The 44,757-nt window shown below is 72.9% G+C and carries 41 protein-coding genes and 1 tRNA gene; 23 read left to right on the top strand and 19 right to left on the bottom strand.

Features of this window, described 5'->3' with window-relative positions; genetic code table 11:
- Window positions 1-7: 7 nt before the first annotated feature.
- Window positions 8-84 (bottom strand) — tRNA-Arg (locus AB9M23_RS21100).
- Between the two features lie 288 nt (window positions 85-372).
- On the opposite strand from AB9M23_RS21100, the gene glmM reads away from it, so the two are divergent.
- From glmM to AB9M23_RS21080, 4 genes are all read left to right on the top strand, one after another.
- Window positions 373-1,713 (top strand): phosphoglucosamine mutase, encoded by a 1,341-nt coding sequence (gene glmM, locus AB9M23_RS21095; RefSeq protein ID WP_372426625.1) that lies wholly within the window; start codon window positions 373-375, stop codon window positions 1,711-1,713.
- Between the two features lie 183 nt (window positions 1,714-1,896).
- Entirely contained in the window at window positions 1,897-2,760 is an 864-nt protein-coding gene (locus AB9M23_RS21090; protein ID WP_372426624.1) for an outer membrane protein, read from the top strand.
- A 21-nt stretch (window positions 2,761-2,781) separates the two neighbouring features.
- Window positions 2,782-3,609, top strand: coding sequence for an outer membrane protein (locus AB9M23_RS21085; RefSeq protein WP_372426623.1), 828 nt, complete (start codon window positions 2,782-2,784; stop codon window positions 3,607-3,609).
- Between the two features lie 89 nt (window positions 3,610-3,698).
- Window positions 3,699-4,517, top strand: a complete 819-nt coding sequence (locus AB9M23_RS21080; RefSeq protein WP_372426622.1) for an outer membrane protein — start codon at window positions 3,699-3,701, stop codon at window positions 4,515-4,517.
- A gap of 15 nt (window positions 4,518-4,532) precedes the next feature.
- Here AB9M23_RS21080 and AB9M23_RS21075 read toward each other — a convergent pair whose 3' ends face one another.
- On the bottom strand, window positions 4,533-6,143 hold the full coding sequence (locus AB9M23_RS21075; RefSeq protein WP_372426621.1) for a GMC family oxidoreductase: 1,611 nt from the start codon (window positions 6,141-6,143) through the stop codon (window positions 4,533-4,535).
- Window positions 6,144-6,568: 425 nt separating this feature from the next.
- On the opposite strand from AB9M23_RS21075, the gene AB9M23_RS21070 reads away from it, so the two are divergent.
- Window positions 6,569-7,762 carry a Fic family protein gene (locus tag AB9M23_RS21070; protein ID WP_372426620.1) on the top strand — a complete coding sequence of 398 codons (1,194 nt, stop codon included), beginning with the start codon at window positions 6,569-6,571 and terminating at the stop codon, window positions 7,760-7,762.
- Between the two features lie 106 nt (window positions 7,763-7,868).
- On the opposite strand, the gene irr is transcribed toward AB9M23_RS21070, so the two are convergent.
- Window positions 7,869-8,360, bottom strand: a complete 492-nt coding sequence (irr, locus tag AB9M23_RS21065; RefSeq protein ID WP_372426619.1) for a Fur family transcriptional regulator Irr — start codon at window positions 8,358-8,360, stop codon at window positions 7,869-7,871.
- A gap of 319 nt (window positions 8,361-8,679) precedes the next feature.
- On the opposite strand from irr, the gene fabA reads away from it, so the two are divergent.
- The 3 genes from fabA to fabI all read left to right on the top strand — a co-directional run bounded on the left by fabA (window position 8,680) and on the right by fabI (window position 11,595).
- Window positions 8,680-9,210: a 3-hydroxyacyl-[acyl-carrier-protein] dehydratase FabA gene (gene fabA, locus AB9M23_RS21060; protein ID WP_372426618.1), complete on the top strand. Its 531-nt coding sequence runs from the start codon at window positions 8,680-8,682 to the stop codon at window positions 9,208-9,210.
- A 55-nt stretch (window positions 9,211-9,265) separates the two neighbouring features.
- The gene (gene fabB / locus AB9M23_RS21055; RefSeq protein WP_372426617.1) at window positions 9,266-10,489 is read left to right on the top strand and encodes a beta-ketoacyl-ACP synthase I; all 1,224 of its coding nucleotides are present in this window, start codon (window positions 9,266-9,268) and stop codon (window positions 10,487-10,489) included.
- 278 nt (window positions 10,490-10,767) lie between these two features.
- On the top strand, window positions 10,768-11,595 hold the full coding sequence (fabI, locus tag AB9M23_RS21050) for an enoyl-ACP reductase FabI (protein ID WP_372426616.1): 828 nt from the start codon (window positions 10,768-10,770) through the stop codon (window positions 11,593-11,595).
- Window positions 11,596-11,610: 15 nt separating this feature from the next.
- Here fabI and AB9M23_RS21045 read toward each other — a convergent pair whose 3' ends face one another.
- Window positions 11,611-12,180 carry an ActR/PrrA/RegA family redox response regulator transcription factor gene (locus AB9M23_RS21045; protein ID WP_372426614.1) on the bottom strand — a complete coding sequence of 190 codons (570 nt, stop codon included), beginning with the start codon at window positions 12,178-12,180 and terminating at the stop codon, window positions 11,611-11,613.
- 175 nt (window positions 12,181-12,355) lie between these two features.
- Window positions 12,356-13,666, bottom strand: coding sequence for an ActS/PrrB/RegB family redox-sensitive histidine kinase (locus AB9M23_RS21040; protein WP_372426613.1), 1,311 nt, complete (start codon window positions 13,664-13,666; stop codon window positions 12,356-12,358).
- 238 nt (window positions 13,667-13,904) lie between these two features.
- Between AB9M23_RS21040 and AB9M23_RS21035 the strand changes: the two genes are divergently transcribed.
- Together AB9M23_RS21035 and AB9M23_RS21030 are read left to right on the top strand one after the other, a co-directional pair.
- Complete coding sequence (locus AB9M23_RS21035; RefSeq protein ID WP_372426612.1) at window positions 13,905-15,200, top strand: polyhydroxyalkanoate depolymerase; 1,296 nt, start codon at window positions 13,905-13,907, stop codon at window positions 15,198-15,200.
- A 10-nt stretch (window positions 15,201-15,210) separates the two neighbouring features.
- A complete protein-coding gene (locus AB9M23_RS21030; RefSeq protein ID WP_372426611.1) occupies window positions 15,211-15,837 on the top strand; it encodes a DUF938 domain-containing protein in 627 nt (208 codons plus the stop codon).
- A 6-nt stretch (window positions 15,838-15,843) separates the two neighbouring features.
- Here AB9M23_RS21030 and AB9M23_RS21025 read toward each other — a convergent pair whose 3' ends face one another.
- Together AB9M23_RS21025 and AB9M23_RS21020 are read right to left on the bottom strand one after the other, a co-directional pair.
- On the bottom strand, window positions 15,844-16,065 hold the full coding sequence (locus AB9M23_RS21025) for a hypothetical protein (RefSeq protein WP_372426610.1): 222 nt from the start codon (window positions 16,063-16,065) through the stop codon (window positions 15,844-15,846).
- A 140-nt stretch (window positions 16,066-16,205) separates the two neighbouring features.
- A complete protein-coding gene (locus tag AB9M23_RS21020; RefSeq protein ID WP_372426608.1) occupies window positions 16,206-17,204 on the bottom strand; it encodes a Gfo/Idh/MocA family protein in 999 nt (332 codons plus the stop codon).
- A 199-nt stretch (window positions 17,205-17,403) separates the two neighbouring features.
- Between AB9M23_RS21020 and AB9M23_RS21015 the strand changes: the two genes are divergently transcribed.
- Window positions 17,404-19,131 carry an NAD(P)H-dependent oxidoreductase subunit E gene (locus tag AB9M23_RS21015; RefSeq protein WP_372426607.1) on the top strand — a complete coding sequence of 576 codons (1,728 nt, stop codon included), beginning with the start codon at window positions 17,404-17,406 and terminating at the stop codon, window positions 19,129-19,131.
- Here AB9M23_RS21015 and AB9M23_RS21010 read toward each other — a convergent pair.
- Window positions 19,107-20,894: a sulfatase-like hydrolase/transferase gene (locus AB9M23_RS21010; protein WP_372426606.1), complete on the bottom strand. Its 1,788-nt coding sequence runs from the start codon at window positions 20,892-20,894 to the stop codon at window positions 19,107-19,109. The genes AB9M23_RS21015 and AB9M23_RS21010 overlap by 25 nt on opposite strands.
- Window positions 20,895-21,070: 176 nt before the next feature.
- Here AB9M23_RS21010 and fdhF point away from each other — a divergent pair, with 176 nt between their 5' ends.
- The 3 genes from fdhF to mutL all read left to right on the top strand — a co-directional run bounded on the left by fdhF (window position 21,071) and on the right by mutL (window position 27,100).
- Window positions 21,071-23,815 (top strand): formate dehydrogenase subunit alpha, encoded by a 2,745-nt coding sequence (gene fdhF / locus AB9M23_RS21005; RefSeq protein ID WP_372426605.1) that lies wholly within the window; start codon window positions 21,071-21,073, stop codon window positions 23,813-23,815.
- Between the two features lie 107 nt (window positions 23,816-23,922).
- Window positions 23,923-25,065: an iron-containing alcohol dehydrogenase gene (locus AB9M23_RS21000; protein ID WP_372426629.1), complete on the top strand. Its 1,143-nt coding sequence runs from the start codon at window positions 23,923-23,925 to the stop codon at window positions 25,063-25,065.
- A 64-nt stretch (window positions 25,066-25,129) separates the two neighbouring features.
- A complete protein-coding gene (mutL, locus tag AB9M23_RS20995; protein WP_372426604.1) occupies window positions 25,130-27,100 on the top strand; it encodes a DNA mismatch repair endonuclease MutL in 1,971 nt (656 codons plus the stop codon).
- 27 nt (window positions 27,101-27,127) lie between these two features.
- Here the strand turns inward: mutL and AB9M23_RS20990 are convergent, their stop codons facing one another.
- Window positions 27,128-27,895: a tetratricopeptide repeat protein gene (locus tag AB9M23_RS20990; protein ID WP_372426603.1), complete on the bottom strand. Its 768-nt coding sequence runs from the start codon at window positions 27,893-27,895 to the stop codon at window positions 27,128-27,130.
- 122 nt (window positions 27,896-28,017) lie between these two features.
- Window positions 28,018-28,899, bottom strand: coding sequence for an MBL fold metallo-hydrolase (locus AB9M23_RS20985; RefSeq protein ID WP_372426602.1), 882 nt, complete (start codon window positions 28,897-28,899; stop codon window positions 28,018-28,020).
- A gap of 304 nt (window positions 28,900-29,203) precedes the next feature.
- Between AB9M23_RS20985 and AB9M23_RS20980 the strand changes: the two genes are divergently transcribed.
- The 4 genes from AB9M23_RS20980 to AB9M23_RS20965 all read left to right on the top strand — a co-directional run bounded on the left by AB9M23_RS20980 (window position 29,204) and on the right by AB9M23_RS20965 (window position 31,359).
- Window positions 29,204-29,626, top strand: coding sequence for a protein tyrosine phosphatase family protein (locus AB9M23_RS20980; protein WP_372426601.1), 423 nt, complete (start codon window positions 29,204-29,206; stop codon window positions 29,624-29,626).
- A gap of 96 nt (window positions 29,627-29,722) precedes the next feature.
- Complete coding sequence (locus AB9M23_RS20975; RefSeq protein WP_372426600.1) at window positions 29,723-30,046, top strand: ArsR/SmtB family transcription factor; 324 nt, start codon at window positions 29,723-29,725, stop codon at window positions 30,044-30,046.
- A 92-nt stretch (window positions 30,047-30,138) separates the two neighbouring features.
- A complete protein-coding gene (gene eda, locus AB9M23_RS20970) occupies window positions 30,139-30,780 on the top strand; it encodes a bifunctional 4-hydroxy-2-oxoglutarate aldolase/2-dehydro-3-deoxy-phosphogluconate aldolase (protein WP_372426599.1) in 642 nt (213 codons plus the stop codon).
- A 90-nt stretch (window positions 30,781-30,870) separates the two neighbouring features.
- The gene (locus AB9M23_RS20965) at window positions 30,871-31,359 is read left to right on the top strand and encodes a DUF533 domain-containing protein (protein ID WP_372426598.1); all 489 of its coding nucleotides are present in this window, start codon (window positions 30,871-30,873) and stop codon (window positions 31,357-31,359) included.
- A gap of 10 nt (window positions 31,360-31,369) precedes the next feature.
- Here the strand turns inward: AB9M23_RS20965 and aat are convergent, their stop codons facing one another.
- From aat to AB9M23_RS20935, 6 genes are all read right to left on the bottom strand, one after another.
- Entirely contained in the window at window positions 31,370-32,047 is a 678-nt protein-coding gene (aat, locus tag AB9M23_RS20960) for a leucyl/phenylalanyl-tRNA--protein transferase (protein WP_372426597.1), read from the bottom strand.
- A 28-nt stretch (window positions 32,048-32,075) separates the two neighbouring features.
- A complete protein-coding gene (gene accC / locus AB9M23_RS20955) occupies window positions 32,076-33,434 on the bottom strand; it encodes an acetyl-CoA carboxylase biotin carboxylase subunit (RefSeq protein ID WP_372426628.1) in 1,359 nt (452 codons plus the stop codon).
- Window positions 33,435-33,448: 14 nt separating this feature from the next.
- On the bottom strand, window positions 33,449-33,940 hold the full coding sequence (gene accB / locus AB9M23_RS20950; RefSeq protein WP_372426596.1) for an acetyl-CoA carboxylase biotin carboxyl carrier protein: 492 nt from the start codon (window positions 33,938-33,940) through the stop codon (window positions 33,449-33,451).
- Between the two features lie 18 nt (window positions 33,941-33,958).
- A complete protein-coding gene (gene aroQ / locus AB9M23_RS20945) occupies window positions 33,959-34,432 on the bottom strand; it encodes a type II 3-dehydroquinate dehydratase (RefSeq protein WP_372426595.1) in 474 nt (157 codons plus the stop codon).
- A gap of 132 nt (window positions 34,433-34,564) precedes the next feature.
- Window positions 34,565-35,380: a DsbA family protein gene (locus AB9M23_RS20940; RefSeq protein ID WP_372426594.1), complete on the bottom strand. Its 816-nt coding sequence runs from the start codon at window positions 35,378-35,380 to the stop codon at window positions 34,565-34,567.
- 33 nt (window positions 35,381-35,413) lie between these two features.
- Window positions 35,414-36,853: a M48 family metalloprotease gene (locus AB9M23_RS20935; protein ID WP_372426592.1), complete on the bottom strand. Its 1,440-nt coding sequence runs from the start codon at window positions 36,851-36,853 to the stop codon at window positions 35,414-35,416.
- Between the two features lie 172 nt (window positions 36,854-37,025).
- Between AB9M23_RS20935 and AB9M23_RS20930 the strand changes: the two genes are divergently transcribed.
- From AB9M23_RS20930 to AB9M23_RS20910, 5 genes are all read left to right on the top strand, one after another.
- Window positions 37,026-38,234: a pyridoxal phosphate-dependent aminotransferase gene (locus tag AB9M23_RS20930; protein WP_372426591.1), complete on the top strand. Its 1,209-nt coding sequence runs from the start codon at window positions 37,026-37,028 to the stop codon at window positions 38,232-38,234.
- 73 nt (window positions 38,235-38,307) lie between these two features.
- Window positions 38,308-39,057 (top strand): phosphatidylserine decarboxylase, encoded by a 750-nt coding sequence (locus tag AB9M23_RS20925; protein WP_372426590.1) that lies wholly within the window; start codon window positions 38,308-38,310, stop codon window positions 39,055-39,057.
- A gap of 32 nt (window positions 39,058-39,089) precedes the next feature.
- Window positions 39,090-39,950, top strand: a complete 861-nt coding sequence (gene pssA / locus AB9M23_RS20920) for a CDP-diacylglycerol--serine O-phosphatidyltransferase (protein ID WP_372426589.1) — start codon at window positions 39,090-39,092, stop codon at window positions 39,948-39,950.
- 97 nt (window positions 39,951-40,047) lie between these two features.
- Entirely contained in the window at window positions 40,048-40,695 is a 648-nt protein-coding gene (locus AB9M23_RS20915) for a Maf-like protein (protein WP_372426588.1), read from the top strand.
- Between the two features lie 88 nt (window positions 40,696-40,783).
- Window positions 40,784-40,954 carry a DNA gyrase inhibitor YacG gene (locus tag AB9M23_RS20910; protein ID WP_372426627.1) on the top strand — a complete coding sequence of 57 codons (171 nt, stop codon included), beginning with the start codon at window positions 40,784-40,786 and terminating at the stop codon, window positions 40,952-40,954.
- 21 nt (window positions 40,955-40,975) lie between these two features.
- Here the strand turns inward: AB9M23_RS20910 and truB are convergent, their stop codons facing one another.
- The 3 genes from truB to infB all read right to left on the bottom strand — a co-directional run.
- On the bottom strand, window positions 40,976-41,995 hold the full coding sequence (truB, locus tag AB9M23_RS20905; RefSeq protein ID WP_372426587.1) for a tRNA pseudouridine(55) synthase TruB: 1,020 nt from the start codon (window positions 41,993-41,995) through the stop codon (window positions 40,976-40,978).
- Window positions 41,996-42,039: 44 nt separating this feature from the next.
- The gene (gene rbfA, locus AB9M23_RS20900) at window positions 42,040-42,468 is read right to left on the bottom strand and encodes a 30S ribosome-binding factor RbfA (RefSeq protein ID WP_372426586.1); all 429 of its coding nucleotides are present in this window, start codon (window positions 42,466-42,468) and stop codon (window positions 42,040-42,042) included.
- 186 nt (window positions 42,469-42,654) lie between these two features.
- Window positions 42,655-44,757 (bottom strand): translation initiation factor IF-2 (gene infB, locus AB9M23_RS20895; RefSeq protein ID WP_372426585.1); only part of this gene is annotated, 2,103 nt, incomplete at its 5' end.

The following is a 44,757-nucleotide window of genomic DNA, read 5'->3' as shown; positions in this document are numbered from 1 at the left end:
ACAGGCTTGGCGCGCCCGACAGGATTCGAACCTGTGACCTTTGGAATCGGAATCCAACGCTCTATCCAGCTGAGCTACGGGCGCCTGCCGTGCCGTGTTGGTAGCCCAAAGGCGGCGGGGCGGCAAGAGGGATCGCTCGGGGAACGGGTGAGGGGGATCTCCCCGCGGGCCTCCCTCCCCCCGCCCGGAAGCGCCCCCCGTAACAATCGCTTACCGAAATTGAAGGCTTCCCGTGGCACCCTGCGCTTGACGGCGCGTACGGCGCGGGTGTTCTGGACCACCCCGGTCGGTCCGCGCCGCCGCTAGACCGACCCCGGAGCAGGACCGGAGCACGACCCTCACCGGAGCACGACCCTCACCGGAGCACGACCCTTGCGCAAGCATTTCGGAACCGACGGCATCCGCGGCCGCGCCAACGTCACCATCACGCCCGAGCTCGCGCTCAGGGTCGGGCAGGCCGCCGGGCTCGCCTTCCGGCGCGGCGATCATCGCCACCGGGTCGTCATCGGCAAGGACACGCGGCTGTCGGGCTACATGATCGAGAACGCGCTCGTCGCCGGCTTCACCTCGGTGGGCATGGACACGCTGCTGCTCGGCCCGATGCCGACGCCGGCGGTGGCCATGCTCACCCGCTCCATGCGCGCGGATCTCGGCGTGATGATCTCCGCCTCGCACAACCCGTTCGAGGACAACGGCATCAAGCTCTTCGGCCCGGACGGCTACAAGCTCTCCGACGGCGTCGAGCGCGAGATCGAGGCGCTGATCGACGGCGACCTCTCCCGCCGGCTCGCGCCCTCCGCCGGGCTCGGGCGCGCCAAGCGCGTGGAGGGCGTGCACGCCCGCTACATCGAGTTCGCCAAGCGCACGCTGCCGCGCCTCCTCGACCTCGAGGGCCTGCGCATCGTGCTCGACTGCGCCAACGGCGCCGCCTACCGCGTCGCGCCCGAGGCGCTCTGGGAGCTGGGCGCCGAGGTCATCGCCATCGGCGTCGAGCCCAACGGCTTCAACATCAACCGCGACGTCGGCTCGACCGCACCGGAGGCGCTCGTCCAGAAGGTGCGCGAGCTGCGCGCCGACGTCGGCATCGCGCTCGACGGCGACGCCGACCGGGTGATCGTCGTCGACGAGAAGGGCCGCGTCGTCGACGGCGACCAGCTGATGGCGGCGATCGCCCGCAGCTGGCACGAGGACGGGCGGCTCTCCCGGCCGGGGATCGTCGCCACCGTGATGTCGAACCTCGGGCTGGAGCGCTACCTCGGGAGCCTCGGCCTCTCGCTCGAGCGCACGGCGGTGGGCGATCGCTACGTGCTCGAGCGCATGCGCGAGGGCGGCTACAACCTCGGCGGCGAGCAGTCGGGCCACGTCATCCTCTCCGACTACGCGACGACGGGGGACGGGCTCATCGCGGCGCTGCAGCTGCTCGCGGTGGTCAAGCGCTCCGAGCGGCCGGTCTCCGAAGTCTGCCACTGCTTCGAGCCGCTGCCGCAGATCCTCAAGAACGTGCGCTACGCCGGCGGGCGGCCGCTGGAGGACGTCGCCGTCGCCTCCGCCATCGAGGCGGCGCGCTCGCGGCTCGGCGACGCGGGGCGCGTGGTCATCCGCCCGTCGGGCACCGAGCCGGTGATTCGCGTCATGGCGGAGGGCGACGACCGCGCCCTCGTGCTCGAGGTGGTCGACGAGATCGCGCTGGCCGTGACCCGCGCGGCGGCCTGACGCCGGGCGGGACGCTCCGGCGCACCTCGCGCGCACGGGGCGCGCACGTCCGGCGCCCGCCGGTCACCGGCCCTTAACCCTAACGCTTAAGGTTAAGCTGCGCTTAAGAAATTTCTGCAATCGTCCCCTCCGTGAGAGCCGCGGGCCGTTCGCCCGCCGCGACGAGAACGGGGACACCACGCCATGATTCGCCTCGAGCCGGCCCTCGTGGCCGCCCTCGCCGCCGTCGGCGGCGTCATCGCGACGAGCGCCAACGCCGCCGACCTGCTGCCCAGCCTGCCGCCCGCACCCGCCCCCGTCGCCGTCGAGGCGTTCGGCGGCTGGTACCTGCGCGGCGACATCGGCCTGTCGAGCCAGCACTCCGACGATCCGAAGAACCCGCTGCTCGACGCCGCCCAGCCCGCGGCCGCGGTCGAGGTCATCCAGTCGGACTTCTCCTCCGCCGGCTTCGTCGGCGCCGGCGTCGGCTACCGCTTCAATTCCTGGTTCCGCGCCGACGTCACCGGCGAGTATCGCGGCCGCGCGCAGTATCGCGGGCTCGACCGCGTGCGCTGGATCGGCGCCAACGGCTTCAACCAGACCAACGAGATCTACTTCGACAAGACCGAGTGGGTCGGCCTCGTCAACGGCTACCTCGATCTCGGCACCTGGTACGGCATCACGCCCTTCGTCGGCGCCGGCATCGGCTTCGCGCACGTGACGATCGACAATTTCCGCGACATCGGCACGATCTTCCCGAGCAACGTCTCGGGATTCAACAACAGCGTCGTCTACGCCGACAAGGAATCCCGGACGAACTTCGCCTGGGCGCTCTACGCCGGCCTCGGCTACGAGGTCTCGCCGAACCTGTCGCTCGAGCTCGGCTACCGCTACCTCGCCATGGGCGACGGCGGCACCGGCGAGACCTACCGGTTCGACGGGGTCAGCACCGTGCGCGACGAGTGGGAGATCGACGCGATCCACTCGCACGACCTGAAGCTCGGCATGCGCTGGAACCTCCAGGCCCCCGCTCGGGCCCACCCCGCCCCGCTCAGCCGCAGCTTCTGACCGACGAGGGAGGGCCCGCTCATGTCGACGCTTCCGCTCTCGAGCCGAGGTCGCCTCACCCTCGTCGTTCTCGCGGGCGCGCTCGCCGGCCCGGCGTTCGCGCCGGCCCGGGCCGCGGACATGAGCGACCTTCCGCCGCTGCCGGCGATCGAGGCGGCCCCCGCCGCGTCGGTCGGCGCCGGGTGGTACCTGCGCGGCGACATCATCCACGCCACGCTCCGGGATCCGGACGTCACCGCCCGGAACGGCGGCGTCGCCACCTTCCCCGGCGCGACGGTCGACGGCGGCGTCGGGTTCGGGCTCGGGGCGGGCTACGAGCTGAACTCCTGGCTGCGTTTCGACGTCACCGCGGACCACCGCGAGGGGCTCGACGTGGACGTCTTCTCCGGCACGCCGGTCGCCGGCGCGCGCGGCACGTCGACCTTCTCCGCGACGACGCTCCTCGCCAACGCCTATCTCGATCTCGGCACCTGGCACGGGTTCACGCCCTATGTCGGCGCCGGCATCGGCTATGCCTGGAACACCCTCGACGGGCTCGCCCTCTCGGGCTGCCCGGCGCCCTGCGCCGTCGCCGGCGTGCCGCTGGCGGGGCTCGAGCGGGCGCACGAGACCAGGGGGAACTTCGCCTGGGCGCTCACGGCGGGCGTGTCGGTCGACGCGGGGCGCAGCCTCAGCGTCGACCTGAACTACCGCTTCGTCCATCTCGGCGAGGCGGCGACGGGGATCGTCGCCGGCACGCGCGTCGAAGCCGACGCGCTCTCCGCCCACGAGGCCCGCATCGGCCTGCGCTGGAGCTTCGCCGAGCCCACGCGCCCGTCCTACGTGGAACCGCTCTCGCGCTCGTTCTGACGGTCGACGGCAACCAAGCGTTAAGGTTACCGGACGATGATCGAGGTCGAGAGCCACTCGCCAAAGATTTCCGAAGGGGAATCCTCGCCATGCGTACCTCCATCGCGGTCGCCTTCGCCGCCGCCGTCACCCTGCTCCCGGGCGTCGCCGGCGCCGTCGACCTCGGCCCCCTGCGCGGTGCGCAGGGTTTCGGGGTGACACCCGTGACGACCTGGCAGGGCGGCTATTTCGGCCTCACCGCCGGCTACGGGCAGATGAGCTCCGATGCGACGGGCGTCTTCGCGGAGCCGATCGCGCGGCACCTGCGCGACACGGTGATCGAGAACGAAATGCGGGTCTCGACCTTCGTCCAGCCGGTGGTGCGCGACTCCAAGAGGGCGGTCTACGGCGCCTTCGCCGGCTATAACTTCCAGTTCTCGGAAGCCGTCCTCGGCATCGAGCTGGACTTCGCGCGCGGCAAGCAGCGCGTGTCGGGCTCGGATTCGCTCGGTCGCTCGCGGCAGCTGAGCAACGGCTTCGTCGGCAACGCCTTCGCGAGCGGGACCTTCGACCTCGCGCTCGACAACGTGGTCACGCTGCGCGCGCGCGCCGGCTACACGATCGGCGACTTCCTGCCCTTCGTCACCGGTGGCCTGGCGCTCGCCCAGTACGAGCGCACCCGTCGGACCGATCTGATCTACTCCGAGACGAACCATCCGACGCTGCCCAATCGCGGTCCCTTCACGTGGAGCGAGACATCGCCGAGCAGCGGCACGGCGGTCGGGCTCGCCGGCGGTGCCGGCGTCGACGTCGCGCTGACCGAGAACATCTTCCTGCGCGGCGAATGGCAATACGCCTTCTTCCCCGACGCGGGAGGGTCCGAGGTGTCGCTGAGCACGCTGCGCGGCGCCGCCGGCGTGAAGTTCTGACGCCGCCGCGCGGCCTCAACCGCGGCGCGCCTCCAGGATCATCGCGCTCGCCTTCTCGGCGATCATGATGGTGGGCGAGTTGGTGTTGCCGGACGTGATCCGCGGCATGGCGGAGGCGTCGACGACGCGCAGGCCGGCGACGCCGTGAACCGCGAGCCGCGCGTCGAGCACCGCCGCGCGGTCCGACGCGAGCCCCATCTTCGCCGTGCCGACGGGGTGGAAGATCGTCGTGCCGATCTCCCCCGCGGCCTTCGCCAGCGCCTCCTCCCCGTCGAACTCCGGCCCGGGCTTGTATTCCTGCGGCCGGAAGCGCGCGAGAGGCGACTGCGCGACGATGCGCCGGGCGAGACGGATCGAATCGGCGGCGACCCGACGATCCTCCTCCGTGTCGAGGTAGTTCGGTTGGATCGCCGGGGGGGCGTGCGGGTCTGGGCTCGCGGCGTGGACCGATCCGCGGCTCGACGGGCGCAGGTTGCACACGCTCGCCGTGAAGGCCGGGAAGGGGTGGGGCGCATCGCCGAACTTGTCGAGCGACAGCGGCTGGAAGTGGAATTGCAGGTTGGGCGTCTCGTAGTCCGCCGAGGAGCGGGCGAAGGCGCCGAGCTGCGAGGGTGCCATGGTCAGCGGCCCGCGCCGGAAGAGCGCGTACTCGACCCCCATCCAGGCCCGGCGCCAGAGCTTGCCGTAGTCCGCGTTCAGGGTGCGCACGCCCTCGACCCTGAAGATCGGCCTCAGCTGCAGGTGGTCCTGCAGGTTCTCGCCGACGCCGGGCAGGTGCCGGCGCGTCTCGATGCCCAGGGCCTGGAGCCGCGCCCCGTCGCCGATGCCGGAGAGCTCCAGGATCTGCGGCGACTTCACCGCGCCCGCGCAGAGCACGACCTCGCCGGAGGCGCGCGCCGTGACCGTCTCGCCGCCGCGCGAGAGCACGACGCCGGTGGCGCGGCCGTTCTCGACGGTCACGCGCTCGACGGTGACCCCGGTCTCGAGCCGCAGGTTCGGCCGCGAGAGGGCGGGCTTCAGGAAGCCGCGGGCGCTCGACCAGCGCCGGCCGCCCTTCTGGTTGACCTGGAAGTAGCCCACCCCGGAATTGTCGCCGCGGTTGAAGTCGTCGGTCGCCGGGATCCCGGCGGCGACGCAGGCCTCGATGACCGCGTCGAGCAGCGCCCAGCGCACCCGCGGGTAGTCGACCCGCCACTCGCCGCCCGACCCGTGATGGTCGTCGGGTCGGGCGTGATCCTGGTGCTGCCGGAAGATCGGCCGCACGTCCTCCCAGCCCCAGCCCTCGAGGCCGAGCTGGCGCCAGCCGTCGTAGTCCTGCGCCTGGCCGCGCATGTAGATCATCGCGTTGATGGCGGACGAGCCGCCGATCACCTTGCCGCGGGGATAGGCGAGGCTGCGCCCGTTCAGCCCCGGCACCGGCTCGGTCCGCAGCATCCAGTCGGCGCGCGGATTGCCGATGGCGAAGAGGTAGCCGACGGGGATGTGGAACCAGATCCAGTCGTCCTTCCCGCCGGCCTCCAGCAGCAGGACGCGCACCGACGGGTCGCGCGAGAGCCGGTTGGCGACGACGCAGCCGGCCGAGCCGGCGCCGACGACGACGTAGTCGTATGTCCCGAGATCCTGCACGGCCCCACTCTCGCCCGATGGTCACGCTCGGGGCGGGACCCTAGCGCGCCCGCACGCCCCTGACGATGCGCATGTGCGCAAGCGCCGCTCGGGCGCGAGACGGTGGCGGAGGCGGGGCGCGCACCCGGAGAGATGCGGAGGCGGTGGCGTGATGAGGGGGAAGCACGATGGGGGCCGCGCTGGACAGCCATATCGGGGGCTGGCCGAAATACGGCCTGCGCTGGACAGCCATATTTTCGGCTCGCCGATATATGGCCTGCACGGGCGCCCTTTATTATAGGCTGGGCGATATATGGCCGGAGCTGCCACCCCATGCTAAATGCAGACCGATATCCGATACGACGTCGGCAGACGGCGAAACAGCGACGCCGTGAATTTGCGACCGTCTGCGTTTTCAGCGCAGGCCGAGCGGGAGAGGCGGCACGATGGTGATGGAGGCGCAGCGATCCGGGCGGTACGTTCGGCAACCCACCGGCTATTCCGCCTTCGTGCCCAACCCGCTGCCCCCTCGGCCGAGCCTCGAGATCGACGCCGAGATGCAGACGCTCCTGTCTTCGGCCGACCGCGCTCTCGGCAGGCTCGACGGCTCGATCCAGACACTGCCGAATCCGGATCGTTTCGTCTTCATGTACGTGCGCAAGGAGGCCGTCCTCTCGAGCCAGATCGAGGGCACGCAATCGTCCCTCAACGATCTGCTCCAGGTCGAGGCGAGCGTGCTCGATCCCGAGCATCCTCAGGACGTCGGCGAGGTGCTGAACTACGTTGGCGCCATGAACCACGGGCTCGCACGGCTCACCGAGCTGCCGCTGAGCATCCGCCTCATCCGAGAGATTCACGAGAAGCTCCTCGGGGGCGTCCGCGGCCAGGAGAAGAACCCCGGAGAGCTGCGGCGCTCCCAGAACTGGATAGGGCCGGCGGGCTGCACGCTGCGCGACGCGACGTTCGTGCCGCCGCCGCCATCCGCGGTCATGGAAACCCTCGGGGAGCTGGAACTGTTCATGCACTCCCGCGATAGCCTTCCGATCCTGATCAAGATCGGATTGGTTCATGCGCAGTTCGAGACCATTCACCCGTTTCTCGATGGCAACGGGCGCGTCGGGCGCCTCCTGATCACGTTCCTGCTCTGCCAGGAGGGTGTTCTCACCCAGCCTGTGCTATACCTCTCGCACTATTTCAAGAGATACAGGTTGGAGTATTACGATCTACTTCAGAGAACGCGCGACCTCGGTGACTGGGAGAGCTGGATCAAGTTCTTCCTTCGGGGAGTTGCCGAAGTCAGCCGGGAAGCGACGAGAACGGCACGGGCGATCGTCGAGCTGCGGGAGAGGCACCGGCTGCTGGTCACCCGCGAGATGGGGCGTGCCGCGGCCAACGGGCTGATCGTGCTGGAACGGCTGTTCCAGCGGCCGATCATCACCGTCAACGAGATGGCTCTCGCTCTGAACGTCTCGTATGCGGCAGCCAACCAGATCGTGCAGCGTCTCGCAGTGGCGGGAATACTGGAGGAGATCACCGGTCAGCGGCGAAACCGCGTCTACCGCTACACGCCGTACATCGACTTGTTCACCGAGCGTGGCGCCATCTCCCGAGACGATCAGGACGCGACGACCCTTTGGTGACGACCGTCTCATTGCAGGCCGCGCGCGGGTCGTTCGCCTCGAGCTGGCCACCTCGTCCCGAGGCCGGTTCACCTCGAAGCAGGCGGACCCGTCGGCTCGACGCCGCTCACGCGCGGCGGTGTGCGTCCTTGCGCCGCAGGCGGACCACGACGTCCACGCGTGCGACTTCGAAGCCTTCGGGTGGCTCCGGCAGGTCCATGACGGTCACGCCCTGCGCCGGCACGTCCATCAGCTCCTCCTCGCCCTCGACGAAGAAGTGATGGTGCTCTGTCGGGTTGGTGTCGAAATAGGCCTTCGACCCGTCCACCGCCAGCTGGCGCAGAAGGCCCGCCTCGGTGAACTGGTGGAGCGTGTTGTACACGGTCGCGAGCGAGACGGGGACGCGCGCGCGCATCGCCTCGTCGTAGAGCATCTCGGCCGTGATGTGCCGGTCACCCTTGCCGAACAAGAGCCAGCCGAGGGAAACCCGCTGGCGCGTCGGCCGCAGGCCGACCCGGCGCAGCTTGTCGCGCAGGTTCGAGAGCGGGCAGCCGGGGCGCCCGGCCTGCGCGCCGGCGAAGGGGGCGGCAGGAGACGCGGAAGGAGCGCTGTGATCCATGGCGGAGTCGTGACGCCTCGTTCGGGTGAGCGGCAGGAACGCCCGCGCGGGGCGCTCGTTCTCTCCTTTGTAGGGTTTGCGCGCCGCGCCCGCAACCCGGTGAAGCACGGAACCGCCCGCGCGGGACGACGGGACGCGCACGGCTGCAACGACCGATCGGAGGTGGCGCGGCCGCGTGCCCGCACCGGCCCGTGCGGCGGGCGGGACCGATCCCCGCTTTCGCGCGGCTCGCAACGTGTGTTACCAGAGCCCTCCCGAGCCGCGGGTCAGCCCGCGGCCGGACGGGAGACCCGAGATCAGAAGAGGACCGGCCGCACGCATGAGCCAGCCGCTCGAGAGAAAGCCCGAATATTCCTACGAGGAGCTGCTCGCCTGCGGACGCGGCGAGCTGTTCGGCCCGGGCAACGCCCAGCTTCCGCTGCCGCCGATGCTGATGTTCGACCGCATCACCTCCATCGGCGAGGACGGCGGCGCCTACGGCAAGGGTCACGTACGCGCCGAGCTCGACGTGCGGCCGGACCTCTGGTTCTTCGCCTGCCACTTCAAGGGCGATCCGGTCATGCCCGGCTGCCTGGGCGTCGACGCGCTCTGGCAGCTGTGCGGCTTCCATCTCGGCTGGCTCGGCGCGCACGGGCGCGGCCGGGCGCTCGGGGTGGGCGAGGTGAAGTTCTCCGACCAGGTCTTGCCGAGCGTGAGCAAGGTGGTCTACGGCGTCGACCTGAAGCGCGTGTTCCGCTCGAAGCTCGTCCTCGGCATCGCCGACGGCTTCCTGGAAGCGGACGGCCGGCGCATCTACGAGGCGAAGGACCTGCGGGTGGGCCTGTTCCAGGCCGAGACCGCGGGCGGCTGAGCCCGCCGCGGCGCCGGAAGGCGCGCGAGTGGGCCGGACAGGGAGGTATGAGCGAATGAGGCGCGTCGTCGTCACGGGGATGGGCATCGTCTCCTCGATCGGGGACGACGTTCCCCAGGTGCTCGAGAGCCTGCGCCAGGGGCGCTCGGGCATCGTCTTCGCCGAGGACTACGCCCGGCTGAACTTCCGCTGCCGCGTCCACGGCGCCCCGCGCGTGGTGCCCGAGGAGAAGGTCGACCGGCGCGCCATGCGCTTCCACGCCCGCGGCACGGGCTGGAACCACGTCGCCATGGACGAGGCGATCGCCGATTCGGGGCTCGAGCCGGGCGAGATCTCCAACGAGCGCACCGGCATCATCATGGGCTCGGGCGGCCCCTCGACGCGCACCGTCGTCGAGGCCGCCGCGATCACCCAGGACAAGGGCCCCAAGCGCATCGGCCCCTTCGCGGTGCCCAAGTCGATGTCCTCGACCGCATCGGCCACGCTCGCGACCTGGTTCAAGATCAAGGGCGTGAACTACTCGATCTCGTCCGCCTGCGCGACCTCGAACCATTGCATCGGCAATGCCTACGAGACCATCGCCATGGGCCGCCAGGACGTGATCTTCGCCGGCGGCTGCGAGGACCTCGACTGGACGATGTCGAACCTGTTCGACGCCATGGGCGCGATGTCCTCGAAGTACAACGACCGCCCGGCGGTGGCCTCGCGCGCCTACGACGTCGATCGCGACGGCTTCGTCATCGCCGGCGGCGCGGGCGTGCTGGTGCTCGAGGAGTACGAGCACGCCCGCGCGCGCGGCGCCCGAATTCACGGCGAGATCGTCGGCTACGGCGCCACGTCCGACGGCTACGACATGGTCGCCCCCTCGGGCGAGGGCGCGGTGCGCTGCATGCGCCAAGCGCTCTCGACGGTGAAGGTGCCGGTCGACTACGTCAACCCGCACGCCACCTCGACGCCGGTCGGCGACGAGAAGGAGATCGAGGCGTTGCGCGAGGTCTTCGGCGTGGGGGACGCGTGCCCGCCGATCGCCGCCACCAAGTCGCTGACCGGCCATTCCCTCGGTGCCACCGGCGTGCAGGAGGCGATCTACTCGCTCCTGATGATGAACAACGACTTCATCTGCGCGTCGGCCAACATCGAGGAGCTCGACCCGTCCTTCGCCGACATGCCGATCGTGCGCGAGCGCCGCGACGGCGTCTCGCTCGGCTGCGTGCTCTCGAACTCGTTCGGGTTCGGCGGGACGAACGCGACGATCGTGATGAAGCGGCTGGAGGCGTGACGTCTCGCGGTGTCGGTGAACGCCATTGACGACGTGCCAGATCCTGCACGCCCCACACCCCCGGCCCCTCTCCACGAGGGAGAGGGGAGACCCGCGGGGCCGGCATCACGGGCGAACCCGTTATTCCGCCGGGTGAGAAGCGCCTCGCGAGCAACGTGCTCGACGCTCTCCCCTCTCCCTCGTGGAGAGGGGCGGGGGTGTGGGGCGATGGGTGAAGAGCGCGACGCCACCCTCACGCACCTCGACGATCCGAGAAGAACGACCAGGAGACCGACACGATGACCGGGCTGATGCAGGGCAAGCGAGGCCTGATCATGGGCGTCGCCAACGACCATTCGATCGCCTGGGGCATCGCGCGCACGCTCGCGGCGCACGGGGCCGAACTCGCCTTCACCTACCAGGGCGAGGCGCTCGGCCGGCGCGTGGGGCCCCTCGCGCAGTCGGTCGGCTCGGATCTCGCCATTCCCTGCGACGTCGAGAACGTCGCGACCGTCGACGCCGCCTTCGCGCGCCTCGACGAGGCCTGGGACGGCCGGCTCGACTTCGTCGTCCACGCGATCGGCTTCTCGGCGAAGGCCGAGCTCAAGGGGCGCTACATCGACGCCACGACGCGGGAGAACTTCTCGCGCACGATGGTGATCTCGGCCTTCTCCTTCACCGAGGTGGCCCAGCGCGCCGCGAAGCGCATGGGCCCGGGCGGCGCGCTCCTCACGCTGACCTACGGCGGCTCGAGCCGGGTGATGCCGAATTACAACGTCATGGGGTTGGCCAAGGCGGCGCTCGAGGCCTCGGTGCGCTATCTCGCCAACGACCTCGGGCCGGACGGCATCCGCGTCAACGCGCTGTCGCCCGGGCCGGTGCGCACGCTGGCGGGCGCCGGGATCGCCGACGCGCGGCTGATGTACGCCCACCAGGCGGCGAACGCGCCCCTGCGGCGCACGGTGAGCCTCGACGAGATCGGCGGCTCGGCGCTCTACCTGCTGTCGGATCTGTCCGGCGGGGTGACGGGCGAGATCCACCACGTCGATTCGGGTTACAACATCGTCTCGATGCCGCGCCCGGACGTGCTCAAGGCGCAGGACGACGCCGGCGTCACCGACGCCTGACACCACCCGTCGGCATCACCGCGGCGCGCGCTTGGCCAGGATGCGCTGGAGCGTGCGGCGGTGCATGTTCAGGCGTCGCGCCGTCTCGGAGACGTTGCGGCCGCACAGCTCGTAGACGCGCTGGATGTGCTCCCAGCGCACCCGGTCCGCGGACATCGGATTCTCCGGCGGCTCCGCACGGGCGCCGGGCTCGGCGCGCAGCGCCGCGTCGATCTCGTCCGCGTCGGCGGGCTTGGCGAGGTAGTCGAAGGCGCCCAGCTTCACGGCCGTGACGGCGGTGGCGATGTTGCCGTAGCCCGTCAGGACAACGCCCCTGGCGTCCGGCCGCTTCTCCTTGAGGCGGGTGATCACCTCCAGGCCGTTGCCGTCGCCCAGCCGCATGTCGATCACCGCGAAGGCCGGAGGGGCGCCGTCGACGGCGGCGATGCCGTCCGCGACGCTCTCGGCCACGCGCACGACGTAGCCGCGGCTCTCCATGGCGCGCGCGAGGCGCGTCGAGAAGGGGCGGTCGTCGTCGACGATGAGGAGGGACATGTCCTCCTCACGCGTCCGGGTCGGGGCCTCCAGGCTCTGCGCTTCGACCATCGTCCTCGTACTCCTGATTCGGCGGGCCGGACCGCGCCGTGGCAGCGCCCACCCTCGGCGCCTCCCGCGCGCCGCGTCCTCGCCCTTTACTCGACATGTAGGACGCCGCGCGGGGTTATCCAGCGCCGCACGGTCGGTCACGCTTTCGTGATGAGCGAATGCTTGACGACCCGGCTCAGCCGCCGGACTCGAACGCGGCGCGCGACCACGCCACCCGCGCGATCGCGCCGACCTCCGGGGCGCGGCCGTTGGTCAGGGTGAGCTGCGCGCCGGTGCGCTCGATCAGGGTCTTTGCGATGAAGACGCCGAGCCCATGGCCGGCGGCCTCCTCCTCCGGCCCGCGCTTGTCGTGGCCGCGGGTCGTGACGTAGGGCTCGCCGAGCCGCAGCAGCACCTCGGCGGGAAAGCCGGGGCCGTCGTCGCGAATCTCGATCCAGACCTGGCGATCGTCCCAGCCGGCCTCGACCACGACCTCGTCCTCGGCGAAGTCGACGGCGTTGTCGAGCAGGTTGGTGAGCCCGTAGACGAGCCCGGCGTTGCGCCGACCGCGCGGCGGCGGGCCCTCGCCGGCGCGGGCGACGCGGATCGCGACGCCGATGCCGCGCATCGGGTCGACGAGGTCCTCGACGAGGTGCATCAGCGTCATGCGCTCGAGGAACTCGCCGTCGGCCTCCTCGCCGCGGGAGGTGAGCTGGCCGAGGATGCCGCGGCAGCGCTCGACCTGCTCGCGCAGCAGCGTCACGTCCTCGGCGAGCTCGTCGTTGCCGGCCAGCCGCTTCGACAGCTCCTTGGCCACGAGGGCGATCGTCGCGAGAGGCGTGCCGAGCTCGTGGGCGGCGGCGGCGGCGAGGCCGTCGATCTGCGAGAGATGCTGCTCGCGGGCGAGCACGAGCTCGGTGGCCGCCAACGCCTGCGAGAGCTGGCGCGCCTCCTCCGCCACGCGCCAGGCGTAGACGCCGGTGAAGCCCGTGCCGAGCAGGATCGCCGCCCAGACGCCGACCACGTAGACGAAGGGCAGCTCCAGCACCTCGCCCTCGCGCCAGGGCAGCGGCAGGTGCGCGAAGCCGAGCGCGGTGGCGCAGGCGACGACGAGCGCGCCCAGCAGCAGCGTGCGCCTGGGCGTGAGCGCCGTCGCCGAGATCAGCACCGGGGCGAGGAAAAGGATCGCGAACGGGTTCTGCAACCCGCCCGTCAGGAACAGGAGGGCGGCGAGTTGGGCGACGTCGAAGGCGAGCAGGAATGTCGCCGCGTCGTCCGAGAGCCGGTGGCTCGCCGGGTAGCGCACCCGCAGAGCGAGATTGAGCCAGGCCGAGGCCGCGATCAGCACGAAGCAGGCGCCGAAGGGCAGGGAATAGCCGAGCCCGAAATGCACGCCCGCCACCGCCGCGCTCTGGCCGATCACGGCGAGCCAGCGCAGGCGCACGAGCGTGTCCAGGCGCAGGCGCCGCGCGCTTCCGGTCAGGCGATGGGGCTCGATGACGTTCACGTGGCCATAGGTAGCGTGAGGTGGGACGCTCGAACAGGCGGCTTCCGACGGAAGGTGATCCGTATCGCCACAGAGACGATGTGATGAGAGGTCCTATGTAGGAATGCGGTCGACCGATCGCCGCATTCCCGCCAGGATGGGGAACGGCCGGGGGCTCGGACGGGTTCGCGTCGCGCCCGGCCGCCGAGGTCGGCGCGACCCGAGACGTCGGGCGCCGTTCGCGAAAGGTTGGCTGACGATGGATCCCGCTTACTTCTGGTACGAAGCCGGTCACATGATGCTGGGCCCGGCCCGCGCGGCGACCGACGCGACGCGCATCGCCTTCAAGAATCCCGTCAACCCGCTCACGCACACGCCCTATGGCAAGGCGATGGCGGCGGGCTGCGAGCTGTTCGAGCGCGTCACCCGGCGCTACGGCAAGCCCGCCTTCCTGCTCGACGAGACCCGGGTCGACGGCGTGCCGACGCCGGTCTACGAGCGCGTGGCCTGGGAGCGGCCCTTCTGCCGCCTGCTGCATTTCGATCGCGCCATCGCCGATCCCGATCGTCCGTCGGACCCGAAGGTGCTGATGGTCGCGCCGATGTCGGGCCACTACGCAACGCTCCTGCGCGGCACGGTCGAGGCCTTCCTGCCCAATCACGAGGTCTACATCACCGACTGGGCGGACGCCCGCGAGGTGCCGCTCGTCGAGGGCGCCTTCGACCTCGATACCTACATCGACTACGTCGTCCAGATGTGCCGCCTGCTCGGCCCGGACGTGCACGTCATGGCCGTGTGCCAGCCGGCGGTCCCGGTGCTCGCCGCGATCGCGCTGATGGAAGCCGCCGACGATCCCTGCATCCCGCGCTCGATGACGCTGATGGGCGGGCCGATCGACACGCGCCGCTCGCCCACCGCCGTCAACCTGGTGGCCCAGGAGCGCGGCACGGACTGGTTCAGGCGCAACTGCATCGTCAAGGTGCCGCCGCCGAACCTCGGCCTGTGGCGCGACGTGTACCCGGGCTTCTATCAGCTCTCCGGCTTCATGGCGATGAACCTCGACCGGCACATCTCCGCGCATTGGGAGATGTTCAACCACCTCGTCGAGGAGGACGGCGATTCCGCCGAGAAGCACCGCGAATTCTACGACGAGTACCTCGCCGTGATGGACCTCACGGCGGAGTTCTATCTCCAGACCGTCGAGACCGTGTTCGTGGCGCACGCGCTGCCGAAGGGCGAGATGACCCACCGCGGGCGCCCGGTCGACCCCTCCGCCATCCGGCGCTGCGCCATCATGGCCGTCGAGGGCGAGCGCGACGACATCTCCGGCGTCGGCCAGACGCTGGCGGCGCTCGAGCTGACGCCGAACCTCCCGGACGACCGCAAGCTCTACCACCTCCAGGAGCGCGTCGGGCACTACGGCGTCTTCAACGGCTCACGCTTCCGCGCCGAGGTGGCGCCGCGCATCGGCGCCTTCATGCGCGCGCAGGGGGCGAAGGCGCGCGAGGAGGCGCACGGCCAGCGCCGCCGCGGTCCCCGCGCGGTCGCGGGCTGACCGCGCCCGCATGAACGAGGACACGGACGTGCCGCCGCCCGGCGCGCTGGTCGCCCCGGCGGCCGCGCGCAACCGCGCCCCCATCCTGTCGGTTCTGCGCCGTGTCCTTCCGGAAACCGGCGTCGTGCTGGAGGTCGCGAGCGGGACGGGCGAGCACGCCGTGCACATGGCCCGCGCGCTGCCGGGCCTCGCGTGGGTGCCGAGCGATCCGGACCCGCAGGCGCGGGCGAGCGTCGCCGCTTGGCGCGCCCATGCGGGCCTCGCCAACCTCGCACCGCCGATCGCGCTCGACGCGGCAGCCCCGGACTGGCCGGTGGTGCAGGCGGACGCCATCGTGTCGATCAACATGATCCACATCGCGCCGTGGGAGGCGGGGCTCGGGCTGATGGCCGGCGCCGGACGGCTGCTGCCGCCCGGCGGGCCGCTGGTTCTCTACGGCCCCTTCAACGTGGAGGGCCGCTTCACGGCCCCGTCCAACGCGCAGTTCGACGCCTCGCTGAAGGCGCGCGACTCGCGCTGGGGCATCCGCGACGTCGCCGACGTCGCCGCGGCCGCCGCGGCGCGGGGGCTGTCGTTCGGCGAGCGGATCGACATGCCGGCGAACAACATGATCCTCGTCTTCCGCCGCACCCCGTGAGGCCCGTCAATTCGGGTTCGCCGTCGGCAGCGGGTTGCCCTCGCTCGCCGGGGAGTTGACGGCGGGTGTCTCGGTCGGCGTCGCCGAATCCGGCGACGTCTCCCACGCCCAGAAGATGTAGACGAGGAAGGCCAGCGTCGCGAGCGCCATGGAGATGACGAGGATCGCGAGGACGGGCCGGCCACGCCAGCCCTGGCGCGCGCGCACGTCGTCGACTTTGCGGTCCATCGGGTACCCTTTCGTATCGGTAACGTCGACGGCGCGCCGCGTGACGCGGGGCCGTCGGGACACGAAGGGAGAACGCGGCGCGAGGCGCGGCCGTTCCGCGCCGCCGAGCACGGCGGCGGGACCATGAGGATCGGTGTGGCTCAGCCGCGCGCCTCGTCGCCGGAGGCGAGGATCGCCTCGACGAGTTCCTGCACCGCGAGCGCCTCGGAGAGCGCGGCGAGGCCGTGCGGCGCGCCGCGGGCCATGGCGGCGACCTTCTCCAGTTGGCGCGCGAGGGTGATCGGGCGCGCCTCCTCCTGGGGCAGCGCGCCCTCGGCCTCCCGCCAGGCGCCGTCGACGAGGCGCTCGGCGATCGACCAGTCGCGCAGCCGGATCGTGCCGTTCTCGCCGTGGAGCGTGAAGGCGTTGGTGTCGGCCTTCTCGGTCTCGCCGACGCGCCCGACGACGCGCACCGGCAGGGTGCCGCAGGTCAGCTCCGCCGCGACGGCTCGCTCGCTGGCGCCGTCGACGGGGTAGCGCACGCTCGCGGGCCCGAGGGTGGCGGGGCCGAGCAGGCGCCCGGCCAGGAACAGGAAGTGGGAGAGCACCTCGCGGGTGAAGCCGCCCTGCAGGCGCCGGTCGAGCCAGGCGGCGGCGTCCTCCTGCCAGGGGCGCGGCCAGGCCGCGAAGCCGACCTCGATGTCCGCCTCGCGCAGCGCACCGAGCGTGCCGTCCGCCATCCAGGCCTCGATCCGGTCGACGGCGGGGGAGGAGGCGAACGGGAAGTTCACCGCCGCCCGCATGCCGGCCGCGTCCGCGTCGCGCACGAACGCGCGGGCCTGCGCCACGTCCACCGCGAGCGGCTTCTCGCAGAACAGTGCCTTGCCGGCGGCGAGGGCGGCGCGGGCGTGGTCGAGATGCGAGGCGGGCGGGGCCGCCACGTAGACGCAGTCGCACGTCTCGATCAGCGGGGCGACGCCGTCGAACCGGGCGATCTCGGGGAAGCCCTCGGCGAGGCGCGCCATCGCCGCCGGCGAGGGGTCCCACACGCCGCACACGCGCACCGACGCCGCGCCCGGCCCGAGCGCCGCCCGCAGCAGCCGCTCGCCCATGATGCCGTAGCCGATGATGCCGATCCCGATGCCGTCGCCGCGATCCATTGACCGTCCCGATGATGATGAAGCTCGCGCCTGATTGCCATGGCGCCCCCGTTTCGCCAAGTGGCGAAAACGCGACAGCCCGGGACGCACGGCCCGGACAGGATGCGGCGCTCGGCCCCTGGACACGGGCGGCACCGGGAACGACACTCCGGCCCTCGCGACGGGCGAGACGAGGGGCGAGACGAGGCGAAGGACGCACATGCGCGAGACAGCACCCCCGGCGACGCCGCAGACGGGCGCGCGCGATCCCGCGGACGCCGCGACGGCGCGTCGCGCTCCGCGGCCGCGCCCGCGCGGGCGGCCGCTCGACGAGGCCGCGCTCGACGAGGTGCGCGCGCTGCTCGGGGCCATGCCGCGCCGGCGCGACCTGCTCATCGAGGCGCTCCATCGGCTCCAGGACGGCGTCGGGCACCTCGCGGCGCGCCACCTGAAGGCGCTCGCCGAAGAGTTCCGCATCCCCGAGGCGGAGGTCCACGAGGTCGCGAGTTTCTACCACCACTTCGACATCGTGAAGGAGGGCGAAACCCCGCCGCCGCCGCTCACCATCCGCGTCTGCGACGGCGTCGCCTGCATGATGGCGGGCGCCGAGCGGCTGCGATCGGCGCTCGCCGAGGGCGTGGACCCCGGCGCGATCCGCGTGCTCGCCGCGCCCTGCATCGGGCGCTGCGCCGGTGCGCCGGCGGTCCACGTCGGCACGCGCGCGATCGAGCGGGCGACGCTCGATGCCGTGCTCGAAGCGGCGCGCGCGGGGGACACGGTGGAGCCCGTCCCCGCGGGCGCGATCGGGCTCGCGGCCTACCGGGCCGAGGGCGGCTATCGCCTGCTCGAGGAATGCCTGTCGGGCGCGCGCGACCCGGAGAGCCTGGTTTCGCTCCTCTCCGACGCTGGCCTGCGCGGGCTCGGCGGCGCGGGCTTCCCGGCGGGGCGCAAGTGGGCGATCGTGCGCGGCTTCCCCGGCCCGCGCCTGATGACGGTGAACGCCGACGAGGGCGAGCCCGGCACCTTCAAGGACCGCTTCCACCTGGAGCGCGACCCGCACCGCTTCCTCGAAGGCGCCCTCGTCGCGGCCTTCGCGGTGGAGGCGACGCGGCTCTACGTCTACCTGCGCGACGAGTACGCCGGCGTGCGTGCGCTGCTCGAGCGTGAGATCGCCGCGGTGAAGGCGGCGGGGCTCGACCGGCACGCGCCGATCGAGATCCGGCGCGGGGCGGGCGCCTACATCTGCGGCGAGGAGAGCGCGATGCTCGAATCGATCGAGGGCAAGCGCGGGCTCCCGCGCCACCGCCCGCCTTACATCGCCGAGCGCGGCTTGTTCGGCCGCCCGACGCTCAACCACAATGTCGAGACCCTGTTCTGGATCCGCGACGTGGTCGAGAAGGGCCCGGCCTGGTTCGCGGGGCTGGGCCGGCGCGGTCACGAGGGCCTGCGCTCGTTCTCGGTGTCCGGGCGCGTACGCGACCCCGGCGTCAAGCTCGCGCCGGCCGGCATCACCTGCCGGGAGCTGATCGAGGAGTTCTGCGGCGGCATGGCGGAGGGGCACGCGCTCGCGGGCTATCTCCCCGGCGGGGCATCGGGGGGTATCCTGCCGGCGCGGATGGCGGACCTGCCGCTCGACTTCGGCATGCTCGAGCCGCACAAGGCCTTCGTCGGCTCGCATGCCGTCGTCGTCCTGTCGGACGAGGACGACGTGCGCGCCATCGCGCTCGACCTGGTGCGCTTCTTCCGCCACGAATCGTGCGGGCAATGCACGCCCTGCCGCACCGGCACGCAGAAGCTGGAGGCGCTCCTCGCCGCCGGGCGCTGGGACCTGCATCTGCTGGGCGATCTCGAGCAGGTGATGCGCGACGCCTCGATCTGCGGGCTCGGCCAGGCGGCGGCGAACCCGGTGGCGAGCGTGCTGAACTACTTCGCGGAGGAAACGTGCTGAGCCGGCGCAGCCTCGCGGTCTTCCCGCGGCGCATCGGGCGCGCCGGCGAGCAGGCGCGCGAGCACGACGTCCCACGCGAGCGTCTCGCGCCGGGCCTGGACGCATGCCGCGTCGGCGTCCGAGGGCAGGCAGGCGCGCACGGTCTCACCGCGCTCCGAGACGATCATCGGCGTCGTGCGGTGCGGGCGAAGCCGTGTCTCGGCGCGGTGGACGCAGGCCCGCTCGGCGCACAGACGCCCGCCGGAGAGACGGTCGAGCACGAGCTCGGGGATCGCCCAGGCCGGCAGGACGCCCGTCGCCACGGGGACGCCCGCGTCGAGCACGACGAGGGGCGTCTGCATCATGCCGGGCTCCCCCGTCGGCCCCGCGACGAGACCGTTCTGGACGCGCCCGCTGGTGCGATAGGGCGCGTGATCGGCGCCGAGCGGCGGGGCGTGGTCGCCGAGGACGACGACGATCGCGTCCGGGTCGTGGGTCGCGAGCCAGGCGAGGTGATCCGCGATCGCGACGAAGCTCCAGTGCGCGGCGTTGACCCAGTCGTGCACGATCGGCACGTGCGGCGAGACGGCGACGACGTCGGGGCGCGTCGCGCGGTCGCGCGCGAAGGGGTAGTGGCCGGCGTTGACGAAGGTGTAGTCGAGGAAGGGGCGGCCCTGCGCGAGCCGTGCGGCGATGCGGCCGCGGGCATGGGCGAGGGTCGCCTCCGCGGACAGCCAGAGGCCGTCGACGTCGGTCCCGCCCGTGAAGTCGCGGTCGAACTCGGCGCGCGCGAAGCCGGCGTGGCCATAGGCCGTCTGCGCGCTGAAGAAGGCCGGGTGGCTGGGCACGCGGCCCTCGGTGTGGAAGCCCCGCTCGGCCAGGAGCCGCGGCAGGCAGGGCAGCGGCCCCGCGATCGCGTTGAAGACGAGGCCGGACCCGTGCGTCACGGCCGGGAGGCCGCACAGCACCTCGAACTCGGTGTTGGAGGATCGATTGCCGAACACGGGCACGAGCGCGCGATCGCGCCCGCCGCGCGCGCGCCAGGCGTCGAGGACCGGCGGCGCGGGGTCCGGGTCGCGCGCGTAGCCGGCGAGCCAGGCGGGGTCGAGGAGGCTCTCGGCGACGACGACGTGGACGTTGCGCGCGGCGAGCGGCGGCAGCGCGTGCACGCCGACCGGCCGCGGCAGATCGGCCGTGTCGAGGCCCTCGGCGGCGGCGAGGACGTGGGCGCGCTGCGCCTCCTCGACGAAGCGCGTCGTGGCCTGCAGCCAATGGCCGTAGACCGGGAGGCGGAACTCCGGCAGCGGCAGGAGCCGGGCGACCCCGTCCGCCGCGCGCGGGCTCTCGGCCGCGGCGCCGAGGGCGAGGAGGGCGAGGGCCGGCAGGGCGAAGCCTCCCGCGGCCTCGCGCGGCGTCGGCCGGCGCAGGTTCGTGGCGAAGGCGAGAACGAGGCCGCCGAGCGCGAGCGCGACGGCGGCGACGCCCCAGGCGGGGAGCGTGCGGGCGGCATCGACGACGAGGCGCGCGTCGCCGAGCGCGGCGGTGTCGCCGAGAGCGACGAGCTTCGCGCTCGACGCCGCGAGCGGCGCCGCCGCCAGCGCCGCGCAGACGCACGCCGCGCCCCTGGACGGGCGCTGGAGGGTGACGAGCGCGGCGCACAGGACGAGGGTCACGCAGGCGTCCAAGACGAAGCCGGCGACCACCGCGCGCGCCGGCATCGACCCGATCATCGGGGGCAGGGCGACCGCGGCCGCCGCGGCGAGGGCGAGGAGGAGCGCGAGCACCGCGCTCTCTCGCGCCGCGCTTTCTCGCGCCGCACGTGCGGGCGCTCGGCCGGCGTCTCGCGTCTCGCTCGGGGTCGCAGGGGACATCGGGTGCTCCGGATCGGACCCCGCCTCGCTACCACGGGTGCCTTAACCCCCCGTTCCCGGCCGCCGGCACCTCTCAGGGAGACCGCCCGATGACCATCCGCTTCACGCTCGACGGCCGCGCGGTGGCGGCGCGGGAGGGCGAGACGATCTGGGAGGTCGCCCACCGCGAGGGCACCACGATCCCGCACCTGTGCCACCGCCCCGAGCCCGGCTACCGCCCCGACGGGAACTGCCGCGCCTGCATGGTCGAGATCGAGGGCGAGCGCGTGCTCGCCGCCTCCTGCATCCGCCCGTCGGCGGAGGGGATGGTGGTGCGCACCGCCTCCGAGCGGGCGCGCACTGCCCGCAAGCTCGTCATGGAGCTCCTGGTCGCCGATCAGCCGCCCCGGGAGCTGGCCCACGACGCCGCCTCCCCGCTCTGGCGCTTCGCCGACGCGCAGGGCGTGACGTATGCGCGCTTCCCCGGGCGGGACCGTCCGGCGGCGCCGGATCTCTCCCACCCGGCGATGGCGGTGAACCTCGACGCGTGCATCTCCTGCACGCTGTGCGCCCGCGCCTGCCGCGAGGTGCAGGTCAACGACGTGATCGGCATGGCCTATCGCGGCGACCACCACCGCCCGGTCTTCGATCTCGACGACCCGATGGGCGTCTCGACCTGCGTCGCCTGCGGCGAATGCGTTCAGGCCTGCCCGACGGGCGCGCTGATGCCGGCCTCCATCGTCGATCGCGAGACGCAGGTCGGCACCCGCGGGGCGGACGAGACGGTGGATTCGGTCTGCCCCTATTGCGGGGTGGGCTGCCAGATCTCCTACAAGCTGCGCGACGGCAAGATCGCCTACGTCGAGGGTCGCGACGGGCCGGCCAACGAGAGCCGGCTGTGCGTCAAGGGCCGCTTCGGCTTCGACTACGTGGCGAGCCCACAGCGGCTGACCGTGCCGCTGATCCGCCGCGCGGGCGCGCCCAAGGGCCTGAACGTCGACCCGGCGAACCCGCTCACGCACTTCCGCGAGGCGACCTGGGAGGAGGCGCTCGACGCCGCGGCCGGCGGCCTCGCCCGCATCCGCGACGCGCACGGGGGCCGCGCCATCGCCGGCTTCGGCTCCGCCAAGGGCTCGAACGAGGAGGCCTACCTCGTCCAGAAGCTGATCCGCCAGGCCTTCGGCCACAACAACGTCGACCATTGCACGCGGCTCTGCCACGCCTCCTCGGTGGCCGCACTGATGGAGGGCATCGGCTCGGGCGCCGTCACCGCGCCGTTCAACGACGCGCTTCTGGCCGACGTCGTCGTCGTCATCGGCGCGAACCCGACCGAGAACCATCCCGTCGCCGCCACCTACTTCAAGCAGGCGGTGAAGCGCGGCGCGAAGCTCGTGGTGATGGACCCGCGCGGCAACACGCTGATGATGCGTCACGCGACCCATCGCTTGCGCTTCCGCCCGGGCTCCGACGTGGCGCTGCTCAACGCCATGATGCACGTCATCGTGACGGAGAACCTCGTCGACCACGCCTACGTCGCGACCCACACCGAGGGGTACGCGCGCCTCGCGGAGCATCTCGCCGCCTATGCGCCCGAAGCGATGGCCGAGCGCTGCGGGGTCGACGCGGGCACGATCCGGGAGGTCGCGCGGCTCTACGCGCGCGCCGATCGGGCGATGATCTTCTGGGGCATGGGCGTCTCGCAGCACACCCACGGCACCGACAACGCCCGCTGCCTGATCTCGCTCGCCCTGATGACCGGCCAGGTCGGGCGTCCGGGCACGGGGCTCCATCCCCTGCGCGGGCAGAACAACGTCCAGGGCGCCTCCGACGCCGGCCTGATCCCGATGGTGCTGCCGGACTACGCGCGGGTGGGCGATCCCGCGCAGCGCGCGCGCTTCGAGGCGGCCTGGGGCTTTACCGTGTCGCCGCAGCCGGGCCTGACCGTCACCGAGATCATGGACTCGATCCACGCGGGCGACATCCGCGCGCTCTACGTGATGGGCGAGAACCCGGCGATGTCCGACCCGGACGTCGCCCACGCCCGCGACGCGCTGGCCGAGCTCGAGCACTGCGTCGTCCAGGACATCTTCCTCACCGAGACCGCGATGTACGCCGACGTCGTGCTCCCCGCCTCCGCCTGGCCGGAGAAGACGGGCACGGTGACGAACACCAATCGGCAGGTCCAGATGGGACGCCCGGCGCTGCCGCCTCCCGGGCAGGCGCGGGAGGACCTCGCGATCCTCGTCGATCTCGGCCGCCGGCTCGGCCTGCCGTGGGACTACGCGCATCCGCGGGAGGTCTTCGCCGAGATGGCCGCGGTGATGCCGTCCCTCGCCAACATCACCTGGGAGCGGCTGGAGCGCGAGGGCGCCGTCACCTACCCGTGCCCCGCGCCGGACGCGCCGGGCCATGCGGTCGTGTTCGGCGACGCCTTCCCGCGCGCCGGCGGCAGGGCGCTGTTCGTGCCCGCCGGCCTGCGCGATCCCGACGAGACACCCGACGACGCCTTCCCGATGGTGCTCACCACCGGCCGGCAGCTGGAGCACTGGCACACCGGCGCGATGACGCGGCGCGCCGGCATCCTCGACGCGCTGGAGCCCGCGCCGACCGCGAGCCTCAACCCGCGCACGCTCGCCCGCCTCGGCCTCGCCGCCGGCGCGCCGATCCGCGTCGAGACGCGCCGCGGCGCGATCACGCTCGCCGCCCGCGCGGACGCGGCGCTCCAGGAGGACATGGTCTTCGTGCCGTTCGCCTACGTGGAGGCGGCGGCGAACCTGCTCACCAACCCGGCGATCGACCCCGACGGCAAGATCCCCGAGTTCAAGTACTGCGCGGCCCGCGTCGTCGCGGGCTGATCCCCCGCCGCGGGGGGCGCTTGCGCCCACCCCGCGCCGCGGGCACGCTCCGGGCACGAGGAGCACGCGCCATGACATCGTCCACGACCCCCGACCCGATACCCGCCATCGCACCCTTCGCCTTCGCCACCACCCCCTCCATCGTCTTCGGCGCGGGCGCGATCGCCCGGATCGGCGCGCTCGCCGCCGGCCGGCTCGGGCCACGCGTGCTCGTCGTCAGCGACGCCGGGCTCGTCGCGGCCGGCCTCGTCGCGCCGGCCCTCGCGGCGCTGGAGGCGGCGGGGAGCGCAACGGCCCTGTTCACGGACGTCGTCGCCGACCCGCCGGAGCGCGTCGTCGAAGCCGCCGCCGCGGCGGCGCGGGCGCACGGCGCCACGGGCGTCGTGGGGCTCGGCGGCGGCTCGTCCCTCGACGTGGCGAAGCTCGCCGCGCTGCTCGCCGGCTCCGGCGAGCCGCTCGCGGGCGCATACGGCGTCGGCAACGCGAAGGGCCCGCGCCTGCCGCTCCTCCTCGCGCCCACCACCGCCGGCACCGGATCGGAGGTCACGCCGATCTCCATCGTCACCACCGGCGCCCACACCAAGATGGGCGTGGTCTCCCCCGTCCTCCTGCCCGACGTCGCGCTGCTCGATCCGGATCTGACGCGCGGCCTCCCCGCCCCCGTCACCGCGGCGACGGGCGTCGACGCCATGGTCCACGCGATCGAGGCCTTCACCTCCGCCTCCGCCAACGCCAACCCGGTCTCGCAGGCTCTGGCGCGGGAGGCGCTGCGGCTCCTGGGCGGCGCGATCGCGCGGGCCTGCCGGGACGGCGCGGACGGCGCGGCGCGCGGGGCGATGCTGCTCGGCTCGATGCTCGCGGGCCAGGCCTTCGCCAATTCCCCCGTCGCCGCCGTCCACGCGCTGGCCTACCCGCTCGGCGGGCGCTTCGGCATCCCCCACGGCCTCTCGAACGCCCTCGTCCTCACGCGGGTGATGCGCTTCAACCTCCCCGCCGCGCGCGAGGCGTATGCGACGCTCGGCCCCTGCACCTTCCCCGACTGCCCGCCCGACGCGGAGGCCTTCATCGCCCGGCTCGAGGAACTGTGCGCGCAGATCGGCCTCGCTCGGCGCCTGCGCGACGTCGGCGTGTCGGAGGACGCGCTGGAGATGCTCGCGGACGACGCGATGGGCCAGACGCGGCTGCTCGTGAACAACCCGCGGGAGGTGGGGCGGGCGGACGCGCTCGCGATCTACCGGGCGGCGTGGTAGGTGTGCCGCCCAAGCATCCTACACTGCTCGGCACACCCGAATCACCCCGCACCCCTCCCGGCCGATGCCCCTCGCCGACGCCCACCCCGCCGACCCGTCCGGCCCGCGCCCGCGCGTGGGCGCGGTGCGGCGGCTCGATCCGGTGCTCGTCGACCGCATCGCCGCCGGCGAGGTGGTGGAGCGGCCCGCCGCCGCGGTGAAGGAGCTCGTCGAGAACGCCATCGACGCCGGCGCGACGGCGATCGCGGTCGAGATCGAAGCCGGCGGGCGCCGGCTGATCCGCGTCGTCGACGACGGGCGCGGCATGTCCGCCGAGGACCTCGCGCTCTCGGTCGAGCGCCACGCCACCTCGAAACTGCCGGACGGCGACCTCTCGGCCATCGGCACGCTGGGCTTCCGCGGCGAGGCGCTGCCGTCCATCGGGGCGGTGAGCCGGCTCACCATCACCACCCGAACCCGCGACGCCGAGACCGGCCTCGCCCTCGTCGTCGACGCCGGCGCCAAGGGCGAGATCCGCCCCGCGGCGGCGCGACCGGGCACCCGGGTCGAGGTGGCGGACCTGTTCCACGCGACGCCCGCGCGGCTCAAGTTCCTGAAGTCGGACCGCGCCGAGGCGCTCGCCGTCTCGGAGGTGGTCAAGCGCCTCGCGGTGGCGCATCCGCGGATCCGCTTCTCGCTCTCGGGGGACGGCGTCGGCGCGCTCTCCTGCCCGCCGGAGGAGCCGGGCCCGGAGGGGCTCGCGCGTCGGCTCGCGCGGGTGATCGGGCGCGACTTTCCCGAGAACGCCGCCCCCGTCGACGCCGCCCGCGAGGGCTTCTCGCTCGCCGGCCACGTCGGCCTGCCGACCTACCACCGCGGCACCGGCGGGGCGATCCACTTCGTCGTCAACGGCCGCCCGGTGCGCGACAAGCTCCTGCTCGGCGCCGTGCGCGGCGCCTATGCCGACGTCATGGCGTCGGACCGCCACCCGGCGCTCGCGCTGTTCATCGCCTGCGACCCGCGCATGGTCGACGTCAACGTCCACCCGGCCAAGACCGAGGTGCGCTTCCGCGATCCCGGTCTCGTGCGGGCGCTCGTGGTCTCGGCGATCCGCGACGCACTGGCGCGGGCGGGCCACCGCGCCTCGACGACGCTCGGGGGCGAGGCGCTCGCCGCCCTGCGCACGCATACCGGCGCGAGCGCCTATGCCCGCCATGCCCCGGGCCCGGTGCGCCCGCAGCCGATCGCGCGCTCCTGGCAGGCCCCGCACGGGCACGGCGACGGAGGGTTCGCGGAAGACCGCCAGGCGGCCTACGGCGCCGGCACACAGCCCGGCTTCGGCTTCGCCCCCTCGGCGGACACACGCGCGGCCGCGCACCCCGACGCGCCGCCCGCCGGCGGCCCCGACGCGCCGGAACGCGTGGACCACCCGCTCGGCGCCGCCCGCGCGCAGCTGCACGAGACCTACATCCTCGCCCAGACCCGCGACGGCATCGTCCTCGTCGACATGCACGCCGCGCACGAGCGGCTCGTCTACGAGCGGCTCAAGCGCGAGCGCGCCGGCGCGGGCGGCGTGGCTGGGGGCGTGGCTGGCGGCGGCATCGCCCGCCAGATGCTGCTCGTCCCCGAGATCGTCGAGCTCGACGCCGACGACGCGGTGCGCCTCGCCGAGGCGGCGCCGGCGCTGGAGGCGCTGGGCCTCGTGCTCGAGGGCTTCGGTTCGGGCGCCGTGTGCGTGCGCGAGACCCCCGCCGCGCTCGGGCGCCCCGACGTCCGTGCGCTGGTGCGCGACCTCGCGGACGCGCTCGCCGAGGGCGATGACGCGGGCGACGGCGTCGCCGGCACGGACCTCCTCGCGCGCCGCCGCGACGCGCTCCTCTCGCGGATGGCTTGCCACGGCTCGATCCGCGCCGGCCGGCGCCTCAAGCCCGAGGAGATGGACGCGCTGCTGCGCGAGATGGAGGCGACGCCCCTCTCCGGCCAGTGCAATCACGGCCGCCCCACCTTCGTGTCGCTGAGCCTCGCGGACATCGAGAAGTTGTTCGGGCGGCGGTGAGGGCGTTCCGGCCGCTCGCGCGCGTGCTCACTCGAACAAGGCGTGCGCCAGCCGGCGCGCCTCCGCGCGCTCGGCGGCGTCGAGGCGGCGCTCGACCGCCTCGCGGGAGGCGACCGCGGTCTCGCGCAGCGCGGCTTCCGCGGCCGGCAGGCTCGCCGCGGCGACGTTGAGCCAGGCGTGGGCCCGCACGGGGTCTTCGGGCACGCCGCGCCCCTCGGCGTAGAGGAGGCCGAGGCGCAGCTGCGCCGTCGGGTCCCGCGCCTGCGCCGCACGGCGGTACCAGTGGGCCGCGTCGACGTCGCTCGCGGGGACGCCCTCACCGGTGGCGTGGAGCTCGGCGAGCCGGGTCGCGGCCTCGGCCGCGCCGGCCGCTTCGCCCGCGTCGACGGCGTGATGGTAGGCGTCGCGGGCCGCCCGCCAGTCCTCCGCGGCGCCGGTGTGGAGGGCCTCCGCCTCGAGCAGGCGCGCCAGCGGTAGCAGCGCTGCGACGTCCCCCGCCTCCGCGGCCCGGGCATAGAGCGCGCGGGCGCGCGCAGCGTCGCGCACGACGCCGAGCCCGTCCGCGTAGAGGCGCGCGAGGCGGCGTGTGGCGGGCGCGTCGCCTTCGTCGGAGAGCGGTGCGAGCACCGCCGCCGCGCGCGCGTAGTCCCCGGCGTCGTAAGCCGCGAAGGCCGCGACGCGGGCGTCGAGCCGCGCCGCCGCGCGACGCTCCTCGGCGCGTTGCAGGACGAGCACGGCGGCGACGACCGCCACCAGCGCCGCGATGACGATGATGCGCCGCCGACTCGCCTTCAACCCTGCCCCCGCCCGATCCGAGATTGGTCGGTGAACCGGCTAGCAGCGTGCCCGGTTGAATGCAACAGGCAAGCTTAAACTACCTAGAGGCGCATCTTCGGCTCGGCGGCAGGCGGCGCTGCTCACGCCGCGTGCGCGTCCTTCGCGAACGTCACCGGGATCGTCAGGTAGTGCACGCCGTTGGCTTCCTTGGCCGGGAAGCGGCCGGCGCGGATGTTCACCTGGATCGACGGCAGCAGCAGCGTCGGGGCCGCGAGCGTGGCGTCGCGGGCGGTACGCATGGCGACGAATTCCTCCTCGCTCACGCCCTCGTGCACGTGCTTGTTGGCGCGCCGCTGCTCCGCGACGGTGGTCTCCCACGCGTAGGTGTCGCGGCCGGGCGCCTTGTAGTCGTGACACATGAACAGCCGGGTCTCCGGCGGCAGCGCCAGCAGGCGCTGGATCGAGGCGAAGAGCTTGCGCGCGTCGCCGCCGGGGAAGTCCGCCCGCGCGGTGCCGAAATCGGGCATGAACAGCGTGTCGCCGACGAAGACCGCGTCGGCGATCCGGATCGCGATGTCGGCGGGCGTGTGGCCCGGCACGTAGAGCACCTCGGCCTCGAGGTCCCCGATGCGGAACCGCTCGCCGTCGGCGAAGAGATGGTCGAAGTCCGAGCCGTCGGTCTTCAGATCGGTGGCGTTGAACACCGGGCGGAAGATGCGCTGCACCTCCTTGATGTGCTCGCCGATGCCGATTCGCGCGCCGGTCTTGGCCTTGATGTAGGGAGCCCCCGAGAGGTGGTCGGCGTGCGCGTGGGTCTCGAGCGCCCAGACGACGTCGAGCCCCGCCTCGGCCGCGGCGGCGAGGATCGTCTCGACGGAATCGGTCGTGACCGTGCCGGCCTTGTGGTCGTAATCGAGCACCGGATCGATGACGGCGGCCTTCCTGGTGACCGGGTCGGAGACGAGATAGCTCACCGTGTTGGTGGGCTCGTCGAAGAAGGCGCGGATGACGGGCTCGGGCATTGCGGATCTCCCTTGCGTGCTCGGTTCGGACGGCGGGGCGCGGTCGCCGGGACGGACGCCCCTCGCTTCGAGCGGATTTAATATCATGATTTTCTAATTTAGCAATAGCTTGAAAAATGGGCGCCGATGGCGTATCTCCGATGGCGTATCTCCACGACATCGCCCGCAACCGCCGCCGCGGCGCCCGCGGCGCGGTCCGCCGTTGATCCGGGGCGTCGGTGTCGCCATCCTTCCGGGACGCGGTGCGCGAGGCGCGCGGCGCGTGAGACCACACGGGACGAGACCACACGGGAGACGACGCACCATGACCGCAGACATCCGCCGCCTGACGCCCGAGATCGCCGTCGCCCCTCAGATCGCGATCGAGGACCTCGCGGGGCTGAAGGAGGCCGGCTTCCGCACCGTGATCAACAACCGCCCCGACGGCGAGACCCCGGACCAGCCGCCGAGCGCGCGGATGGAGGCGGAGGCCCGCCGCCTCGGCCTCGACTATCGCCACGTCCCGGTCGTCTCCGGCGCGATGACGATGGACGACGTCGCCGCCTTCGACGCGGTCCTCGCCGAGACGGATGCACCCGTCCTCGCCTATTGCCGCTCCGGCACGCGCTCGGCCACCCTGTGGGCCTTCACCCAGGCCGGCGTGCGCGGCCCCGACGAGATCCTCTCGATCGCGCAGGGCGCCGGCTACGACCTCTCGGGCCTGCGGCCCTATCTCGACCGAGGCTGACCCGCGATGGACGCCACCCCGCTCCTCTCCGATGGGTCGGACGCGCACGCGGCCACTTGCCCGAACCCCGCCGCGCCGCCATGTTGCGGACGTATCATGGAGGGTGTCACCGGGGTGGCGACGACGGACGATCTCAGCGCGCTCGCGCCGAAGGCGGAGGAGGTGGCGGAGCTGCTCTCCGCGCTGGCGCATTCGAAGCGGCTCATGGCCATGTGCCGGATGATGGACGAGGAGGTCTCGGTGGGCGTGCTGGCGGAGGCCGTCGGGCTCGGCCAGTCGGCGCTCTCGCAGCACCTGTCCAAGCTGCGGGCGCTCGGCCTCGTCACCACGCGCCGCGACGGCCAGACGATCTACTACCGTCTCGCCTCGCCGGAGGCGCGCGAGCTGATCGGCACGCTGTATCGGCTCTACTGCACCTGAGCCGGGCGGCTTTCGCGTTGACGGGGCGGGCGCGGGCGCGGATCGTGCGCGCCCTGGAGGCGGAGCCACCGCCCCCCGGAGGGATCGAGACCATGCGCGACCGCACGAACATCCTCCTCGCCATCGCCGCGAGGGCGCCCGTCATCCCCGTCGTCACGATCGAGGACCCGAGCCTCGCGCCCGCGCTCGCCGCGACGCTCGTCGAGGCGGGCCTGCCGGTCGTCGAGGTGACGCTGCGCACGCCCCGGGCGCTGGACGCCATCCGCGCCATCGCGCGGCACGCGCCGGAGGCGGTCGTGCTCGCCGGCACGATCGTGACGCCGAGCCAGATCGGCGAGGCGATCGACGCCGGTGCGGCCGCGCTCGTCACCCCCGGCACGTCCCCCGGGCTGGCGGACGCGCTCGCGGCGGCGCCGATCCCCGCGATGCCGGGCTGCGCCACCGTGTCGGAGGCGATGGCGCTGCACGAGCGCGGGTTCGATCTCCTCAAGCTCTTCCCGGCGGCGGCCTCGGGCGGCCCGGCCTGGCTCAAGGGCATCGCGGGGCCGCTGCCGGGGCTGCGCTTCTGCCCGACGGGCGGCATCGACGCGCAGAGCGCGCCGGCCTACCTCGCTTGCCCGAACGTCGCCTGCGTCGGCGGGACCTGGGTCACGCCGGCCACGCTCGTCGCGGCGGGCGACCTCGCCGCGATCGGTCGGCTCGCCCGCGCGGCCGCGGCCCTCATGCGCGGCTGAGGTCGCGCGGGCACCGCGTCCGGAACGGCCGTGCAGGGCCTCGCGTTCGCTCGTCGAACCGGGGACGACGCACAGCCGAAAGGACGCGCCATGGACGCCCGCCGCCTGCTCTCGACGCTCACGGACGCGCTCGGCCGCACCACGAGGCGCGCGCTCGGCGGCGCTCGGGCCGTGACCGGGCGGAGCCCGGACGCCGCGCCGGGCCCGCTCGTCGACGTCTCGGAAGTGGATGCCGACGAGGCGCTGTTCCTCGTGCGCACGATGATCGCGGCGGCGTCCGCCGACGGCGTCGTCGACGCCGGCGAGCGCGAGCGCCTCCAGGCGGCGATGCGGGAGGCGGGCCTCGACCCGGACGACCGCTCCTTCCTCGACGAGGAGATCGCCTGGCCGCGCGACATCGACGAGATCGCCGACGCCGTCTCCACGCCCGAGCGGGCCGCGCGCACTTGGGCCGCCGCACGCCTCGTGATCGCGCCCGACACGATGCGGGAGCGCGAATTCCTGCGGCTCCTCGCCGCGCGCATGGACCTGAGGCCGGACGAGGTCGCCGCGATCGAGGCCCGCGCCGGCGGGCGGTGAGGGCGCGGCCTCAGGGCATGACGCGTGGCGTCGCGATCATTTCGAGCGCCCGCGCACCCGAGACCGGCTGCCCCGTCGGCCAGGCGTCCCAGCGCGCCTCGTAGGCGAGCGCCTCGCCGAGCAGGCGCTTGTACTCGCGCCGGGAGACCTCGCTCGCGCCGAACTGGGCGAGGTGATCCGTCACGAACTGCGTGTCGAGCAGCATGAAGCCGCCGCGCTTGAGGCGGGCGACGAGGTGCACGAGCGCCACCTTCGAGGCGTCGCGGGCGACGTGGAACATGCTTTCGCCGAAGAAGGCCGCGCCCAGGCTCACCCCGTAGAGCCCGCCGACGAGCGTGCCGCCGTCCCAGACCTCGACCGTGTGGCAGTAGCCCAGGTCGAACAGGTCGCCGTAGATGCGCCGAATGCGCGTGTTGATCCAGGTCTTCTCCCGGTCCGGGCCGGGCGCGGCGCAGCCGTCGATGACACCCTCGAAATCCGTGTCGACGCGCACCTCGAACCGGTCCGTGCGCACGGTGCGCGCGAGCCGCCTGCCGAGGTGGAAGCCGTCGAGCGGGATGACCCCGCGCTCGCGCGGCTCCACCCAGTAGATTCCGGGGTCCTCGGCGCTCTCCGCCATGGGGAAGATGCCCGCGGCGTAGGCCCGCAGGACGATCTCCGGCGTGATCTGGACGATGCCGCTGTGCATCCGGTTGTCCGCGCGCGTGGCCCCGAGGTCACCGGATCTCGTCCAGCCCCCCGGTCTTCAGGAAGTGCTCGAGCCAGTGGATGTCGTAGAGCCCGTTCTGGATATCTTGGTTGCGAACCAGCGTCCTGAAAAGAGGCAGCGTCGTGTCGACGCCGTCGACGACGAACTCGTCGAGGGCGCGACGAAGGCGCATCAGGCACTCGTTGCGCGTCCGGCCGTGCACGATCAGCTTGCCGACGAGGGAATCGTAGTGCGGCGGGATGCGGTAGCCCTGGTAGGCCGCCGAATCGACCCGCACGCCGAGCCCGCCCGGCGGGTGGAAGTAGGTGATCGTCCCGGGCGAGGGGCGGAAGCTGGACGGGTGCTCCGCGTTGATGCGGCATTCCACCGCATGCCCCTCGAAGCGCACGTCCTCCTGGCGCAGCGACAGCGAGGCGCCCGCCGCGATGCGGATCTGCTCGTTGACGAGGTCGATCCCGGTGATCATCTCCGTGACGGGATGCTCGACCTGGATGCGGGTGTTCATCTCGATGAAGTAGAATTCCCCGTTCTCGTACAGGAATTCCACCGTCCCCGCCCCGGCGTACTGGAGCTCCCGCATCGCCTCGGCGACGATGCCGCCGATCCGCGCGCGCTCCGCGGGCCCGAGCGCGGGCGAGGGCCCCTCCTCCCAGACCTTCTGGTGGCGGCGTTGAAGCGAGCAGTCGCGCTCGCCGAGATGGATCGCGTTTCCGCGCCCGTCGCCGAGCACCTGGATCTCGATGTGGCGCGGCTTCTCGAGGTACTTTTCGATGTAGACCGCGTCGTCGCCGAAGGCGGCCTTGGCCTCGGTGCGGGCGGTGACGAAGGCGTGGACGAGCTCGCCCTCGTCGCGTGCCACCTTCATGCCGCGCCCGCCGCCACCAGCGGCGGCCTTGATCAGGACGGGATAGCCGATCTCGGCGGCGACCCGGCGCGCGGCGTCCTCGTCGTCGACGCCGCCCTCGGAGCCGGGGACGCAGGGGATGCCCAGCCGCTTGGCGGTCCGCTTGGCCTCGATCTTGTCGCCCATGATGCGGATGTGCTCCGCCTTGGGGCCGATGAAGGCGATCTTGTGGTCCGCCAGCACCTCGGCGAAGCGGGCGTTCTCGGAGAGGAAGCCGTAGCCGGGGTGGATCGCGTCCGCGCCGGTGATCTCGCAGGCGGAGATCAGCGCGGGAATGTTGAGGTAGCTGTCGCGGGCGGGGGGCGGGCCGATGCAGACGCTCTCGTCGGCGAGGCGCACGTGCATGGCGTCGGTGTCGGCGGTGGAGTGCACCGCGACGGTCGCGATGCCGAGCTCCTTCGCGGCGCGCAGGATGCGCAGCGCGATCTCGCCCCGGTTCGCGATGAGGATCTTGTCGAACATCCGCAGCGGGCCCGTCATTCGATGATCATCAGCGGCTCGCCGAACTCGACCGGCTGCCCGTCCTCGAAGAGGACCTCGGTGACGGTGCCCGAGCGCGGGGCGACGATGTCGTTGAAGGTCTTCATCGCCTCGATCAGCAGCACCCGCTGGCCGGCCTCGACCTTCGCGCCGACCTCGACGAAGGGCTTGGCGTCGGGCGAGGGGCGGCGGTAGGCGGTGCCGACCATCGGCGAGACGACCGCGCCGGGATGCTCGCGCGCCGAGGGCTTGGCGGAGGGCGCGGGCGGCGCGGCCATGGCGGCGGCCGGCGCGGGCGCCGGCGCGGCTGGCATCGCCGCCGGCGCGTGATGATGGGGCGCGGCGACGCTCACCACCTGCGCGGGCTGGCGCGCGACGCGGATGCGCAGGTCGCCCTTCTCGACCTCGATCTCGGTCAGGTCCGTCTCGGAGATGAGCCCGGCGAGCTCGCGCACGAGCTCGGGATCGAAGGGGCTGTTCCTGGCCATGGGTGTCGTATGCTCCTGCTACTGTCTGTCGGGCGCGCCCGTCGGCGCCCCTTGCGCCCGGCGCATCGCGGAGAGGCAGGCGTCGAAGCCGAGCGCGTAGCTCTCGGCTCCGAAGCCGGCGATCACGCCGAGGCAGACCGGCGCGATCAGCGAGCGATGGCGGAAGCTCTCGCGGGCGTGCACGTTGGAGAGATGCACCTCGACCACCCGCGCGCCCGACCCCGCGATGGCGTCGCGCAGCGCGATGGAGGTGTGGGTGTAGGCGCCGGCGTTGAGGACGACGCCCGCACCCGCGAGCCCCGCCTCCTGCACCGCCGTCACGAGGGCGCCCTCCTCGTTCGACTGGAGGAAGCCGAGCGTCACGCCCTGCGCCTGCGCCCGCGCGCGCAGCGAGGCCTCGATGTCGGCGAGCGTCGCGCGGCCGTACACGTCCGGCTCGCGCCGGCCGAGCAGGTTCAGGTTGGGGCCGTTGAGGACGTGGATCGCGATCATGCCTGGCGCCGAACGGGACGACGGGCGCGCGCGAGGGCGCGCACCCGACGCGCCCTCATAGCGGGAAGGCGCGTGCGACGAAAGGGGGAAGCGATCTCCCGCGTCGCGGACGGCCGCCGGCGGGGCCGCGCCTCAGCAGCTCACCGCGCCGCAGGCCCGCGCATTCGCCACCGCCTCGGCGAGCCGCGCCTCGCCGATCGCGCCGACGAGGACGCCGTCGCCGACGACCCAGCCGGGCGTCCCCGTCACGCCCACCGCGTTGGCGAGGTCGAGGTTCGTGGTGATCACCTCGGCGACGCGCCGGCCGTTCAGCTCCGCCTGGATGCGCTCGAGGTCGAGGCCCATCTCCTCGGCGACCTGCCGGGCGCGGGCGCCGTCCACCTGCCCGCGCGTGGCGAGCAGCTCCATGTGGAAGCGCGCCGCCTGCTCGGGCGTCATCTGCGCCGCCGCGGCGACGCCGACCTGCGCCGCCTCCAGGGAGGGGGGCCCGAGGATCGGGAAGTCCTTGAGGACGACGCGCAGGTTCGGGTCCTTCTCGATCATCGCCATGACGTCGGAGAGCGCGCGTCGGCACGGGCCGCAATTGTAGTCGAAGAACTCGACGAGGGTGACGTCGCCGTCCGGGTTGCCGATGACGACGTCGTGCGGCGCGCGGAAGAGGTCGTCGCCGCGCTCGGCGACGGCGGAGCGCTGGCGCTCCTCCTGCTCCGCCGCCTGGCGGCGCTCGAGCTCGGCGAAGACGTCGAGCATGACCTCCGGGTTCTCGAGCAGGTACTCGCGCACGATCGTGCCGATCGCCGCGCGCTCGCTCTCGGAGAAGGTCGCGTCCTGGGCGGTGGCGGGGGCGGACGCCGGGGCGAGCGCGAGCCCGGCGGCACCCACGAGCGCGAGGACGACGAAGCCGGCGAGCGCGATGCGGCGCAGCGGCGAGGAGAGGAGAGAGGTCATGCGGTCTTGCGTCCTCGGGTCTTCGAAGGCGGTTCAGCGGCGGTTCTCGGGAACGAACTCGTAGATGTCCCTGGCGCGGCGCCAGGGGGGCGAGCCCTCCACCAGGCTGCGCATGGCGCGGAAGGCCTGCGTCTGCCCGTTCACGATGTCCCCTCCCGCCATGTAGTACTCCGCCGTGGCGAGTTCCGCGAGGCCGATCTGGCCGGTGCGGCCATAGGCCATCGCGAGATGCCGGAAGGGCTCGGGCGCCTCCGGCTCGGCGCGGGTGGCGCGCTCGAGCTGGCGCACGGCCTCCTCGAGGCTCGCGCCGTCCCCGCGCGCGATCAGCGCCTGGCCGTAGAGCACGCGGATCGTCGGCGCGCCGGGCGATTGCTGGGCGGCGCGCCGCAGCGATTCCGCCGCCTCCTGCGGGCGCGCGCTCTCGAGCAGCAGCTGGCCGCGCAGTTCCTGGAAATAGGCGTTGCCCGGCTCCTCGCGGATGAGGCCGTCGACGAGCTCGACCGCCTCCCGCGAGCGGCCGGTGCGGTGCATGACCACCGCACGGGCGTAGCGCGAGGGGGCGGACGTGTCGTGGGGCGGGTAGCGCCGCAGCACGCTCTCGGGGCTGTCGACGAAGCCGAACAGCTTGGCGCGGGCGAGGTCGTGGCGGCGCTGCAGCGCCGGCGGATCGCGCCGGTCGCGGTAGGGGCTCTGCGCCGCGAGCCGCTCGAGCTGCGAGATGCGCTCGGCGGGGAGCGGATGGCTCATCAGGTAGGGATCGACCGCGGCGGAGCGGAACAGGCCCGAATCGGCGAATCGCCGGAAGGTGGTGATCATCCCCACCGGCGATTGCCCGGTCGCCTCCAGGTAGCGCACGGCGGCGACGTCCGCCGCCTGCTCCTCCGAGCGCTGGTAGGAGAGCAGGTTGCGCCGCACCATCTCCTGCGAGCCCGAGAAGATACCCGCCGCGCCGAGCCCGGGATTGCCGACGTTCGAGCCCCCCGAGACCGCGCCCGCCATGGCGCCGGCGCCGAGCATCATGCCCACGATGGAGAGGATCTGCGCGTTCGCCACCTCCTGGCGCAGCCGCGCCAGGTGGCCGCCGGCGATGTGGCCGGTCTCGTGGGCGATGACGCCGATGATTTCGTTGGGCGTCTCCGCCTGCATCAGGGCGCCGATGTTGATGAAGATCCGCCGCCCGTCGGCGACGAAGGCGTTGAAGCTCGTGTCGTTGATCAGCACGATCCGCGTCGCGTCGGCGCTGATGCCCGCCGCGCGGAAGATCGGGCGGGCGTAGTCGGCGAGCAGCCGCTCGATCTCCGCGTCGCGCACGATGGAGAGGCTTCGCCCCTGCGCCTGCGCCTCCGCCACGGGGGCGAGCGTCGGCGGGAGCGCGAGCGCGCCCGCGAGCAGCCCGGCGAGAACGCCGCGGGCGGCCCGCGCGAGGCGCGGGGCGGGGGGGAGCATGGCGAGGAGGCGCGGCAGGATCGTCATCGTCGTACCCGGTGAGCGTCCCCGTCGATCGGCGGCCGCGACTTGCGGCCTCGGGGACCGTACGGGTACAGGCTAGCGCGGACCATGGTCAAATCACGGTTTCGTCGCCCGCCCCCGCGAAATCGTCCCGCGCGCCCGCCGACGGGCCTCGATCACGAACGGAGACGCCCCCATGCACGACGGCCCGCTCGACCGCGCCTCCCGCAGCGCCCGCCCGCTCGCCCCCGCGATCGCCGCGCGCGCCGAGGCGGTCGCCCCCTTCCTCGCCCTCGACGTGCTGGCGCGGGCCGCGGCGAAGGAGCGCGCGGGCGCCGACATCGTGCACATGGAGGTCGGCCAGCCCTCCGCCCCCGCGCCGCGGGCCGCGCGCGAGGCGGCGAAGGCGGCGATCGACGTCGGCCGCGTCGGCTACACCGAGGCGCTCGGCATCGCCCCCCTGCGCGCGCGCATCGCCCGGCACTACCGCGACGCCTACGACGTCGCGGTGTCGCCGGAACGGATCGTGGTGACGACCGGCTCGTCGGCGGGCTTCGTGCTCGCCTTCCTGGCGATGCTCGAGCCCGGCGACCGCGTCGCCATCACCGCACCCGGCTACCCGGCATACCGCAACACCCTCGTCGCGCTGGGCGCCGAGCCCGCGACGATCCCGCTGGCGCGCGCCACGGGCTGGGTGATGACCGGCGCGGCGCTGGAGGCGGCCCACGCCGAGCGCCCCCTCGCCGCCGCCCTCGCCATGAGCCCGGCGAACCCGTCCGGCACGATGATGGACGAAGCCACGCTCGCCGACGTCGCGCGGGTGTGCCGGGCGCGCGGGATGTGGCTCGTCTCCGACGAGATCTACCACGGCCTCACCTACGGCGCGCCGGCACCCACGGCGCTGCGCTTCGATCCCGACGCGGTGATCGTCAACTCCTTCTCGAAGTACTATTGCATGACCGGCTGGCGGATCGGCTGGCTCGTCGTGCCCGAGCGCCTCGCCCGCGCCGTCGAGCGGCTGGCGCAGAGCCTCTACATCTGTGCGCCCTACCTCTCCCAGGTCGCGGCGCTCGCCGCCTTCGACGGCACCGAGGAGCTCGAGGCGGTGAAGGCCGGCTACGCCCGCACCCGCGCCATGCTGCTCGAGGAACTCCCGCGCATCGGCCTCGATACGCTCCACCCGGCCGACGGCGCCTTCTACGTCTACGCCGACGTCTCCCGCTTCACGAACGACTCGCTCGCCTTCTGCCGCCGCCTCCTCGACGAGGCCGGCGTCGCCGCGACGCCCGGCGTCGATTTCGACCCCCTCGAAGGCGAGCGCTGGCTGCGGCTGTCCTTCGCGGGCTCGTTCGAGGAATGCCGGGAGGGGGTGCGGCGGCTGGGCGGGTTCCTCGCGCGGGGGTGAGGGCGGCGGGCCGGCCGCCTGCCGCGGGAGCCTCCCGACGCCCGGGGAGTTGACCCCGGGCGCGCGATCCCGCATGCGCTCTCGACGTCCTTCTCCCGCCGCGCCCCGGAAGAGTCCCAGACCGATGTCCCTCGCCGAATCCGTCCGCAAGGTCTTCGTGCCGATCCACAAGGAAGGCTACCCGTTCATCGCCGTCGCGGCGGTCGCGTCGCTCGCGCTCGGCTTCCTGTGGGAGCCGCTGTTCTGGGCGGGTCTCCTGATCACCGTCTGGGTCTGCTACTTCTTCCGCGACCCGCCGCGCACCACGCCCGTGCGCGAGGGGCTGGTGATCTCGCCGGCGGACGGGCGGGTCAGCCTGATCACGACGGCGATCCCGCCGCACGACCTCGACCTGCCGCGCGAGCCGATGACGCGCATCTCCATCTTCATGAACGTCTTCAACTGCCACGTGAACCGCGCGCCGGTTTCGGGGCGGATCGTGCAGCAGGTCTATTCGAAGGGCCTGTTCCTCAACGCCGAGCTCGACAAGGCGAGCGAGGACAACGAGCGCAATTCCCTCGTCATCGACGCGAACGGCACCGAGATCGCGGTCGTGCAGATCGCCGGCCTGGTGGCGCGCCGCATCGTCTCCTTCGTGCGCGAGGGCGAGGAGATCGAGGTGGGGGACCGTTTCGGACTGATCCGCTTCGGCTCGCGGCTCGACGTCTACCTGCCGCTCTCCGCCCGGCCGCTGGTCGGCTTCGGGCAGAACGCCGTCGCCGGCGAGACCGTGCTCGCGGACCTGCGCTCGCAGGAACCGCCGCGGCGCTTCCGGGCGGGTTGAACCGCGGCCGCGCCGCAGCCGTTGAGCAGACCATGAGCGACTTCTTCGCCCCCTTCGCGCCCGACCCCAACGAGCCGCGCCGGCGCCGCTTCAAGCCGGTGCCGTTCCGCGTCATCGCGCCGAACCTGATCACGCTGCTCGCCCTGTGCCTCGGCCTCACCGCCATCCGGCTGGGCTACGAGGGGCGGCTGGAGCTCGCGGTCTACGCCATCCTCGTCGCCGCCGTGCTCGACGCGCTCGACGGGCGGGTGGCGCGGCTCCTGAAGGGGACGTCGCGCTTCGGGGCCGAACTCGACTCGCTCGCCGACTTCGTCAATTTCGGCGTCGCGCCGGCGCTCGTGCTGTTCTCCTTCACGCTCCAGGACGCGGGCGGGGTGGGCTGGGCGGCGGCGCTCGTCTTCGCCATCGCCTCCTGCCTGCGGCTCGCGCGCTTCAACGTCGCGCTCGAGGACCCGCACCGGCCCGAATGGCAGAAGAACTACTTCGTCGGCATGCCCGCGCCCGCCGGCGCGCTGGCGGCGCTGCTGCCGATCTACCTCTACTTCCTCGGCGTGCCCACGAACGAGGAGGTGGCCTCGCCCTTCAATCTCGCCTACGTCGTCGCCATCGCCTTCATGATGGTCTCGACCGTGCCGACCTATTCCGGCAAGACGCTGGGCAAGCAGGTCCCGCGCGAGCGGGTGCTGCCGCTGTTCGTGGGCGCGGTGGCGCTCACCGCGCTCGTCCTCTCCTTCCCCTTCGCCATGCTGTCGATCGTGGTGCTGATCTACCTCGCGACGATCCCCGTCGGCGTGCAGCGCTACCGGCGGCTCGGCAGCGAGAACGCGCAGGCCGACGCCGACGCGGCCTCCGCTCGCGAAGCGGCGGCCGCTCCGCAGGACCCCGCCGCCTGAGGGCATGGCGCGAGACAGGCGTTCACAAGCGCGCCGCGCCCGGCTAACGTCCGGCGCGCCCGCCCGAGCGGCGCCCGTGACGAAGGATGGAAGCCCCGTGTCCCTGTTCGGTCCGCGCGAGAGCGAATGGCGCCCCAAGCTCGTGCTCGCCTCCGCCTCGCCGCGGCGTCTCCAGCTGCTCCAGCAGATCGGGCTCGACCCGGATGCGCTGCTCCCGGCGGACGTCGACGAGACGCCGCTCAAGCTCGAGAAGCCCCGCGACCTGGCCCGGCGCCTCGCCGCCGAGAAGGCGCGCGGCGCGCTGCGCGTCGCCCGCGCCGACGAGGCGCTGAAGGGCGCCTACCTCGTCTCGGCGGACACGGTGGTGGCGGTGGGGCGGCGCATCCTGCCCAAGGCCGAGATCGTCGACGAGGCCGCCGGCTGCCTGCGCCTGCTCTCGGGGCGCCAGCACCGGGTCTATACCGGCGTGTGCGTGGTGACCCCCAAGGACGGCTTCTGCGAGCGCGTCGTCGAGACGCGGGTGCGCTTCAAGCGCCTGTCGCAGGACGAGATCGACAGCTACCTCGCCTCGGGCGAGTGGCGGGGCAAGGCCGGCGGCTACGCCATCCAGGGGCTGGCCGGCGCCTTCGTCGTGAACCTCGTGGGCTCCTATCCCGCGGTGGTGGGGCTGCCCGTCCACGAGACGGCGGCGCTGCTCGAGGGCGAGGGCTACCCCGTGCGGCTGTCTTGGTTGAACGCGGCCTGAGGGCCGCGGGGGCCGACGCGGCCGTGATCGCGCGAAGGAGGCGCCCTTGCCGGCGAAGAAGACGAAGAGCGCGGACGACCTCGTCCCGATGCGGGGGAGCATCTGCCCGATCTGCGGAAACACGACGGTGGTGCGCTACCGCCCGTTCTGCTCCAAGCGCTGCGCGGACGTGGACCTCCAGCGCTGGTTCACCGGCGCCTACGCCGTGCCCGTGGTGGAGGAGGACAGGTCGGCGGACGGGGAGGACGAGGAGGGGTGACGGGCGGGACGCCCCGCGCGCTCAGGACTTGAGATTGAACACGCGGTGGGGCACGAACTCGCCGCGCTCGATCGAGCCCGTCGAGACCAGGATCCCGCCGAAGGTGGCGTAGGCCTGGCCCTCGATCGGCGCGTCGCGGCCGCGCAGGATCACGGACTGGCCGCGCATCAGGCGCGCGGCGGCGTCGCGGGAGACGGGGACCGGCTCGAGTTCGCCCAGCGCCGTCTGCACCGGCAGCACGAGGTCCTCGAGCGCCGGGCTCTCGCCCGCCTCGACCGCGGCGCGGAAGGCCTCGAGGTCCTGCGCCTCCACCGTGTCCTCCTCGGTGAACGGCCCGACGCGGGTGCGGCGCAGGGACGAAACGTGGCCGAGGCAGCCCAGCCGGCGGCCGAAATCGCGGGCCAGCGCACGCACGTAGGTGCCGCGCCCGCACTCCGCCTCGAACACGGACGTGTCGCCGCCATGCGCCACGAGGGAGATGCGGTCGATCTCGACCGGGCGCGCCACGAGCTCGACCGTCTCGCCGTCGCGGGCGAGGTCGTAGGCGCGCTCGCCCGCGATCTTGATCGCGGAGTAGCGCGGGGGCACCTGCATGATCTCGCCGACGAAATCGGGCAGGATCGCCTCGATCTCGGCCGGCGTCGGGCGCGCGTCGGAGCGGGCGACGACCTCCCCCTCCGCGTCGTCCGTGTCGGTCTGCGCGCCCCAACTCACGGTGAACAGGTAGGCCTTGCGGCCGTCCATGACGAAGGGGACGGTCTTCGTCGCCTCGCCGAGCGCGATGGGCAGGATGCCGGACGCGAGCGGGTCGAGCGTGCCGGCGTGGCCCGCCTTCTTGGCGTTGAAGGCGCGCTTGACCATGGCGACCGCGTGCGTCGACGTGACGCCCACCGCCTTGTCGAGCACGACCCAGCCGTTGACGTCCCGGCGCTTCGGCCGGTCCGGGCGCGGGCCGCGGCGGCCGCGGGGGCCCTTGCCCTGCCCGTCGGCCGCGCGCGGTGCGCCGTCGGTCGCGGGGGCGTTCGTGGTCTCGTCGCTCATCGGGGTGTCCATGATCGGTGCGTCGCGTCTGGGGCCGGGGTCGGTCAGGTGTCGTCGTCGGTCGGGGCGTCGCCGTCGGGCGCGTCGCCGGCGACGTCGCGGCGCACGCGCTCCGAGCGCAGCAGCGCGTCGATGCGCGCGGCCTCGTCGAAGCTCTCGTCGCGCCGGAAGCGCAGGTCGGGGGCGAACTTGAGGTTCACCCGCCGCGCGACCTCGCCGCGCAGGACCTTCTTCGAACGGTCGAGCGCCTCGAGCACCGCCGCCTCGTCCTGGCCGCCCAGCGGCATCACGTAGGCGGTGGCGAGCTTGAGGTCGGGCGACATGCGCACCTCGGGCACGGTGACGACGTGCGTCGTCAGCACGGGGTCCTGCAGGTCGCCGCGGGCGAGCACGTCCGACAACGCGTGGCGGACGAGTTCCGCGACGCGCTGCTGGCGCTGGGTGGGGCCGGACGTCTCGAAACGCTTCGCCATGGCGGGCGCCTCCTCCGCGGGCCGCGCGGGCCCGTGCGACGCGCGTGTGCCGCACCCGACGGCCGGGCGCCGCTCACGCACGAGGGGAAAGAACCAACCAGCCCGCCGCGGGGGCTCGGACGCCGCGGCGTGCTGGAGAACGAGGACGGACGCCCGCGAGGGGCTCCGCCGGCGCGTGCGCCGCGCTCAGAGCGTGCGGCGCACCTCGTGGACGAGATAGCACTCGATGGCGTCGCCCTTGCGCATGTCCTGGTAGTTCTCGAAGGCCATGCCGCACTCCTGGCCGGCCACCACCTCGCGCGCGTCGTCCTTGAAGCGCTTGAGCTGGGAGAGCTTGCCCTCGTGGATGACGATCTTGTCGCGGATGAGCCGCACGTGGGCGCCCCGCTGCACGACGCCGTCCTGCACGCGGCAGCCCGCGACCTTGCCGACCTTGGACACGGCGAAGACCTCGAGGATCTCCGCCTCGCCCAGCCGCTCCTCGCGGAGCTGCGGGGGAAGCATGCCCGACATCACGGCTCTGATGTCGTCCACCAGGTCGTAGATGATGTTGTAGTAGCGCACCTCGACGCCCACGCGCTCGGCGGCCTCGCGGGCCTCCTTGTGCGCGCGCACGTTGAAGCCGAGCACCACGGCGCCGGAGGCCTCCGCCAGGGTGACGTCCGACTCGGTGATGCCGCCCACGCCCGCGTGGATGACCCGGGCCGCGACCTCGTCGTTGCCGATCTTCTCGAGCGCGCCCTGGATGGCCTCGACGGAGCCCTGCACGTCGCCCTTGACGACGAGCGGCATCTCCTTGCGGCCGGCACCCTCCTTGAGGTCGCGCATCATGTCCGCGAGCGAGCGCGTGGAGCCGCTGGCGCGGGCGGAGGCCCGCTCGCGCTTCTGGCGGGCGCGGTACTCGGTGACCTCGCGGGCGCGCGCCTCGTTCTCGACGACCGCGACGCGATCGCCGGCCTCGGGCGTGCCGTTGAAGCCCAGCACCTCGACCGGCACCGACGGGCCGGCCTCCCTCACCTGCTCGCCGACGTCCGACACGAGCGCGCGCACGCGGCCCCATTCGGAGCCCGCGACGATGATGTCGCCGGTCTTCAGCGTGCCGCGCTGGACGAGGACCGTGGCCACGGGGCCGCGGCCGCGATCGAGCTTGGCCTCGACCACCGTGCCCTCGGCCGCCCGCTCGGGGTTGGCCTTGAGGTCGAGGATCTCGGCCTGCAGCGCGAGGCCCTCGAGCAGCTCGTCGAGACCCGCGCGGGTGACGGCGGAGACCTCGAACTCGAGCGTGTCGCCGCCCATCGACTCCACCTGCACGTCGTGCTGGAGGAGCTCGGTGCGCACGCGCTGCGGGTTCGCCGACGGCTTGTCGATCTTGTTGATCGCCACGATCATCGGCACGCCCGCCGCCTTGGCGTGGGAGATCGCCTCGACCGTCTGCGGCATGACGCCGTCGTCGGCCGCGACCACCAGCACCACGATGTCCGTCACCTTGGCGCCGCGGGCGCGCATGGCGGTGAACGCCGCGTGGCCGGGCGTGTCGATGAAGGAGATCCTGCCGCCCGACGGGCTCGCGACCTGGTAGGCGCCGATGTGCTGGGTGATGCCGCCGGCCTCGCCCGCGACGACGTTGGTCTTGCGGATCGCGTCGAGCAGCGAGGTCTTGCCGTGGTCGACGTGGCCCATGATCGTCACCACCGGCGGGCGCGACTCGAGACGGTCGTCCGTGTCCGCCGCGGCGAACAGGCCCTCCTCGACGTCGGATTCCGCCACGCGCTTGACCGTGTGGCCCATCTCCTCGGCGACGAGCTGCGCGGTGTCCGCGTCGATCGTGTCGGTGATCTTGTACATCTCGCCCTGCTTCATCAGCAGGCGGATGACGTCCACCGCACGCTCGGCCATGCGGTTGGCGAGTTCCTGGATGGTGATCGTCTCGGGGATGATCACCTCGCGGGAGATCTTCTCGCGCTCCGCCGACTGGCCCTTGCCCTGGAGGCGCTGCATGCGGCGCTTGAAGGAGGCGACGGAGCGCGTGCGCTCCTCGTCCCCCGCGAGCGCCTTCGTCACCGTGAGGCGGCCGCGGCGGCGATCCTCGCCGCCCTTCGTCGCCTTGGGCGCGGGGGGGGCCTTGGGCACGCCGCCCTTGCGGCCGCGGGGTGCCTCGTCCTCGGCCACCGGCGTGCGGGCACGCGGGGCGGCGCCGGGCGCGGCGGGACGCGCGGTCGACGCCTCGCCGGCACGGGCGGCGGGCTTCGCCGCGGGCGCGGCGGCCTCCGGCTCGACCACGGGCTCGGG

This window comes from Salinarimonas chemoclinalis (genome assembly GCF_041514305.1).
In the GTDB taxonomy this organism is placed as follows: Bacteria; Pseudomonadota; Alphaproteobacteria; order Rhizobiales; family Beijerinckiaceae; genus Salinarimonas; species Salinarimonas chemoclinalis.
The sequence above is the reverse complement of the archived record's forward strand: the minus strand, read 5'-3'. Positions and strand labels throughout refer to the sequence as shown.

Bases quoted from the DNA above. Each gene is read 5' to 3' on its own strand.
- accC (WP_372426628.1), bottom strand. From the start codon at position 33,434: ATGTTCGACAAGATCCTCATCGCGAACCGGGGCGAGATCGCGCTGCGC.
- AB9M23_RS21090 (WP_372426624.1), top strand. From the start codon at position 1,897: ATGATTCGCCTCGAGCCGGCCCTCGTGGCCGCCCTCGCCGCCGTCGGC.
- fabI (WP_372426616.1), top strand. From the start codon at position 10,768: ATGACCGGGCTGATGCAGGGCAAGCGAGGCCTGATCATGGGCGTCGCC.
- eda (WP_372426599.1), top strand. From the start codon at position 30,139: ATGCGCGACCGCACGAACATCCTCCTCGCCATCGCCGCGAGGGCGCCC.
- AB9M23_RS21070 (WP_372426620.1), top strand. From the start codon at position 6,569: ATGGTGATGGAGGCGCAGCGATCCGGGCGGTACGTTCGGCAACCCACC.
- AB9M23_RS21045 (WP_372426614.1), bottom strand. From the start codon at position 12,180: ATGGTCGAAGCGCAGAGCCTGGAGGCCCCGACCCGGACGCGTGAGGAG.
- AB9M23_RS21025 (WP_372426610.1), bottom strand. From the start codon at position 16,065: ATGGACCGCAAAGTCGACGACGTGCGCGCGCGCCAGGGCTGGCGTGGC.
- aroQ (WP_372426595.1), bottom strand. From the start codon at position 34,432: ATGATCGCGATCCACGTCCTCAACGGCCCCAACCTGAACCTGCTCGGC.
- AB9M23_RS21085 (WP_372426623.1), top strand. From the start codon at position 2,782: ATGTCGACGCTTCCGCTCTCGAGCCGAGGTCGCCTCACCCTCGTCGTT.
- AB9M23_RS20925 (WP_372426590.1), top strand. From the start codon at position 38,308: ATGCGCTCTCGACGTCCTTCTCCCGCCGCGCCCCGGAAGAGTCCCAGA.
- AB9M23_RS20910 (WP_372426627.1), top strand. From the start codon at position 40,784: ATGCGGGGGAGCATCTGCCCGATCTGCGGAAACACGACGGTGGTGCGC.
- accB (WP_372426596.1), bottom strand. From the start codon at position 33,940: ATGGCCAGGAACAGCCCCTTCGATCCCGAGCTCGTGCGCGAGCTCGCC.
- AB9M23_RS21015 (WP_372426607.1), top strand. From the start codon at position 17,404: ATGCGCGAGACAGCACCCCCGGCGACGCCGCAGACGGGCGCGCGCGAT.
- aat (WP_372426597.1), bottom strand. From the start codon at position 32,047: ATGCACAGCGGCATCGTCCAGATCACGCCGGAGATCGTCCTGCGGGCC.
- mutL (WP_372426604.1), top strand. From the start codon at position 25,130: ATGCCCCTCGCCGACGCCCACCCCGCCGACCCGTCCGGCCCGCGCCCG.
- fabB (WP_372426617.1), top strand. From the start codon at position 9,266: ATGAGGCGCGTCGTCGTCACGGGGATGGGCATCGTCTCCTCGATCGGG.
- fabA (WP_372426618.1), top strand. From the start codon at position 8,680: ATGAGCCAGCCGCTCGAGAGAAAGCCCGAATATTCCTACGAGGAGCTG.
- AB9M23_RS20980 (WP_372426601.1), top strand. From the start codon at position 29,204: ATGACCGCAGACATCCGCCGCCTGACGCCCGAGATCGCCGTCGCCCCT.
- AB9M23_RS20940 (WP_372426594.1), bottom strand. From the start codon at position 35,380: ATGACCTCTCTCCTCTCCTCGCCGCTGCGCCGCATCGCGCTCGCCGGC.
- AB9M23_RS20965 (WP_372426598.1), top strand. From the start codon at position 30,871: ATGGACGCCCGCCGCCTGCTCTCGACGCTCACGGACGCGCTCGGCCGC.
- pssA (WP_372426589.1), top strand. From the start codon at position 39,090: ATGAGCGACTTCTTCGCCCCCTTCGCGCCCGACCCCAACGAGCCGCGC.
- AB9M23_RS20985 (WP_372426602.1), bottom strand. From the start codon at position 28,899: ATGCCCGAGCCCGTCATCCGCGCCTTCTTCGACGAGCCCACCAACACG.
- AB9M23_RS20975 (WP_372426600.1), top strand. From the start codon at position 29,723: ATGGAGGGTGTCACCGGGGTGGCGACGACGGACGATCTCAGCGCGCTC.
- truB (WP_372426587.1), bottom strand. From the start codon at position 41,995: ATGAGCGACGAGACCACGAACGCCCCCGCGACCGACGGCGCACCGCGC.
- irr (WP_372426619.1), bottom strand. From the start codon at position 8,360: ATGGATCACAGCGCTCCTTCCGCGTCTCCTGCCGCCCCCTTCGCCGGC.
- AB9M23_RS20935 (WP_372426592.1), bottom strand. From the start codon at position 36,853: ATGACGATCCTGCCGCGCCTCCTCGCCATGCTCCCCCCCGCCCCGCGC.
- AB9M23_RS21030 (WP_372426611.1), top strand. From the start codon at position 15,211: ATGAACGAGGACACGGACGTGCCGCCGCCCGGCGCGCTGGTCGCCCCG.
- AB9M23_RS21020 (WP_372426608.1), bottom strand. From the start codon at position 17,204: ATGGATCGCGGCGACGGCATCGGGATCGGCATCATCGGCTACGGCATC.
- fdhF (WP_372426605.1), top strand. From the start codon at position 21,071: ATGACCATCCGCTTCACGCTCGACGGCCGCGCGGTGGCGGCGCGGGAG.
- AB9M23_RS21035 (WP_372426612.1), top strand. From the start codon at position 13,905: ATGGATCCCGCTTACTTCTGGTACGAAGCCGGTCACATGATGCTGGGC.
- AB9M23_RS20930 (WP_372426591.1), top strand. From the start codon at position 37,026: ATGCACGACGGCCCGCTCGACCGCGCCTCCCGCAGCGCCCGCCCGCTC.
- AB9M23_RS21080 (WP_372426622.1), top strand. From the start codon at position 3,699: ATGCGTACCTCCATCGCGGTCGCCTTCGCCGCCGCCGTCACCCTGCTC.
- rbfA (WP_372426586.1), bottom strand. From the start codon at position 42,468: ATGGCGAAGCGTTTCGAGACGTCCGGCCCCACCCAGCGCCAGCAGCGC.